Consider the following 55,758-nt stretch of genomic DNA (forward strand, 5'->3'; position numbering starts at 1 on the left):
GAACGCTTCCTGACCTTCCGCGCGCGCCGCTACCACGAGCAGCGCGATATCCCCGCCACCCGAGGCACCAGCGAGCTGTCGCCCTACCTGGCGCTGGGCATGATCTCGGCCCGCCAATGCTACGCCGCCGTACTGGCAGAGAACGGCAGCCTCGCCGATGGCGATGTCGGCCTGACCAGCTGGGTCAACGAGCTGATCTGGCGTGAGTTCTACCAGCACATCCTGGTCGGCTTCCCGCGCGTCAATCGCCACCGTCCCTTCCAGCGCCATACCGAGGCCCTGCAGTGGCGCGACGATGACGAAGGCTTCGCCGCCTGGTGCGAGGGCCGCACCGGCTACCCCATCGTCGATGCCGCCATGCGTCAGCTGGTGCAGACCGGCTGGATGCACAATCGCCTACGCATGGTGACGGCGATGTTCCTCACCAAGCATCTGCTGATCGACTGGCGGCGTGGCGAGGCCTTCTTCATGACCCATCTCGTCGATGGTGAGCTGGGCGCCAACAATGGTGGCTGGCAATGGGCGGCCTCCACCGGCACCGATGCCGCGCCCTATTTCCGCATCTTCAATCCGACCACCCAGGGCCAGCGCTTCGACAAGGACGGCGAGTTCATCGCGAGCATGGTGCCGGAGCTGGCCGAGCTGCCGGCCAAGCGGCGCCACCAGCCCAGTGCGGATGACTGTCAACGGACGGGCTACCCACGACCGATCGTCGATCACAAGGCCGCCCGCCAGCGGGCGCTGGATACCTTCAAGGCGCTGTCCAGAAGCGAATGACCCCTCAAGCGGCCTGCTGATCTTCAGCAGGCCGCTCCCCCCCCCCTATCCTTCAGGAGCGTTGCCATGCAATCGCTACCCGACGAGATAAGCCCGGCCCTGACTCGGGTATGTCGTCTTTACGAAAAGCTGGACAAAACCTCTACAGAGCTGCTCAAATCAGTCTACAGTGACGATATCGTCTTTCGCGACCCCCTGCATGAAGTCCACGGCCTGACAGCACTCAACGCCTATTTCTCAGGGTTGTACATGAATGTCGCCGCCATCGACTTCGTCTTCCATCACCCGCTGGGGCCGATACCTAAGCAAGCCGCCGGCCCTGTGGATGAAGGCAATGAACAGGGACTTGCCTGGCTCAGCTGGACGATGACCTATCGCCATCCCCGTCTGAACGGGGGCAAGGACATCAGCGTGCAGGGTGCCTCACGCCTCGAGTTCCGAGACGGGAAGGTCATTCATCACCGTGACTTCTTCGATGCCGGCGAGCTGCTCTACGAGCAGGTGCCCGTCCTGCGCAACGTGATCGGTCTGCTGAAACGTCGCATGGACTGAGCAGCATGACGACATCCATACGGACACGCCCGGCGTTCTCTGAGTCAGTGCCAGCAAGGCTCTCCCGGCCAGACACAGGCTGAAGACGCAGACAGGCACGCCACACACATACATGCCAAGGAGGGGAAATGGCCAGTCATGGTTCGAGCACCACATCGACAACCACATCGACGTCCGCAAAGGCTCGCAAACGTATCTGGCTGACCGGCGCCAGCTCCGGCATCGGCGAAGGACTGGCGCGCCGGCTGCTGGCAGATGGCCACCGGGTCGCCCTCAGCGCCCGCTCCGCCGACAAGCTGGAGGCCATCGCAGCCGATGCCGAGCAAGGCCCCGGGGAAGCGCTGGTCGTGACGCTCGACCTCACCGACCGTGAGGCCATCCGCGCGGCGGCCAGCCAGATAGAGGCCCGCTTTGGTGGACTCGACCTTGCACTGCTCAACGCTGGCACCTGCGAATATCTGGATGCACGGGAATTCGAGGCAGACCTGGTCCACCGCGTGTTCGCGACCAATTTCCAGGCCACCGTGGATGTGATCGAAAGCGCCTTGCCGCTGCTGCGCATGGCAGCGGCAGACGGCGGTGAGCGGCCGCAGCTGGCAGCGGTCTCCAGTGCTTCGGCCTATCTGCCGTTGCCTCGAGCCGAGGCGTATGGCGCCTCCAAGGCCGCAGTGAGCTACTTCCTGGAGTCGCTACGGCTGGACCTCGACAACCAGGGCATCGATGTCAGCGTGATTCACCCCGGCTTCGTCAAGACACCGCTGACCGAGCGCAATGACTTCCCGATGCCGATGCAGGTCACTGTCGATCAGGCGGTCGAGGCGATCGTGACGGGACTCGCGCGTCATCGGCTCGATATCCATTTCCCGCGACGCTTCACGCTGCTGGTCAAGTTGCTGGGCATCCTGCCCGCCCCCTTGCGACGCAGCATCGGGCTGCACATGACGCGCGGCTGATCTCGCGAACCAGAGCCCGGCTCACGAGAGTCTGGCGCACCCGGCAATACAGACAAGATTCGCCCGCACCGACGGCTCGACCACACTTCTGCTCATGACGACATGGTGCGTTCTACTTCTGGAGTGGCATGAACACAACAACGACCTACGCGACAGCGCCTCCACCCCGCCAGCGCATTGCCGTCATCGGCAGCGGCATCAGCGGCATGTCAGCGGCCTATTACCTGAGTCGCAAGCATGAAGTGCATGTCTTCGAGTCAGCCGAGCGCCTGGGCGGCCACACCGCCACCATGGATGTGCAGTGCGCCGATGGCAGCGACTGGGCCATCGACACCGGCTTCATCGTCTTCAACGACCGCACCTACCCGCATTTCCAGCGTCTGCTGGAGCGCCTCGACGTGGCTTACCAGCCCACCGAGATGAGCTTCTCGGTGCACACCACCGCCGAGGACTTCGAGTACAACGGCCATACCCTGCTGTCGCTGTTCGCCCAGAAGCGCAACCTGTTGCGCCCGCGCTTCTATCGCCTGTTGCGCGACATCCTGCGCTTCAACAAGCAGGCTGCCGCCGATCTGGACAACGGCAAGCTCGCCGAGGGCGCGACCCTGGGCAGCTACCTGGATGCCAATGGCTACTCGCAGGTCTTCCGTGAACATTACCTGCTGCCGATGGGCGCGGCGATCTGGTCCGCCAGCATCGCGGATATCGCGCAGTTCCCGCTGCTGTTCTTCGTGCGCTTCTTCCGCCATCACGGCCTGCTGTCGGTCAATGATCGTCCACAATGGTTCACGCTGGTCGGTGGCTCGCGCACCTACATCGCGCCGCTGACCGAGGGTTACGCAGAGCGCATTCGCCTCAACAGCAAGATCAGTCGTGTCCTGCGCGACGCCAACGGGGTGACACTTGAGCATGCCGATGGCCGCCGTGAACGCTTCGACCAGGTGGTGATGGCGTGTCATGCGCCACAGGCACTGGCTCTGCTCGGTGATGCCAGCGAGCAGGAACGCGAGGTATTGGGAGCCATCACGACTCAGCGCAATGAGGTGGTGATGCATACCGATACCTCGCTGCTGCCAAGGCGCAAGTCGGCCTGGGCGAGCTGGAACTACCGCCTCGATGGGCGCGACGACGCCCAGCGGGCCAGCGTCACCTACGACATGAACATCCTGCAACGCCTTGATGAGCGCGAGCACCCGCCCCGCGAGACCTTCTGCATCACGCTCAATGACAGCGACGCGATCGATCCCGCTCGGGTACTGGGCCGTTACGCCTATGACCACCCGCGCTTCACGCTGGCCGCTGAGGACGCCAAGGCGCGCTTCGCGCAGATTTCCGGCGCGCAAGCCAAGGCGGACGGCCCAGTAGGGCGCACCCATTTCTGTGGTGCCTGGTGGCGCAATGGATTCCACGAGGATGGCGTATGGAGCGCGCTGCGGGTCGCAGAGGCACTGGGTGCTCGCGAGGCAGACGATTGAAGGCGCCCGCCAGTCGCATCGGCTATGGCACGCTGCGCCACCGCCGCCTTGCGCCGCGCCAGCATGCCTTTCGCTATCGCGTCGCCATGGCATGGCTGGCACTGGATGAGTTGCCGGCACTGATGGCCGGCAAGCGTCTGGTGAGCGCCAGTCACGCCGCGCCACTGGCCTTTCGCGACAGTGACCATCTGCCGGCCGCGGTCCACGACATTGTCGATGGCCCACTCGAGGACCGGGTGCGCGCCGCCTGTCAGCGCGAGCTTGCCCGCAATGGCGATCACGCGCCATTGCCGCAGGGGCGCGTCTTTCTGCTGACCCAGCTGCGCCACTTCGGGATCGGCTTCAACCCGATTCGCCTCTATTACCTCTATCACGCCTCAGGCCAGCTGGGCGCAGTGCTCGGTGAGGTCACCAATATTCCCTGGGGAGAGCGCGTGCTGTATGCCGCCCGTACGGACCCGCAGCGTCGCATGCAGGCGGCGCAGTTCGACAAGCGCATGCATGTCTCGCCCTTCATGCCGATGGGCATGCGCTATCACTGGCGCTTCAACGACCCCAGCGCGGACGAACTGTTGCTGCACATGGAAAACCATCCCCTCACCGGGGATACGGCACGGATAGCGCAGAATTCGCTGTTCGATGCCAGCCTGAGCCTGCATCTGGAACCGGCTACCTCACGCGCCTTTCATCGCCTGCTGCTGCGCTTCCCCTGGATGACGCTCAAGACGGTCGCGGGCATTCATTTCGAGGCGCTGCGTCTGGCGCTCAAGCGCGTGCCGATCTTCGACCATCCGCGCTCGCCGTCTTCATCATGAGGAACTCATCATGAGCCAATTCGAACCCGCTCCCCCCACTCTGGCCACGACTCAGGCACCGGCGGACCGCCTGACGCGGCTGCTGCGGCCACGCCTGCTGCGCATGCTCGACAAACTTGAAGGTGGCAGCCTGACGGTGCTGGAAGGCCGAGAGCGCCACGTGCTGGGCAAGGGCGGCGCGCGCAACGTCACGCTGCGTATCCATGACTCACGCGCATGGCGGCGCATGGCGCTGGGTGGCACCGTCGCGGCGGCGGAGGCCTACATGGATGGCCAGTGGGAGACGGATGATCTGGTCGGGCTGGTGCGCCTGTTCGCCTACAACCTCGAGCAGGTCAATGACTCGGTGGACAGCGGAACGTCGCGCCTGTCCAAGTGGGCGCTGAGCGTCGCCTACGCGCTGGCGCGCAATACGCTGGCGGGGTCGAAGCGCAACATCTCGGCGCATTACGATCTCGGCAATGACCTCTTCGAACTGTTCCTCGACCGCGAGCACCGCATGTATTCCGCGGCGGTGTTCCCCTATCCCGAGGCCAGTCTGGAAGCGGCCTCTACCCACAAGCTGGAGAAGCTGTTCAACCTGCTGGAACTGGGGCCACAGCATCACCTGCTGGAGATCGGCACCGGCTGGGGCGGGCTGGCGATCCATGCCGCAAGAACACGCGGCTGCCGCGTGACCACCACGACCATCTCCGATGAGCAACACGCCTATACCAAGGCGCGTATCGCCGCGGAAGGGCTGGAGGATCGCATCACGCTGCTCAAGGAAGACTACCGGGCACTGGAAGGTCGCTTCGATCGTATCGTCTCGGTGGAGATGATCGAGGCGGTCGGCCATCAGTATCTGTCGACCTACCTGAAGACCCTCGAGCGCCTGCTCGAGCCGGAAGGCCTGATCGCGCTGCAGGCCATCACGATTCGCGATCAGCGCTTCGTGGCCGCCAGCCGCGAGATGGACTTCATCAAGCGTTACATCTTCCCCGGTGGCTTCCTGCCGTCCCATACGGCGATCCTCACCGCCATGCAGCAGGACACCCAGCTGAACCTGCTGCAGCTCGAGGATATCGGCCTGCACTACGCCGCCACGCTCAAGGCCTGGGGGCAGCGCTTCGAGGCGCGTCTCGGGGAGGTCTATGTGCAGGGCTACGACGAGCGCTTCGTGCGCATGTGGCGTTACTACCTGGCGTACTGCGAGGGGGGCTTCCGCGAGCGCACCATCGGCACCTGCCAGCTGTTGCTGGGGGGGCCGGGGGCGCGCCCGGTACAGGCGGGGCTCCAGGATTGGGACGCCTGAACATGCTGTCCGAGCGCCCTGGAGCACTGCTCAATGCCGGTCTCTTTCAGCTCGGTTGGTTCTGCTGTGTGCTGGGTGGCGCGACGGTCGCCCTGCTGGCTACGCCGCTGATACTGGCCGTGCATCTATGGCTGATCGTGCCCACGAGTGAGCGCCTGCGCGAGCTGCGCTGGCTTGCCGCCTTCGTGGCGCTGGGGATGGTAGTGGATGGCAGCCTGTCACTGGCCGGCGGATACACCATCACCTCGGACACGCCTGGCTGGGCGCACTGGCTGCCCCTGCCTGTCTGGATGTGGTGTCTGTGGCCGCTGTTCGCCTGCACGATCCATCATGCGCTGCGCTGGTTGTGGCAGCGGCCCTGGCTGGCGGCGGCTGGCGGCGCCATCAGTGCGCCGCTGTCCTATTACGGTGGGGCGCAGCTCGCCAATGTGACCCTCGCCGACTGGCTGCTACCGGCCCAGGCGCTGATCTGGGGCGGCCTGTGCCTGGGCATCGCAGGCCTTCATGGGCATGCCGAGCGTGCCTGAGGGCGTCAGGCGGCCTTGATGGCCAGATTGCCGGCCTCGTAGCCATTGAGCCGCTCGATGACCTCCCCCGCGGGCGCCGGCCGCGAGAAGTAGACCCCCTGTATCCAGCCGCAGCCATTCGATACCAGATATTCACGCTGCTCAGCGGTCTCGACGCCTTCCGCGATCATCTCCATGCCCAGGCCCTTGGCCATCGCCAGGACCGCCATGGTGATGGCGGCATCCGCTCTCTCGCCGGGCAGGCTGCGGATGAAGGCACGGTCCAGCTTGAGCTTGTCCACCGGAAAATCCTTCAGATAGGCGAGTGACGAATAGCCGGTACCGAAGTCGTCCACCGCGATCTGGTGGCCGCAGGCGCGCAGGGCGGCCAGACGCCGTGAGATGTCGCCGGCACGCTCATCCAGCAGTACCGACGTCGTCAGCTCCAGCCCGATGGAGCTGGCGGGCACGTCATACTCCAGCAACAGGCCCGCCAGCGAGGCTTCAAAGCCACCCTGGATCAGCTGCAAGGCAGAAACATTGACCCAGTTGCCCAGGCGCAGCATCAGCACATCGGCGTCAGCGCCATCCTCCGGGGCGCGGCAGCTGCCGATTGTGGCGATCACTGATCACCAGTCCATCACTGCTCAGGTGCACGGCGGCCTCCAGCAGCTGACGATGCAGCAGCTGGCGACGACGCTGGCGCACGATGTCCAGACCCGCCAGAACGGCAGGCAGCAACGCGGCAAGACGCAGCTCGAGCCCCGGCAACCAGGGCAGCGCTGTCAAGGCAACGAGCGCCCCGATGATCAGGGGCCGATTGAAGTGGGCTTGCGGCCACATAAGCAGCTCTCGGTGAAAGGGGTCATCGGGGAGGATCCTGCATTTGCAGGCAGCGGGCCATTCTCGGCACGGCTCCAGCGGATTGCGACCGATGCCGGCAAAGAGGACCCCGCGCGAATCACACACTAGCTCCTATCGACCACTTTCCCCCCAGCTGTAGGACTTATTTGCACCCGCCCTTGCTGCCCTTTAGTCTGGCCCCCACGTGCATTCAGGGGTGCCAGCCATTAGACTAGCTCCATTCAGGCGCTCAGGTGCCTCGTACGGCATTACCATCCCGCTACTCGGAATGACTCAGTGACCAAGCAACACTCCTTTACTCGCGACGAGCTGCTGGCCTGTGGCCAGGGCGAACTCTTCGGCCCGGGCAATGCGCAGCTGCCTGCTCCCAACATGCTGATGCTGGATCGCATCACTCACATCAGTGAGGAAGGCGGTAGCCACGGCAAGGGTCAGCTGATTGCTGAGCTGGATATCTCTCCGGACCTGTGGTTCTTCGACTGCCACTTCCCGGGTGATCCGGTGATGCCGGGCTGCCTGGGCCTCGATGCCATGTGGCAGCTGGTGGGCTTCCACCTCGGCTGGCTCGGCAATCCGGGCCGTGGCCGCGCGCTGGGCTGCGGCGAGGTCAAGTTCTCTGGCCAGGTGCTGCCGACCGCCAAGAAAGTGACCTACACCATCAACATCAAGCGAGTCATCACTCGCAAGCTGATCCTCGGCATCGCCGATGGTACAGTGACAGTTGACGGTCGCGACATCTATCAGGCCAACGACCTGCGCGTCGGTCTGTTCACCTCCACTGCGAACTTCTGAACGGGAGGCTCCCATGCGTAGAGTGGTAGTCACCGGGCTGGGCATTGTTTCCTGCCTGGGCAATGATCGCCAGCAGGTCCTGGAATCGCTCCGCGAAGGACGTTCTGGTATCCGCCGCAAAGAGGAATACGCCGAGCTGGGCTTCCGTAGCCACGTGGCCGGCGTTGTCGACATCAATCTCGAAGACCACATCGATCGCAAGCAACTGCGCTTCATGGGGGATGCTGCGGCCTATGCCTACATCTCCATGGCGCAGGCGATTGCCGATTCCGGTCTCACCGAAGAGCAGGTTTCCCACGAGCGTACCGGCCTGATCGCCGGTTCCGGTGGCGCTTCCTCCGCGAACCAGGTCGAGGCCGCTGACGTGATGCGCGCCAAGGGCCTGCGTCGTGTCGGTCCCTACCGCGTCACTCGTACCATGGGCTCGACCGTCTCTGCCTGCCTGGCCACGCCGTTCAAGATCAAGGGCATCAACTACTCGATCTCCTCGGCCTGTGCCACGTCTGCCCACTGCATCGGCAGCGCCGTGGAACAGATCCAGCTGAACAAGCAGGACGTCGTGTTTGCCGGTGGCGGTGAAGAAGAGCACTGGACCCTGTCCTGCCTGTTCGACGCCATGGGCGCCCTGTCCACCAGCTACAACGACACGCCGGAAACCGCGTCGCGTCCCTACGACAAGACCCGTGATGGCTTCGTCATCGCAGGTGGCGGCGGCATGCTGGTGCTCGAGGAACTGGAACACGCCAAGGCACGCGGCGCGAAGATCTACGCCGAAGTGACCGGCTATGGCGCGACCTCCGATGGCCACGACATGGTGGCACCGTCCGGCGAAGGTGCAGCACGCTGCATGCGCCAGGCAATGGCGACCGTGAAGGGCCATATCGACTACATCAACACCCACGGCACCTCGACGCCGGTTGGGGATGTGGCCGAGCTCAAGGCCATCCAGGAAGTCTTCGGCGCCGACAGCCCGGCCATGAGCTCGACCAAGTCACTGACGGGCCACTCTCTGGGCGCCACAGGCGTGCAGGAAGCCATCTACTCCATGCTGATGATGGAGAACGACTTCATTGCCGCGTCCGCCAATGTCAGCGAGCTGGATGACCGCGCCGAAGGCCTCGACATCGTCACGACCCGTCGTGATGGCGTCAAGATCGACCGTGTGCTGTCCAACAGCTTCGGCTTCGGTGGCACCAACGCCTGCCTGATTCTGGAACGTTTCCAGGACTGACTCAGCACGCGTTCAGCAGACATGCAGTCTGCCGATACGCGCTGGTGTGAGACACGAAAAGGCCGCCCTTCGGGGCGGCCTTTTTGCTGGCTTTCCGGTGCTTGCTGGCAGCACCGGATGCATCAGATGAGCGACAGGGGAAGCGTCAGACAGTCAGGCACCAACACTATCGGCCGCCGCTTCCTCTTCCAGCGGCGGACGCTGGACGCTGGAGATTTCCTGCAGCCTGGCCTCGACCCAGGCCTCGACATCGGCGATCACCGCATCCGGCTTGCGCCCTGTCGTCTCGATGGCCGGGCCATAGGCGACATGGATGGTGCCCGGGCGCTTGATCCAGCTGTCGTTGGGCCAGATCTCACCGGCATTATGCGCCACCGGCACCACCGGCACCCCGGCACGGCAGGCAATCGCGGCGCCGGACTTGTTGAACTTCTTGCGGGCCCCCGGCGCGATGCGCGTGCCTTCCGGGAAGATCAGCACGGTAAAGCCGTCCTTGAGGCGCTGGGTACCGACTGACAGCACCTGCTTGAGCGCCTTGGCCGGCTGGGTGCGATCCAGCGGAATCGGCTCCAGCAGCTTCAGCCCCCAGCCGAAGACCGGAATCTTCAGCAGCTCCTGCTTGAGCACGGTGCATAGCGGGCGCTTGGCCACCTGCAGATAGATGGTTTCCCACTCGCTCTGGTGGTTGGCCAGCAACACGCAGGCCTCCTTCGGCAAGGTGTCACGTCCGCTCACCTGCACCTTCACGCCGCAGGTCAGGCGGAACCACCACAGCACGATATGGTTGTAGATATGCAGGACACGGTAGCGCGCCTGTAGCGGAAGGCAGGCCGCCAGCGGCACCAGCACCACGGCGCTGAGCAGCAACGCCATGAAATAACCTACATAAAACAGCACGCTACGCAGCGCATTCACAGGCACAGTCTCCACAGGTCAGGTCGAGTCAGGGCGAGATGAGCCGGAGGCGCGCTGCGCGATCCAGTCATCCATCAAGCGGGATAGTTCGAGACGCCACGGTTTCTGATGCACACCGAAAGTGTCCAGCACGCGACGGCAGTTGAGCACACGCCGCAGCGGCGTACCGGCATTGAGGGTCAGCACCTTGAGCGGGCCTGCGGCCACCGTCTCGCCCAACCCCTCGAGGCGGGTGATCAGCTGGGTGCGCACGACACTGACGAAGGCGTAGGTACTGGTGGGTTCAGTGCCGGCCAGATGGTAGGCCCCCCAGGCACCCGCACCGCAGCGCTGTTGTTGGAGCATGCCGATCAACGCCATTGCCACGGCATCGACACTGGTCGGACAGAGGATGACATCCTCGGCGGCACGTACCTCTTCTCCCGCCAGCAGGCGCTCGATCAGCGTCGGCAGCCAGGCATCACGTCCTTCGGGACCGAACAGCGGGCCCAGACGTACGATCAGGTGATTGGGCAGCTCGGCACGGATGCGATCACCTGTCGCGATGACGCGCCGCAGCGCCGTATCGACCGGCGAGGGCACCTCATCCTCGTCGAGCAAGCCTTCACCGCCCTGCTCGAACATCTGATCTGCCACGCACCACACCAGTGGTGTGCCGGTCTCGATGCAGGCGGCCAGCACCTGCTCCACTGCCTCGGCATGCGCCATCACCTCGGCAGGCGCGGAATCGGCCGGACGTGCGAATGGCGGCACGATGACGACATCCGCCTGGCTGGCGCGAATGTCATCGGCACCAATACGGTCGGATTCAACGGCGTTGAGCTCAAGATCGGCGCGCGTATTGGCCGCACGGATCAGCCCCAGGCCAAGACAATGACCGGCATCAAGCAGCAAGAGTTTCACAGGCAGGCTCCAGCAGACAGGCGCATCGCCGCAAGAGGCGACGATGCAAAGACGACATTCTATCAACCTTGCAGACTGGCTGCAGGCCCGTCGTTGCTCGAAGGGGTGGGGATCAGCGGTACGCCGATCGGGTGAGGTCTGCCGATGCCGTAGCCTTGCACGAAGTCGACACCGATCTGTTCCAACGCGGGGATCAACTCGAGGCGCTCGACATATTCCGCCACCGTGATGATGCCCATCTGGGCACAGATGCTGCAGATGGCGGAGACGATGGCGGCATCAAGACTATCGCGTGTCAGGTTGCGCACGAAGGCGCCGTCGATCTTGAGTTGATTGACCGGCAGCTCCTTGAGGTAGGCAAAGGACGACATGCCACTGCCGAAATCATCCAGAGCGAAGCTGCAGCCGAGCCGACGCATGCTGTAGATGAACTCGCGCGCCTGGGCCAGATTACTGATGGCCGCCGTCTCGGTGATCTCGAAGCACAGCCGCTGGGGCATGACGGAGCTTTGCGTGACCAGCGCCGCCAGCTGATCGCGCATGCGCAGATCCCCCATGCTCTGGCCGGAGAGGTTGATCGCCAGCACGGCATCCGATTCGATGCGACCGTCATCAGACTCAAGCACCTGCAGCGCCTGGGTGACGACCCAGATATCAATCTCTGGCATCAGACCGAATCGTTCCGCCGTCGCCATGAAGTGCGCCGGGGCCAGGTGCTCGCCCGAGTCGTTGACGTAGCGCAGCAGTACCTCGTAGTAGGGCTTGCTGGTGACATCACTCAGCGAGCGGATCGGCTGGATGTAAAGCGTGAAGCGATCTTTCTCCAGCGCCTCGTGCAGTAGCGGCAGCCATTGCACCTCGCGCTGGGCGCGCTCGAATCCCGCATCTCCGTCATGGTAGGCATGCACCTGGTTGCGCCCGCTCTGCTTGGCCATGTAGCAGGCCCCATCCGCCTGACGCAGAACCTCGGAGGCCTGGACACCGCTCTCGACCGGCGCGACTCCGATACTGACGCCCAACTGGAATGGGCGCCCCTCATCGTAGTAGCGATAGGCACTGACGGCCGCGCACAGCGCTTCGGCACGCTCGATGGCCTGCTCGCGAGAACAGCGATAGAGCAGCACGGCAAACTCATCCCCCCCCAGGCGTGCCAGCACATCCGTTTCCCGCACATGCGCTCGCATCAGCGCGGAGAGCTCACGCAACACGGTGTCCCCGGCCGCGTGCCCGCAGGTGTCGTTGACCACCTTGAAGAAATCGAGATCCAGATACAGCAGCTGGTGAAAGCCGCCATCAGCCAGCGCCGCGGTGAGAGAGTCATCGAAGGCGGTGCGATTGTGCAGACCGGTCAGACTGTCGTGATGCGCCTGGAAGTTGAGGCGCCGAATCATGGCCTGGCGATAGCTGATATCGCGGAAGACCAGTACGGCACCCTCGACATCCCCGCTGCGACGGCGCACGGGCGAAGCCTTGAGCTCCACGGCACATTCACTGCCATCGCGTGCCACCAGCAGCGTCTGGCTGGACATGTGCACCACTTCGCCGCGCTGCAAGACCCCTTCCAGCTGGCTGGAAACCGACTGCAACGTACCTTCATGGCGTAGCTGCAAGATGCGCGCCCAGGGGCGCCCGCGGGCCAACGACGGGGCCCAGCCACACAGCTCAGCAGCGATGGGATTGATATGCTGGATATGCCCCTCGCGATCGAGGCTGATCACTCCCTCATCGATGGAATCCAGCATGACCGCGACCTGATCACGCTCATGACGCAGCTCTCGGGTCCGATACTCCAGCAGGCCATCCAGACGCGAGCGGTAATGGCGACTGCGACGCATGCGCTGCTCGGCACTGATGGCCAGTAGCGCCAGCCCCAGCACGGCCAGGGTCGCGACCGCGATGGCCAGGGCCAGCCACAGATTCTGCCCGGAGCTCATGCCCACACCGGCAGGTGCGATGATGGGCGTGGTCAGCGGTATCATCTCCATCGCCGCCATGCCGATGTAGTGCATGCCGGCAATGGCGAGCCCCATCGCCCCGGCAGCCAAGGCCTGATAGAGACGATTGGGGCGGCGCTGACGCAGGAAGAAGCCTCCCAGCCACAGGGCCGCCGTCGCGGCCACCACCGCTACCACGATGGACACCGCGAACAGCAGCGGGTCATAGCGGTAAGGCATGCTCATCTGCATCGCCGCCATGCCGGTGTAGTGCATCGTGGCGATGCCGCCGCCCATGATGGTCCCGCTCGTCATCAACAGCATCGGCGTCAGGCGTGGCAGCGTATTCACCCAGAGTGCCAACCCCGAGGCCAGCATCGCGATCAGCACCGACAATGCCGTCAGGCCGGGCGCATAGGTGACCGGAACCTGGCATTCATACGCCAGCATGCCGATGAAGTGCATGGCCCAGACACCCAGCCCCATCGCCACGGCTCCGCCCACCAGCCAGCCGAGGCTGGTGGCGCGCGAAGGGGTCAGCGCGACCTGACGAATCAGCTGCAGCGCTGCATGTGAAGACAGCACGGCGACCACGATTGACAGGACGACCAGTGGGTAGGAATAACTGCCATGCATGAATAACCTCGATCATCAGGGGCATACCACAGTCGGCAAGACAGGGGCGGAAGTTCGACAACGGTGTCATATCGCCAGCACTCCTCCGGGAGCACCACGACAGGATTCTCAGACCATGGAGCGCCATCCGACAACATCAGCAGCCCAAGGGGATACCAAGAGAATACGGCCATGGAGCGTTGTTTGCACAACGCTCGTTTGAATCGTATGAATGACGCACGTCGGAGAGAGGCTCAGCCACCCTTACGCGCAGCACAAGCCGCTGGATGTCGCGCTCGAAATCATTTTTCAATATCAGCGATAACTAATAAAAACAGATACTTATATAAACAGAATCAAGAAAATCTCATGGTTAATTCAAAAAAAAGCCCTCGCTGAACGAGGGCCTTTTCATCGTCATCGCTTGCGCGTTCTATCGGCGCACAGCCGAAAAACTTTACTCAAAACGGAATTTCATCATCGAAATCATCGAAGCTGCCCGCGGGCGGCGCACCGAAGTTGTTGTTCTGAGAATTGTTCTGCTGGGCGGGCTGCTGGCCACCGAAGTTGTTGCCCTGCTGAGGGGCCGGCTGCTGACCACCGAACTGACCGCCCTGCTGCTGACCACCGAACTGACCGCCCTGCTGCTGACCACCGAACTGACCGCCCTGCTGCTGACCACCGAACTGGCCACCCTGCTGGGGTGCTGCGGCCGGTTGCTGGCCGCCCTGCTGAGGCGCCTGCTGCGGACGACCACCCGCGAAGTTACCGCCGCCACCTTCGCCACGCGTATCCAGCATCTGCATGTCGTTGGCCACGATTTCGGTGCTGTAACGATCGTTGCCGTTCTGATCCTGCCACTTGCGGGTCTGCAGGCGGCCTTCGATATACAGACGTGAGCCTTTCTTGACGTATTGCTGGGCCACTTCAGCCAGCTTGTTGAACATCACCACACGGTGCCATTCGGTACGCTCCTGACGCTGACCACTCTGACGATCATTCCAGGTATCCGTCGTTGCGAGATTCAGGTTGCACACCGCACTGCCGGAGGGGGTGAAGCGAACTTCCGGGTCTTGACCGAGATTGCCGATCAGAATGACCTTGTTTACGCCACGAGCCATGAAGATTACTCCTGCAAATGGACCGGTGCGCCATGGGCACCGGAAAAGGTATCAAGTGCACCGGCAATGTATTGCCGATGTCAGGGTTCAGCTGGCAGGCACCTCCGCGCCTGCCGGAGTCTCGTCATCACGCTGGCGAGTGAAGCGGGCCAGCGCCTTGTCATCCAGTGTATCGCGTGTGACCTTGAGATAAGCGACCCGTTCCTCACGCACCACGAGCGCCTCTTCCACGCCGGGAATCGCCAGCAGGCGTGTCTGCAGCTCGACGGCTGACAATTGCGAGGCCTCGGGAGACAGGCCGATCACTTCACTGCCCAGATGTCGCGGCGGTTGCATGCCCCACACCACGGTCAGCCACAGAATGGCGACCAGCCCCATGGCGAAAAACACGCCGCTCAGACCGAAATGCCCGGTCAGCCAGCCGCCCCCGACACCGCCCACGAAGGCGCCCAGGAACTGACTGGTGGAATAGACCCCCATCGCCGTGCCCTTGGCACCGGCCGGGGCCAGCTTTGAGATCATCGACGGCAAGGTCGCCTCAAGCAGATTGAAGGCGACGAAGAACAGCCACAGCAGGCCGAGGAACATCGCCAGCCCTGCATGCTCGATGCCATCGATACCCAGCAGCAGCAAGCTTGTCGCGATGGTCGCGACGGCCCCCAGGAAGACGGGCTTCATGCGCCGATACTTCTCGGCCACGATGACCAGCGGCAGCATGGCGACAAAGGCCAGCCCCATCAATGGCAGGTAGATCCAGCCGTGATGCGCCGGGGCGATACCGAAATTGACCAGCTGCTGGGGAATGGCCACGAAGCTGGCGGTCAGGATCATGTGCAGCGCAAAGATCGAAACATCCATGCGCAACAATGCGGAATTCGCGAGGATACCCTTGAGCTGGCGCCTATCAAGCCCCACATCCTGATGTTGACGCCTAGGCGCAGCTGGCACCAGCTTCCAGAGCACGAACAGGCTCGCGACGGCCATCACGGCGGTCAACCAGAAGACCCCTGACAAGCCGAAGGCATCTGCGGCCAAGGGCCCTGCGACCATCGCCAGTGCAAAGGCGACCCCGATCGACATGCCGATGGAGGCCATCGCCATGGTGCGAACCTCCTCCCGGGTCTGATCGGCCAACAGGGCCATGATTGCCCCCGCCACGGCGCCGCTGCCCTGCAGACAGCGTCCGAGGATGATCATCTCGATGCTGTCGGCCGTCGCCGCGACCAGCGAGCCCAGAATGAACAACCCGAGCCCGAAGCCGATCACGGCCTTGCGCCCCAGTCGGTCTGACAGCCAGCCGAACGGAATCTGCAGCAATGCCTGGGTCAGCCCGTAGCCACCCAGCGCCACGCCGACCAGGGTCGGCGTCGCACCGGCGAGGTCACGGGTATAGAGCGCCAGTACCGGCAACACCATGAACAGCCCCAGCATGCGAGATGCATAGAGGCTGGCAAGGCCGACGATGGCGCGGCGTTCCGGCGCGAGCAGTCGAGAGGTTTTCATGGGCGGCGGCGGGCTCCGGAGCGTGACAGTCAAGAAGAGGGAGGCCGACCACGTGGGTCGCCGAGATGTGACGTCCAACGGTGGTCGCCCACCAATGGACTGCATATTCTAAGGCCCGCTTGGCGGCTTTGAAAGCATGCAGCCTTTGCCGGGTGTTTCACCCGCGCCTTATAATCGTTGCTTTTATCGACGCAGCCCGAGGTGGCAATGGACAGGATTCAGGTGAGGGGTGCGCGCACCCACAACCTCAAGAACATCGATGTCGAACTGCCGCGTGACAAGCTGATCGTGGTGACCGGACTTTCCGGTTCCGGCAAGTCATCACTTGCCTTTGACACTCTCTACGCCGAGGGACAGCGGCGCTACGTCGAATCACTGTCCACCTATGCTCGTCAGTTCCTGTCGATGATGGAAAAGCCGGACATCGACCATATCGAAGGTCTGTCACCGGCGATTTCCATCGAACAGAAATCGACCTCGCACAACCCGCGCTCCACCGTCGGCACCATCACCGAGATCTACGATTACCTGCGCCTGCTGTATGCTCGCGCCGGTACGCCGCGCTGCCCGGATCACGACATCGACCTGGAAGCCCAGACCATCTCGCAGATGGTCGATCAGGCGCTCGCCCTGCCGGAAGGCAGCAAGCTGATGCTGCTGGCACCGGTGGTCAGCGGCCGCAAGGGTGAGCATCTCCAGCTGTTGTCAGAACTGCGCGCCCAGGGCTTCGTGCGCGCACGTATCGATGGCGTGATCGTCGAGCTGGATGATCTCAAGCCGCTGGAGAAGAACAAGAAGCACGATATCGACGTCGTCGTCGATCGCTTCAAGGTGCGTGAAGACCTCAAGCAGCGTCTGGCCGAATCCTTCGAGACCGCGCTGAATCTGGCCGACGGCAGCGCACGCCTGCATTTCATGGACGGCGAGCAGGAAGACCTCGTCTTCTCATCACGCTTTGCCTGCCCGGTGTGCGGCTATGCGCTGGCCGAGCTGGAACCGCGCCTGTTCTCCTTCAACAATCCGGCAGGCGCCTGTCCGACCTGCGACGGCCTGGGCGTGAAGCAATACTTCGATCCTGAAAAGCTGATCAGCCACCCGGAGCTATCGCTGGCCGAAGGCGTCATCAAGGGCTGGGACCGCCGCAGCGTCTACTACTTCAGCCAGCTCCAGGCCGTGGCCGAGCATTACGGCTTCGCGCTGGAAGCGCCTTGGGAGTCGCTCAGCGATGAAGCGCGCGATGCCGTGCTCAACGGCAGCGGACGCGAGGACATCGCCTTCAGTTACGTGAACGATCGTGGCCGCAAGGTGACCCGCGAGCATCCCTTCGAGGGCGTGCTGCCCAACATGGAGCGCCGCTATCGCGAGACCGAATCCAACATGGTGCGCGAGGACCTCGCACGCTATCTGGCGGTCCAGCCATGCCCGAGCTGTGATGGCTCGCGCCTGCGCCGGGAAGCACGCCACGTCTATGTCGATGATCGCACGCTCGCCGACGTCGTACGCCAGCCGATCGGTGAGGCGTGGGAAGAGTTCGGCAAGTTGAGCCTGCCGGGACGCAAGGGCGAGATCGCCGCCAAGATCGTGCACGAGATTCAGGCGCGCCTCGAATTTCTCGTCAATGTCGGCCTCGACTACCTGACCCTGGAGCGCAGCGCCGACACCCTGTCCGGCGGTGAAGCGCAGCGCATCCGTCTGGCCAGCCAGATCGGTGCCGGCTTGGTCGGGGTGATGTACATCCTCGACGAGCCGTCCATCGGCCTGCACCAGCGCGACAATGATCGCCTGCTCAAGACGCTGATCCACCTGCGCGACCTGGGCAACACCGTGATCGTGGTCGAGCATGATGAAGATGCGATTCGTGCCGCAGACCATGTGCTGGATATCGGCCCGGGCGCCGGCGTGCATGGTGGCGAGATCGTCGCCCAAGGCACGCCTGAGCAGATCGAGGCGACGCCTGGCTCATTGACCGGACAATACCTGAGCGGCGAGCGCGAGATCGCCGTGCCGCCCTACCGCCTTCCGGCCAACCCTGAAAAGGTACTGCGTTTGACCGGCGCCACCGGCAACAACCTGCAGGATGTGACGCTGACGCTGCCGACAGGCCTGCTGACGTGCATCACCGGGGTCTCGGGCTCAGGCAAGTCGACGCTGATCAATGCCACCCTGATGCCACTGGCGGCGCGTGAGCTCAATCGCGCCACCACCCTGACGCCCGCGCCCTACGGCACCATCGAAGGGCTGAACCTGTTCGACAAGATGGTGGATATCGACCAGAGCCCCATCGGGCGTACGCCACGCTCCAATCCGGCGACCTATACCGGCATCTTCACGCCGATCCGCGAGCTGTTCTCCGGCACTCAGGAAGCGCGTGCCCGCGGCTACAAGCCGGGACGCTTCAGCTTCAACGTCAAGGGCGGTCGCTGCGAGGCCTGCCAGGGCGACGGCCTGATCAAGGTCGAGATGCACTTCCTGCCCGACATGTACGTGCCCTGCGATGTCTGCAAGGGCAAGCGCTACAACCGTGAAACGCTTGAAGTGCAGTACAAGGGCAAGAACATCCATGAAGTGCTGGAGATGACCATCGAGGAGGCCTTGGAGTTCTTCTCGCCGGTACCGGCCATCGCTCGCCGCCTGCAGACGCTGATGGATGTCGGCTTGTCCTATGTCCGTCTCGGCCAGAGCGCGACTACCTTGTCCGGCGGTGAAGCCCAGCGCGTCAAGCTGGCGCGTGAGCTGGCCAAGCGCGACACCGGCAAGACACTCTACATTCTCGATGAGCCGACCACCGGCCTTCACTTCGAGGATATCCGTCAGCTACTGGTCGTGCTGCACCGACTGCGTGATCACGGCAATACCGTGGTGGTGATCGAGCACAATCTGGACGTGATCAAGACAGCCGACTGGCTGATCGACCTCGGCCCGGAAGGCGGCTCAGGCGGCGGCCAGATCATCGCCGAGGGCACCCCGGAGCAGCTGGCCACGCAGGAGATCTCGCACACCGGGCGCTTCCTGGCCCCGCTGCTGGAACGCAAGAAGGCCAGCGACATTACGTCGACCCGCAAGAAGACAGCCGAGACCAGCAGCTGATCAGTTGGCAAGGCACCCGATGTCTCGGCCCCCCTGATTCACCTCGCCCTCAACGCATCGAAAACACTCGGAGGGCGAGGTGAACTCCCTGAGAAACTCGAAATACCAGTATCATCCAGCCGGCCGACAGGCATAAAAAAAGGCCAACCCGTGAGGGTTGGCCTTTTCTTGTGGACGAAGCAAGCCGAAGCTTACTCTTCGCCTGCTGCCTCGGAGGCAGCCGGACGATCGACCAGCTCGACGAATGCCATCGGGGCATTGTCACCGGCACGATAGCCACACTTCAGGATGCGCAGGTAACCACCCGGACGGGAGGTGTAGCGCGGGCCGAGCTCGTTGAAGAGCTTGCCGACCGCTTCCTTGGAACCGGTGCGAGAGAACGCCAGGCGGCGGTTCGCAACGGAATCCTGCTTGGCCAGGGTGATCAGCGGCTCGATATGACGACGCAGTTCCTTGGCTTTCGGCAGGGTAGTCTTGATGACCTCGTGCTCTACCAGAGAGATGCACATGTTCTTGAACATGGCTTCACGGTGAGAGCTGGTACGGTTCAGGTGACGACCACTCTTACGATGACGCATGGTTGTGATTCCTTACCAGTCTGGGGCTTGAGCCGACCGGGCTTCCTTACGCGGAAGCCTTGTCGTCCTTCAGGCTTGCGGGCGGCCAGTTTTCCAACCGCATGCCGAGGGACAGACCACGCGCGGACAGCACGTCCTTGATTTCATTCAAGGACTTCTTGCCGAGATTCGGGGTCTTCAGCAGCTCAACTTCGGTGCGCTGAATGAGATCACCGATGTAATAGATATTCTCGGCCTTGAGACAGTTCGCACTGCGAACAGTCAGCTCAAGATCGTCTACGGGACGGAGAAGGATCGGATCGATTTGATCTTCCTCTTCTTCGACTTCCTGTTCCTTGTCTGCTTCCAGATCAACGAAGGCGGCCAGCTGCTCCTGCAGGATAGTTGCGGAGCGGCGGATCGCTTCTTCCGGATCCAGTGTGCCGTCGGTTTCCAGGTCGATCACCAGCTTGTCGAGGTTGGTGCGCTGTTCGACACGCGCAGCCTCGACGGCATAGGAGACCCGACGAACCGGGGTGAAGGTCGCATCCAGCTGGAGGCGGCCAATGGCACGAGATTCGTCATCTGCGGAAGTGCGGGCATCTGCCGCTTCGTAGCCGCGGCCACGAGCGATCTTGAGCTGCATCTTCAGCTCGCCACCATCGTTGAGGTGAGCGATGACGTGATCCGGATTCACGATTTCGAGATCGTGGTCACCAGCGATGTCGCCGGCAGTCACGATACCCGGGCCCTTCTTGTTCAGCGCCAGCACAGCTTCGTCGCGACCATGCATCTTGATGGCCACGTCCTTGAGGTTCAGCAGGATTTCAATTACATCCTCCTGCACCCCTTCAATGGCGCTGTACTCGTGCAGAACGCCTTCGATCTCAGCTTCCACGACGGCACAGCCGGGCATGGAAGAAAGCAGGATGCGACGCAGAGCATTCCCCAGGGTGTGGCCGAAACCACGCTCGAAGGGTTCGAGGACGATTCGCGCGTGATGGGCGCTGACTTCCTCGACCTTGATATCGCGAGGACGGAGAAACTCTGTCACTGAGCGCTGCATAAGAACACCTTTAAGGCTGCCAAACGGATAATCTGGGTACTCCAGCCGGGCCGACGAATCGGCCCGGCGTTACATTACTTGGAGTACAGCTCGACGATCAGGTTTTCGTTGATATCGGCAGACAGGTCGCCACGCTCGGGGACAGCCTTGAAAGTGCCTTCCATCTTCTTGGAGTCGACGTCGACCCAGGAGACATCACCGCGGTTGGCAGCGAGTGCCAGAGACTGCTGGATGCGAGCCTGGTTCTTGGCCTTCTCACGAACGGTGACCACATCGCCAGCCTTCACCTTGAAGGAAGCAACGTTGACGGTACGGCCGTTCACGGCGATCGCCTTGTGGCTGACCAGCTGACGTGCCTCGGAACGCGTGGAGCCGAAGCCCATGCGGTAGACGACGTTGTCGAGACGAGTCTCGAGGAGCTGGAGCAGAACCTCACCGGTCGCACCCTTAAGGCGAGCGGCTTCTTTGTAGTAGTTGCGGAATTGCTTTTCCAGCACGCCGTACATGCGACGTACCTTCTGCTTTTCACGCAGCTGCAGGCCGTAGTCTGAAAGACGCTGACGGCGCTGGCCATGAACACCCGGGGGTTGTTCGGATTTGCACTTCTTCTCGAACGGAGTCACACCACTCTTCAGGAAGAGGTCGGTGCCTTCACGACGAGACAGTTTGCACTTCGGTCCAATATAACGAGCCATGAGTCTGTCTCCTTAAACGCGGCGTTTCTTCGGCGGACGGCACCCATTATGCGGGATGGGGGTCACGTCGGTGATGCTTTGCACGCGGAAGCCTGCGGCATTGAGAGCACGCACGGCGGACTCACGACCCGGACCCGGGCCCTTGACCAGCACGTCGACGTTCTTCACACCATATTCGGCTGCAGCGGTCGCTGCACGTTCACTTGCGACTTGCGCAGCGAACGGGGTGCTCTTGCGAGAACCACGAAAACCCGAACCACCGGCAGTTGCCCAGGAAAGAGCATTGCCCTGGCGGTCTGTGATCGTCACGATAGTGTTGTTAAAAGAGGCGTGGATATGCGCGACGGCATCCACTACCTGCTTTTTAACCTTCTTGCGCTTACTCGGGTTAGCCATTAGATGTTTCCTGTCTAAACGCCAGTTCGTTTACTTGCGAATCGGTTTACGCGGACCTTTGCGTGTACGTGCGTTGGTCTTGGTGCGCTGACCGCGCAACGGCAGACCACGACGATGGCGCAGGCCACGATAGCAACCGAGGTCCATGAGACGCTTGATGTTCAGCGTGATCTCACGACGCAGGTCGCCTTCGACGGTGTACTTGCCCACCTCGGCACGAACCAGGTCCAGTTGTTCAACAGACAGATCAGCGATCTTGACGCTCGGTTCTAGACCGAGAGCGGCGCAGATCTGCTGTGCACGCGTACGGCCAATCCCGAAGATATAAGTCAGCGAGATCGCCGCGTGCTTGTTGTCCGGGATATTGACGCCAGCAATACGGGCCATCAGTTTTCTCCGAAAGGTTAGCGGCGGATTTTACATCCACAAAGGGCGCAATAGCATACCCCTTGATCCCGTCGGGAACAAGGGGGTATGCCAGCACCCGAGCTTGTATTCAGCTAAGCGGGCCTAGGGAATTAACCCTGGCGCTGCTTGTGGCGGGGCTCAGTGCAGATGACCCGCACTGCGCCACGACGCCGAATGATCTTGCAGTTACGGCAAATTTTCTTGACGGAAGCTCGAACTTTCATCGTTCTCTCCAGTTTGCTAACAGGGGCTGCGCAATCAGCGCATCATGCCACCGCTGCCATAGCCTTTGAGGTTGGCCTTCTTCATCACCGACGCATACTGATTTGACATCAGATGCGACTGCACCTGGGCCATGAAGTCCATGACCACCACGACCACGATGAGCAGAGAGGTGCCGCCGAAATAGAACGGAACCTGCCATGCAACAACGAGGAATTGAGGCATCAGGGAGACTAGGGTGATGTAGAGGGCGCCGAACAGCGTCAGGCGAGTCATCACCTTATCGATGTAACGGGCGGTCTGTTCGCCTGGGCGAATACCCGGCAGAAACGCTCCTGACTTCTTGAGGTTGTCAGCAACATCCTTCGGATTGAAGACCAGCGCCGTGTAGAAGAAGCAGAAGAATACTACAGCGGCAGCGAAAAGCAAGATATACAGTGGCTGACCCGGCCCGAGAGCCTGAGATGCCGTCTGCAACCATTGCATGCTTTCACTCTGGCCAAACCATTGACCCATCGACGCAGGGAACAGCAGGATGCTTGACGCGAAGATCGGCGGGATGACCCCGGCCATGTTGACCTTCATCGGCAAGTAGCTGCTCTGACCTGCATACATCTTGTTGCCAACCTGACGGCGCGGATAGTTCACCGTGATGCGGCGTTGGCCGCGTTCGATGAACACCACGAAGGCAACGGTAACGACTGCGAGCAGCGTCAGCGCCAGCAGCGGAAGCACATTCCAGGCACCATCATTGCGCGCCAGTTCGAAAGACTGGCCGATGGCACTCGGCAGCCCGGCGACAATACCAGCAAAGATGATCAGCGAGATCCCGTTGCCGATACCCTTCTCGGTGATCTGCTCTCCCAGCCACATCAGGAACACTGCACCAGCCACGAACGTGCTCACGGCGGTGAAGTAGAAGCTGAAGTCAGCGGAATAGGCGACACCGTTTCCGACCAGTCCGACTGCCATGCCGATCGATTGGACCAGGGCCAGTACTACCGTGCCGTAGCGCGTGTACTGGCTGATCTTGCGACGGCCGGCCTCGCCTTCCTTTTTCAACTGCTCAAGCTGAGGCGAGACCACCGTCAGGAGCTGCATGATGATCGACGCGGATATGTAGGGCATGATGCCCAGCGCGAAGATACTCATTCGCTCCAGTGCACCACCGGAGAACATGTTGAACATGCTCAGGATGGTGCCCTGGTTTTCCCTGAACAAGGCAGCAAGCTGGTCAGGATTGATACCGGGAACGGGGATGTGTGCACCGATTCGGTACACCACGATGGCGATGAACACGAAGCGCAAACGCGCCCAGAGTTCGCTCAACCCACTTCCCTGCATCGCCGGTACGTTTCCTGACTTAGCCATTTAGTCCTCTACCTTGCCACCGGCAGCTTCGATCGCAGCACGGGCACCCTTGGTGACCTTAATGCCGCGAACCGTGACTGCCTTGTCCAGTTCGCCGGAGAGCATGACCTTCGCGAACTTCGTGGAATCACGAAGCACGTTGGCCTTCTTCAGCGTTTCGAGGTCGACGATCTCGCCGTCTACCAGTGCCAGTTCGCTCAGGCGCACTTCTTCGGAAATCAGAGACTTCGCGGAAGTGAAACCAAACTTCGGCAGGCGACGCTGCATAGGCATCTGACCGCCTTCGAAGCCCGGCTTGACGCTGCCACCGGAACGGGACTTCTGGCCCTTGTGGCCACGACCGCCGGTCTTACCAAGACCGGAGCCGATACCACGACCGACACGCTTTTCAGCGTGCTTGGAGCCCGGGGCCGGACTCAGGGTATTCAATTTCATGGATTACTCTCCCTCAACACGGACAAGGTAGTGAACCTTGTTGATCATGCCGCGTACCGCGGGGGTGTCTTCCAGCTCGACAGTGTGACCGATGCGGCGCAGGCCAAGACCTTTCATGGTGGCCTTGTGCTTTTCGAGGACGCCGATGGTGCTGCGGATCTGGGTTACCGTGATCTTAGCTGCCATGGTGCCTTACCCCGCAATCTTGTCGACAGACAGGCCACGCTTGGCGGCGATGTCTTCCGGAGATTTCATGGCAGCGAGACCGTTGATGGTCGCGCGCACCACGTTGACCGGATTGGTGGAACCGTAGCACTTGGCCAGGACGTCATGGACGCCTGCCAGTTCGAGCACGGAACGCATCGCACCGCCGGCAATGATGCCGGTACCTTCGGACGCTGGCTGCATGTAGATCTTGGATGCGCCGTGACGAGCCTTCACCGGGTACTGCAGGGTGTGGCCCTTGAGGTCAACCTTGATCATGTTGCGACGAGCCTGGTCCATTGCCTTCTGGATCGCGACCGGCACTTCACGCGCCTTGCCACGGCCGAAGCCAACACGACCATTGCCGTCACCAACGACAGTCAGAGCGGTGAAACCGAAGATACGGCCGCCCTTGACTACCTTGGCGACGCGGTTGATCTGCACGAGCTTCTCTTGCAGGTCACCGCCCTTCTGTTCGATATTCGCCATCGTAAAACCCTTTAGAATTCCAGGCCGCCTTCACGTGCGGCATCGGCCAGGGCCTTCACGCGACCGTGGTACTTGTACCCGGAGCGATCGAAAGCCACTTGCTTGATACCCGCTTCCTTCGCGCGCTCGGCAATCAGAGCACCCACCTTGGCGGCGGAGTCCGAGTTACCGGTAGAACCTTCGCGCAGGCTCTTGTCGAGCGTGGATGCGGTGGCCAGGACCTGGCCGCCATCCGGCGAGATGATCTGCGCGTAGATGTGACGCGGGGTGCGGTTCACGCACAGGCGAAACACGCCCAGCTCGCGGATTTTCGCACGAGCGCGGCGGGCACGACGGAGACGAGATTCTTTCTTCGCGTTCATAACCCTGCCTTACTTCTTCTTGGCTTCTTTACGACGGACGACTTCGTCGCTGTACCGAATACCTTTGCCCTTGTAGGGCTCCGGCGGACGGAATGCGCGAATCTCTGCGGCGACCTGACCCAAAGCCTGCTTGTCAGCAGACTTGAGGACGATCTGAGTGTTCTTCGGCGTTTCAGCCGTAACACTTGCCGGCAGTTCATAGTCGACCGGGTGTGAGAAGCCCAGTGTCAGGTTGATTGTCTGGCCTTTGGCCTGGGCACGATAACCCACACCATTGATTTCCAGAGACTTGGTGAAGCCTTCGGAAACACCAGACACCATGTTGTTGACCAGAGCACGAGTGGTACCAACCATTGCCCAGTTCTTGGCGGTCTCGGACGGAGCGAAGGTCATCTGACCTTCTTCCATAGAGATGACCACGTCCTGGTGGACGGTCAATTCCAGCTGGCCTTTGCTGCCCTTCACGGTCAGCTTGTCGCCGTCGAGCTTCGCCTCGACGCCGTTCGGCAATTTAACCGGATACTTGGCTACGCGGGACATTCCAAACTCCTAGAATACGGTGCAGAGGACTTCGCCGCCGACACCAGCTTGACGGGCCGCACGATCGGTCATCACGCCCCGGGAGGTGGAAACGATCGCAATACCCAGGCCATCTGCGACTTTCGGAAGCTCGCCCTTGCCTTTGTACTGGCGCAGGGACGGCTTGGAAATACGCTTGATGCTCTCGATAACCGACTTGCCTTCGAAGTACTTGAGGGTCAGGGTCAGTTCCGGCTTGGCGCCTTCGGCGACGGCAAACTCGGTGATATAACCCTCTTCCTTCAATACGCGGGCCACTTCAACCTTGAGCTTGGAAGACGGCATGGAAACCGTCTCCTTGGTGGCCATCTGCGCATTGCGGATACGAGTGAACATATCCGCCAGAGTGTCTTGCATGCTCATTTACGTTGCGCTCCTGAATTCTTGCAGTGGTGTTACCAGCTGGACTTGGTCAGACCAGGCACGTCACCACGCATAGCGGCTTCACGCAGCTTGTTGCGGCTCAGGCCGAACTTGTTGTAGTAGCCGTGCGGACGGCCAGTGATACGGCAGCGGTTACGCTGACGGACCGGGCTGGCATCACGCGGCAGCTGCTGCAGCTTCAGCTGTGCGTCGAAGCGCTCTTCTTCAGAAGCGTTGACGTCATTGATGATGGCCTTCAGTGCGTCGCGCTTGGCGGCGTACTTAGCGACCAGCTTGGTGCGCTTGAGCTCGCGCTCAACCATGCTTTTCTTTGCCATGATCCACCCTTATTTCTTGAACGGGAAGTTCAGCGCGCCCAGCAACGCACGACCTTCATCATCGGTGTTGGCGCTAGTGGTGATGGTGATGTCCAGGCCACGAATCCGGTCGATCTTATCATACTCGATCTCCGGGAAGATGATCTGCTCACGCACACCCATGGAGTAGTTTCCACGGCCATCGAAGGACTTCGGGTTCAGACCGCGGAAGTCACGGACGCGCGGGATAGCCACGTTCACGAGACGGTCCAGGAAGTCCCACATGCGATCACTGCGCAGGGTCACCTTGACACCGATCGGCCATCCTTCACGGACCTTGAAGCCAGCGATGGACTTGCGTGCCTTGGTGACGACGGGCTTCTGACCAGAAAGCATCTGGAGATCGGCAAACGCGTTGTCGATCAGCTTCTTGTCAGCGGTGGCTTCACCGATACCCATGTTCAGGGTCACCTTGGTGATGCGGGGAATCTGCATCACATTGGCGTAGCCGAACTGCTCTTTGAGCTGGGCGGCCACTTCGTTCTGATAACGTTCTTTCAAGTTCGCCATGTTGTACCCGACTCGCGTTAGGCGTCGATCAGCTTCTGAGTCGACTTAAAGATGCGTACCTTAGTACCGTCTTCCTGTACCTGGATTCCGACACGATCCGCCTTGCCGGTCTCCTGGTTGAAGATGGCCACGTTGGACGCGTGAATCGGAGCCTCGCGCTCGACGATACCCCCCTGGGTGCCCAGCATCGGGTTGGGCTTGGTGTGACGCTTGATCATGTTCACACCGGACACGAGCAGACGCTCACCTTTCAGCACCTTGCTGATGGTACCGCGCTTGCCCTTGTCCTTCCCGGCGATGACGATGACTTCATCGTCACGTTTGATCTTTTGCATATCCGCTTCCGCTCCTTACAGCACTTCGGGCGCCAGGGAAATGATCTTCATGAACTTCTCACTGCGAAGTTCACGGGTAACCGGGCCGAAGATACGGGTACCGATCGGCTGTTCGTTGGTGTTGTTCAACAGAACGGCCGCATTACCGTCGAAGCGGATCACGGAGCCGTCGTTACGACGGACACCGGCTTTGGTACGAACGACCACTGCCTTCATGACCTGGCCTTTCTTGACCTTGCCACGCGGGATAGCTTCTTTGACGGTGACCTTGATGATGTCTCCAACACGAGCGTAACGGCGGTGTGAACCACCCAGCACCTTGATGCATTGCACCCGGCGCGCGCCACTGTTGTCGGCGACATCCAGCATTGTCTGAGTCTGAATCATCGGTTTTCTCCAAACCTAATCTGACTGCCTGGTGGGAACTGGCCTAGGGATCAACCCTTGGCCTGTTCAACCACCTCGACCAGGGTCCAGGCTTTCTTCTTGGACAGCGGACGAGTCTCGGCGATAGAGACGGTGTCACCGATCCGAGCCTGATTCGCCTCATCATGGGCGTGCAGCTTGGTGGAGCGTCTCAGGTACTTGCCATAGATCGGGTGACGCTCACGGCGCTCGACCATGACAACGATGGATTTTTCCATCTTGTCACTCACCACCTTGCCGGTGAGTGTGCGTGCTTTAGTTTCTTCGGCCATTTTACTCACCTGACTTCTGGTTGAGCACAGTCTTAACCTGAGCAATTTGGCGACGAGTCTGCTTGAGCAGGTGAACCTGGCTCAGCTGGCCTGTTGCCTTCTGCATGCGCAGATTGAATTGCTCACGCAGCAGTTCGAACAACTGCTCCTGGAGCGCCTCGACTGACTTTTCACGGAGTTCTTGGGCTTTCATCACATCACCGTCCGCTTAACAAAGGTGGTGGAGATCGGCATCTTCATAGCGGCCAGGCTAAATGCTTCACGGGCCAACTCTTCGGATACACCTTCGATCTCGTAGAGGACCTTGCCGGGCTGAATCTGAGCGACCCAGTACTCGACAGAACCCTTACCTTTACCCATACGAACTTCCAACGGCTTGTTGGAGATCGGCTTGTCTGGGAAGACACGGATCCAGATCTTGCCGCCACGCTTGACGTGGCGAGTGATGGCACGACGGCCAGCTTCGATCTGACGAGCGGTGATACGACCACGGCCGGTGGCTTTCAGGCCAAACTCACCAAAGCTTACCTTGCTTCCGCGATGCGCCAGGCCACGGTTGCGACCTTTCTGCATCTTGCGGAATTTCATACGCTTGGGCTGTAACATCGATTACCCCCTTACTTGCCTTTCTTCTTGGGTGCGGACGCGGGCTGCTTCGCCTTGGCTCGCACCTCTTCGATGCCACCGAGGATCTCGCCTTTGAAGATCCAGACCTTGACACCAATGATGCCGTAGGTGGTGTGAGCTTCGAAGGTGGAGTAATCAATGTCAGCACGCAGGGTGTGAAGCGGAACACGGCCTTCGCGGTACCATTCGGTACGGGCGATTTCGGCACCGCCAAGACGACCAGAGAGCTGAATCTTGATGCCCTTGGCGCCCAGACGCATTGCGTTCTGCACAGCACGCTTCATCGCACGACGGAACATGACACGACGCTCGAGCTGACCTGCCACATTGGCAGCAACCAGCTTGGCATCGAGTTCCGGCTTGCGAATCTCCTCGATGTTGATGTGGACGGGAACGCCCATCATCTCGGAAACTTCACGACGAAGACGATCGACATCTTCACCTTTCTTACCGATCACGATACCCGGACGGGCGGTGTGAATGGTAATACGGGCGTTGTTTGCCGGACGCTCGATGCTGATGCGGCTCACGGAAGCGCTTTTCAGACGCTCTTCCAGGAATCCACGCACCTGCAGATCGTTGTTCAGTTTGTCGGCATAGGTAGCGCCTTCGGCGTACCAGACAGAGGTATGATCCTTGACAATACCCAGTCGGAAACCTGTCGGATTAACTTTCTGACCCATTGGTCGTCTCCTACTTCTCGGCTACCTTGACGGTGATATGACAAGTGCGCTTCAAGATACGATCCGCACGGCCCTTGGCACGTGGCTGGATGCGCTTGAGCGTCATGCCCTCGTCGACACAGATAGTCGAGACGCGAAGCTCGTCAATGTCCATGCCGTTGTTTTCTTCCGCATTCGCGATCGCGGACTGCAGAACCTTGCGAACAATCTTCGCGGCCTTCTTCGGTGAGAAAGCGAGCAGATTCAGCGCCTCGGCGACCGGCTTACCGCGCACCTGGTCAGCCACCAAACGGGCCTTCTGGGCGGATAAACGAGCGCCGCGCAGCTTAGCAGCTACTTCCATCTCTTAAATCCTCTCTGGCTTACCGTTTGGCTTTTTTATCTGCAGCGTGCCCGCGGTATGTGCGGGTGGCAGCAAACTCGCCGAGCTTGTGACCGACCATTTCCTCAGAAACGAGAACCGGGACATGCTGGCGACCGTTATGGACGGCAATGGTGAGCCCGACCATGTTCGGCAGGATCATGGAACGACGCGACCAGGTCTTGATCGGTTTGCGGTCGTTCTTTTCCACTGCTGTCTCAACCTTCTTCAGCAGATGAAGGTCAATAAAAGGACCTTTCTTCAGTGAACGTGGCACAGCCGTTACCCCTCAATATCTGTTACTTGGCCTTGCGGCGACGGACGATAAGCTTATCGGTGCGCTTGTTCTTGCGAGTCTTGTGACCCTTGGTCGGGATGCCCCACGGGCTGACCGGGTGACGGCCACCAGAGGTACGACCTTCACCACCACCATGCGGGTGATCGACCGGGTTCATCGCGACACCGCGAACAGTCGGGCGCACGCCTCTCCAACGCTTAGCACCGGCCTTGCCCAGTTGACGGAGGCTGTGCTCGGAGTTGCCCACTTCGCCGAGAGTTGCACGGCATTCGGACAGCACCTTACGCATCTCGCCAGAGCGCAGACGCAGCGTGGTGTAGTTACCGTCACGTGCCACGACCTGGGCACTGGTACCTGCACTACGAGCGATCTGGGCGCCCTTGCCCGGCTTCAGCTCTACACAGTGAACGGTGGAGCCCACCGGGACATTGCGCAGCGGCAGAGCATTGCCTTTCTTGATCGGTGCGTTAACACCAGACTCGAGACGGTCGCCAGCAGAGACGCCTTTCGGCGCAATGATGTAGCGACGTTCGCCGTCAAGGTACTTCACCAGCGCGATGTTCGCGCTGCGGTTCGGATCGTATTCCAGACGCTCGACGATGGCCGGAATGCCATCCTTGTTGCGCTTGAAATCGACCAGACGGTAATGGTGACGATGACCACCGCCGATGTGGCGAGTAGTGATGCGACCATTATTGTTACGACCACCGGACTTTGACTGCTTTTCAAGCAGCGGAGCGTACGCGCGACCTTTGAAAAGCTCGTCATTGACGACCTTTACCAGGTGGCGGCGACCGGCGGAGGTAGGTTTTGTCTTAACAATTGCCATGTTCCGTACTCCTGCCTTACTCGGCGCCAGAGAAGTCTTCGATGGTCTCGCCGGCGGCCAGCGTTACATAGGCCTTGCGATAACCAGCGCGACGACCAACACCGCGAGCGGTGCGCTTGGTCTTGCCTTTCATGTTCAGAACCTGAACACGATCGACTTTCTTACCAAACAGCGCTTCGACGGCTTTCTTGATTTCGGGCTTTGTCGCGTCGCTGGCAACCTTGAACACGTACTGGTTGTTCTCGGCAGCGACCGCGGCCTTCTCGGTCATGTGAGGACCAAGCAGGACCTTGAATACGCGTTCCTGATTCATCCCAGGTTCTCCTCGAACTTGCGCAGGGCAGCGACAGTCATCAGCACCTTGTCGTAACCGACGAGGCTGACCGGGTCAGCGCCAGCGACATTGACGACGTCAACATGCGGGATGTTGCGCGCGGCCAGGTACAGGTTGACGTCCTGCTCTTCAGTGACGATCAGCGCTTTCTCAAGGCCCAGCTCCTGGAGCTTGGCGATCAGCAGCTTGGTCTTCGGAGCTTCGACGCTGATAGCGTCGACCGCGACCAGGCGATCCTGACGGACCAGCTCGGACAGGATGGAACGCATGGCAGCGCGATACATCTTGCGGTTGACCTTGTGCGAGTGGTCCTGAGGACGCGCTGCAAAGGTCACACCGCCAGAACGCCACAGCGGGGAACGGATGGTACCGGCACGTGCACGACCAGTACCTTTCTGACGCCACGGCTTCTTGCCACCGCCGGACACGTCAGAACGGGTCTTCTGAGCCACGGTACCTTGACGTGCACCAGCCAGATAGGCGGTGACGACCTGGTGAACCAGAGCCTCGTTGAAGTCTTTGCCAAAGGTGGCATCGGAGACGTCTACTGCGCCACCTGCACCTGCAAGATTAAGATTCATCGGTTAATTCCCCTCAGCGAGCTTTCACAGCGGAACGCACGATCACTTCGCCGCCCGGAGCACCTGGAACGGCACCCTTGACCAGCAGAAGATTGCGTTCAGCGTCGACGCGGACCACTTCCAGGCTCTGGACGGTGGAACGGACGTTGCCCATCTGGCCAGCCATCTTCTTACCTTTGAAGACGCGGCCCGGGGTCTGACAGTTACCGATGGAACCCGGCGCGCGGTGCGACAGTGAGTTACCGTGGGTAGCGTCTTGGGTGCGGAAGTTCCAGCGCTTAACTGCGCCCTGGAAGCCTTTACCCTTGGAGGTGCCGGTCACGTCAATCTTTTGACCAGCTTCAAAGAGGGATACGGTGAGTTCGCCGCCCACTGCAGGAGCTTCGTCGCCTTCGTTCAGGCGGAATTCCATCAGGGTACGGCCAGCCTCAACACCCGCCTTGGCATACTGACCAGCAGTTGCCTTGGTGAGGTGCTTGGCTTTACGAGAGCCAGTTGTCACCTGAACAGCATTGTAGCCATCAGTCTCGAGAGACTTGATAGTCACGATGCGGTTCGGCTCAACTTCAATCACGGTAACCGGCACAGAAGCGCCAGCTTCGGTGAAGACACGGGTCATCCCGGCCTTCTTACCGACTAAACCGATAGACATGTTCAGTCTCCTTTAGTGTACGGGGCTGTCACCCGCTATGGCTGCCCTTTCCAGAGCATTCCACTAGCACATTGTATGACGCCATCCCGGCGTGGCGGCTGCTGCTCTATCAGTGAGAGCGCTGGGCCGCAGTGACTAGTGAGGTATCAGTCAACCTTGATCTGGACGTCCACACCGGCAGCCAGGTCAAGCTTCATCAGCGCGTCGACAGTCTTCTCTGTCGGCTCGACGATATCGAGAACGCGCTTGTGGGTACGAATCTCATACTGGTCACGCGCGTCCTTGTTGACGTGCGGAGAGACCAGGATGGTGTAACGCTCGCGACGGGTCGGCAGCGGGATCGGGCCACGAACCTGAGCACCGGTGCGCTTTGCAGTTTCAACGATCTCTGCAGAGGACTGGTCGATCAGACGGTGGTCGAATGCTTTCAACCGGATGCGAATCTTCTGGTTTTGCATTGCCCAAAACTCCAATGGATGTCGACGGCGTAGGCCGTCACCCACGCATTCAAAGGATGCGCATTATAGGCAGACTGACATCAGGTGTCAAACATGCGAGAAAAGGGGGCCCATCAGGGCCCCCTTCTGTGTCAGGTAAGGAGTACCTTACTCGACGATTTTGGCCACGACGCCAGCGCCGACGGTACGACCGCCTTCACGGATAGCGAAACGCAGACCTTCTTCCATGGCGATCGGAGCGATCAGAGACACGACCATCTGGACGTTGTCGCCCGGCATGACCATCTCGACGCCTTCCGGCAGCTCACAGGTACCAGTAATGTCAGTGGTACGGAAGTAGAACTGCGGACGATAGCCTTTGAAGAACGGAGTATGACGACCGCCTTCTTCCTTGGACAGGACGTAGACTTCGGATTCGAACTTGGTGTGCGGCTTGATGGAGCCCGGCTTGGCCAGAACCTGGCCACGCTCGACGTCATCACGCTTGGTGCCGCGCAGCAGGGCGCCGACGTTCTCACCAGCACGACCTTCGTCCAGCAGCTTGCGGAACATCTCGACACCGGTAACGGTAGTCTTGGTAGTGTCACGCACGCCGACGATCTCGACCTCTTCGCCAGTCTTGACCAGACCACGTTCGACACGGCCAGTGACGACAGTACCGCGGCCAGAGATGGAGAAGACGTCCTCGATCGGCATCAGGAACGGCTGGTCGATAGCACGCTCCGGCTCCGGGATGTACGCATCCAGGGCCTTGATCAGGTTGGCAACGGCGGTAGTACCCATGCCGTTGTCGTCCTTGCCTTCCAGAGCCATCAGGGCGGAACCGATGACGATCGGAGTATCGTCGCCCGGGAAGTCGTACTCGCTCAGGAGTTCACGAACTTCCATCTCGACCAGCTCGAGCAGTTCTTCGTCATCGACCATGTCAGCCTTGTTCAGGAAGACAACGATGAACGGAACGCCGACCTGACGGGACAGCAGGATGTGCTCGCGAGTCTGCGGCATGGGGCCGTCAGCAGCGGAACAGACCAGGATAGCGCCGTCCATCTGGGCAGCACCGGTGATCATGTTCTTGACGTAGTCGGCGTGACCCGGGCAGTCGACGTGCGCGTAGTGACGCACTTCGGACTGGTATTCCACGTGAGCAGTGGAGATGGTGATACCACGCTCACGCTCTTCCGGGGCATTGTCGATGGAGTCAAACGCACGCGCGTCACCACCGAAGACTTCTGCAGAGACGCGAGTCAGAGCCGCAGTCAGAGTGGTCTTGCCGTGATCGACGTGACCAATGGTGCCGACGTTGACGTGCGGCTTCGAACGCTCAAATTTTTCCTTAGCCACTGCTATAACCTCTTTCGTTAGCTAATCGGTTACTTCTGATTGATGACGGCTTCGACGATGCTGTTCGGTGCTTCGTCGTATTTCGCAAACTCCATGGAGTAGCTTGCGCGGCCCTGGGTCTGTGAGCGCAGGTCGGTCGCATAACCGAACATCTCACCCAGCGGCACCAGTGCATTGATGATCTTGCCAGTGGAAGAATCATCCATGCCCTGAACGAGGCCACGACGACGGTTCAGGTCGCCCATGACGTCACCCATGAAATCTTCAGGCGTGACGACTTCGACTTTCATGAGCGGCTCAAGCAGCACCGCACCCGCTTTCGGGGCACCGGCCTTGATCGCCATGGAAGAGGCGACCTTGAACGCAGTCTCGTTGGAGTCGACGTCGTGGTAGGAACCATCGAACAGCGTGACCTTGACGTCGATCATCGGATAACCGGCGATGACACCATTCTTGAGCTGCTCAGCGGCGCCCTTCTCGACGGCCGGCACGTATTCCTTCGGAACCGCACCACCGACGATCTCGGACTCGAACTTGAAGGTCATTTCTTCGTCGTCGCCCTTGTCCTCTGCAGTGAGAGGCTCAATGCGAAGCCAGACGTGACCGAACTGACCACGACCGCCGGACTGACGAACGAACTTGCCTTCCTGCTCGACCTTGGTACGGATGGTCTCACGGTAAGCCACCTGCGGCTTGCCGATGTTCGCCTCGACATTAAACTCGCGACGCATGCGGTCGACGAGGATGTCCAGGTGAAGCTCACCCATACCGGAGATGATGGTCTGACCGGACTCTTCGTCGGTCTCGACGCGGAAGGACGGATCTTCCTGGGCCAGCTTGCCCAGTGCAACACCCATCTTTTCCTGGTCGGCCTTGGACTTCGGCTCGACGGCAACGGAGATGACCGGCTCAGGGAATTCCATGCGCTCAAGCACGATCTTGTGATCCGGGTCACACAGGGTGTCACCGGTGGTCACGTCTTTCAGACCGATACATGCGGCGATATCGCCAGCATAGACTTCCTTGATCTCCTCACGAGAGTTGGAGTGCATCTGGACGATACGACCGACACGCTCCTTCTTGCTCTTGACGGAGTTGAAGACGCCATCACCCGACTTCAGCACGCCTGAGTAGACGCGAATGAAGGTCAGGGTACCAACGAACGGATCGGTCGCGATCTTGAACGCCAGCGCCGCGAACGGAGCCTTGTCGTCAGCTTCGCGGGTCTCGATGGTACCGGCCTTGTCGTCAAGCTCACCCTCGATGGCCTTGACCTCAAGCGGAGACGGCATGTATTCGATGACCGCATCCAGAACCGCCTGGACACCCTTGTTCTTGAAGGCAGAACCACAGGTCACGAGGCAGATTTCGTTGGCCAGGGTACGCTGACGCAGCGCAGCCTTGACTTCTTCCTCGGACAGCTCGCCCTCTTCAAGGTACTTGTCCATCAGTTCTTCGGACGATTCAGCAGCAGACTCGAGCATGTGTTCACGCCACTCGGCAGCTGTCTCTTGCAGCTCGGCCGGAATGTCGATCAGCTCGTAGTTCATGCCGTGATTGTCTTCGTCCCAGACAATGGCCTTCATCTTGATCAGATCGATGACGCCCTTGAACTCGTCTTCCGCACCCCAGTTGATCTGGATCGGGACGGCGTTCGCGCCCAGGCGCTTGCGCACCTGATCGACGACCATGAAGAAGTCCGCGCCAGCGCGGTCCATCTTGTTGACGAAGATCATGCGCGGAACTTCGTAACGGTTGGCCTGACGCCAGACAGTCTCTGTCTGCGGCTGGACACCGGAAGAACCACACAGCACCACGACCGCGCCATCGAGAACACGCAGTGAACGCTCGACTTCAACAGTGAAGTCAACGTGCCCCGGAGTATCGATGATGTTGATACGGTGCTCGTCGAACTGCTTGTTCATGCCCTGCCAGAAGCAGGTGGTCGCCGCAGAGGTGATCGTGATGCCACGTTCCTGTTCCTGCTCCATCCAGTCCATGGTGGCAGCACCATCGTGGACTTCGCCGACCTTGTGAGACAGGCCGGTATAGAACAGGACGCGCTCGGTAGTGGTAGTCTTACCGGCGTCGACGTGGGCACAGATACCGATGTTGCGGTAACGCTTAAGTGGAGTCTTGCGTGCCACGGTGAGTATCCCCGTTGTTTAGAAGCGGTAGTGGGAGAAGGCCTTGTTGGCTTCTGCCATGCGGTGCACGTCTTCACGCTTCTTCACAGCAGAACCCTTGCCTTCAGCGGCATCCAGGATCTCGCCAGAGAGGCGCTGCACCATGGTCTTTTCGCCACGCTTGCGCGCAGCGTCCACCAGCCAACGCATGGCCAGTGCCTGACGACGGGAAGGACGAACTTCAACCGGCACCTGGTAGGTTGCACCACCAACACGACGGGACTTCACCTCGACCATCGGCTGGATGGCTTCCAGCGCCTTGTCGAAGAGGTCCAGCGGCTCGTCATTGGAGCGTTCGGCAACACGATCGAGAGCACCGTAAACGATGCGCTCAGCTGCAGACTTCTTGCCGCTGATCATCAGGTGGTTCATGAACTTGGCCAGGCGCTCGCTTCCGAACTTCGGATCCGGCAGAATTTCGCGCTTAGCTGCTACACGTCTTCTAGGCATGATAAGCCCTCAGTAGAAGGGTCCTTCAGGTAAACCCGGGACGCCTCGCGTTGGACGCGACGCCCGACCTTACTCTTATCAGACCGATATTAAACTTTGAATTACGCCTTCGGACGCTTGGCGCCGTACTTGGAACGGCCCTGCTTACGGTTCTGCACGCCAGAGGTATCCAGTGCACCACGAACGGTGTGGTAACGGACACCCGGCAAATCCTTCACACGACCGCCACGGATCAGAACAACAGAGTGCTCCTGAAGGTTGTGACCTTCACCGCCGATGTATGAAGTGACTTCGAAGCCGTTGGTCAGGCGAACACGGCAAACCTTACGGAGTGCGGAGTTCGGCTTCTTCGGGGTAGTAGTGTATACACGGGTACACACGCCACGCTTCTGCGGGCATGCCTGCAGCGCAGGGACGTCGCTCTTGGACGCCTGACGCTTGCGCGGCTTGCGCACGAGCTGGTTAACGGTTGCCATTTGCTTGCTCCAATGGGTTGTACTGCCTTCCAACAACAGGGCAGGATGCACCTGCCCTACTGTTAAAGGCTGCATATTCTAGGGCTTGAGCCACAAGGGCGTCAACCCCGCCGTCAGAGACGGCGGGGCGCAAGACCTCAGAGGTCGTCGTCGTCCGCGTCGAGGGCAGTGAGCTGTGCGCCCAATTCCTGCTCGACGTCCTGTGCCGACGGGGCCGGTGCGAGCGGCAGGCCATCGCGACGGCGGCGACGCTCGTCATGATAGGCCAGGCCAGTGCCCGCCGGAATCAGGCGTCCGACAACGACATTCTCCTTCAGACCACGGAGATAATCGCGCTTGCCGGTGACAGATGCCTCGGTCAGAACTCGCGTGGTTTCCTGGAAGGACGCCGCGGAGATGAACGATTCAGTTGCCAGGCTCGCCTTGGTGATACCGAGCAGGATGCGATCGAACTTGGCCGGGAACTTGCCGTCGGCCTCGAGACGCATGTTTTCTTCGACGACGCGGGCGTATTCCACCTGGTCGCCTGTGATGAAGGTGGAATCGCCGGAATCGGTGATTTCGACCTTGCGCAGCATCTGACGCACGATGACTTCGATGTGCTTGTCGTTGATGCCGACACCCTGGAGGCGATAGACCTCCTGGACTTCGGTGGTGATGTACTTGGCCATTTCCGCAACACCGAGCAGACGCAGGATATCGTGCGGGTTGCTCGGGCCATCGGAGATGACTTCACCCTTCTCGACCGTTTCACCTTCGAAGACGCTGATCTGGCGCCACTTCGGGATCAACAGCTCGAACGGATCACCTTCCACCGGTGTGATGGTCAGACGACGCTTGCCTTTGGTTTCCTTGCCGAAGGTCACGGTACCGGAGATCTCGGCCAGAATGGCCGGCTCTTTCGGGCGACGCGCCTCGAACAGGTCAGCAACACGCGGCAGACCACCGGTGATGTCCTTGTTACCGGACGCCTCCATCGGGATACGAGCGATGACGTCACCCACGCCGACGGCCGCACCATTCTCGGCGGATACCACGGCATTGCCCGGCAGCAGGTACTGGACCGGCGTGTTGGAGCCCGGCAGTGTCACGTGCTTGCCACTGGAATCCACCAGCATGATCATCGGACGCTTGTCACGTGCCGCGGACGGACGCGAGGCGCTCTCGATGACTTCGATGGAGGACAGGCCTGTCATCTCGTCGGTGGTACGGTTGATGGTCTGACCATCTTCCATATCCGTGAACTGCACCTGACCCGCCACTTCGGCGACGATCGGGTGAGTGTGCGGATCCCACTTGGCGACGGCCTGACCGGACTCAACCTTGTCACCATCGCGCACGGATAGCTCAGCACCGTACGGCAGCTTGTAGAACTCGCGCTCACGGCCGTGGTCATCCGCCACTGCCAGTGCGCTGGAACGCGAGACGACGATCAGCTTGCCATCGGCACGCTCGACCGACTTGATGTTGTGCAGACGTACGCTGCCACCATGCTTGACCTGAACGCTATCCACGGCGGAGGCACGCGAAGCGGCACCACCGATGTGGAAGGTACGCATGGTCAGCTGGGTACCCGGCTCACCGATGGACTGTGCCGCGATGACACCGATGGCTTCACCGACGTTGACCTGATGGCCACGCGCCAGGTCACGGCCGTAACAGGCCGAACAGACACCGTGCACGGTCTCACACGCGATGGTGGTACGCACGACAATCTCATCGACGCCCATGGTATCGAGCTGTGCACACCAGGCTTCGTCGAGCAGCGTGCCACGCGGGATCAGGACCTCATCAGAGACCGGATCCACCACGTCCTGCGCCACGACACGACCCAGCACACGCTGGGACAGCGGGACGATGATGTCGCCGCCTTCGATGACCGGGTGCAGAATCAGACCTTCCTGAGTGCCGCAATCCGCTTCGGTGATGACCAGATCCTGGGCGACATCGACCAGACGACGGGTCAGGTAACCGGAGTTGGCGGTCTTCAGTGCCGTATCCGCCAGACCCTTACGAGCACCGTGAGTGGAGATGAAGTACTGGAGTACGTTCAGACCTTCACGGAAGTTGGCGGTGATCGGCGTCTCGATGATCGAGCCATCCGGCTTGGCCATCAGGCCACGCATGCCGGCCAGCTGGCGAATCTGCGCAGCAGAACCACGCGCACCGGAGTCGGCCATGATGAAGACGCTGTTGAAGGAGTCCTGCTCCATCGGCTTACCGTCTTCGTCATTGACCACTTCGCCTTTCCAGTTGACGACGGTCTCTTTCGAGATACCTGACATCATCTCCTTGGCGACACGGTCGTTGGCACGCGCCCAGATATCGATGACCTTGTTGTACTTCTCGCCTGCGGTCACGAGACCGGAGGAGAACTGGTCTTCGATCTCTTTCACTTCGTCTTCGGCCGCGTCGATGATGACCTTCTTCGCGTCCGGAATGACGAAGTCGTTGACACCGATGGAGGCGCCGGACCAGGTCGCGAGACGGAAGCCGGTGTACATCAGCTGGTCAGCGAAGATGACGGTGTCCTTCAGACCGACGCGACGGTACGCCTCGTTGATCAGACCGGAGATGGCTTTCTTCTTCATCACCTGGTTGATCAGCTCGAACGGCATGCCCTTCGGCAGAATGCGGAACAGCAATGCGCGACCGATGGTGGTGTCGTGCAGGGACGTCTTCTCGTACAGCTCGCCGGACTCTTCGTCCTTGAGTGTCTCGGTCAGACGGACCTTGACCATCGCGTGCAGGTGAGCGCTGTGAGTGCCGAAGGCACGCTCGACTTCACCCAGGTTCGCGAAGGCCATGCCCTCACCCTTGGCACCGATCTTCTCGCGGGTCATGTAGTACAGACCCAGCACGACGTCCTGGGACGGTACGATGATCGGCTCGCCGTTGGCCGGCGACAGCACGTTGTTGGTCGACATCATCAACGCACGCGCTTCCAGCTGGGCTTCCAGCGTCAGCGGTACGTGAACGGCCATCTGATCACCATCGAAGTCGGCGTTGTACGCCGCGCAGACCAGCGGGTGCAGCTGGATGGCCTTGCCTTCGATCAGCAACGGCTCGAACGCCTGGATACCCAGACGGTGCAGCGTCGGGGCACGGTTCAGCAGCACCGGGTGCTCGCGAATGACGTCGGCGAGGAAATCCCAGACTTCCGGGGCTTCGCGCTCGACCATCTTCTTGGCGGCCTTGATGGTGCTGGCGTGACCGGAGGCCTGCAGCTTGGCGTAGATGAACGGCTTGAACAGCTCAAGCGCCATCTTCTTCGGCAGACCACACTGGTGCAGACGCAGGGTCGGGCCGACGGTGATGACAGAACGACCTGAGTAGTCGACACGCTTGCCCAGCAGGTTCTGACGGAAACGACCCTGCTTGCCCTTGATCATGTCGGCCAGCGACTTCAGCGGACGCTTGTTGGAACCGGTGATGGCGCGACCGCGACGACCGTTATCGAGCAGTGCATCCACGGATTCCTGCAGCATGCGCTTCTCGTTGCGCACGATGATGTCCGGCGCATTGAGGTCGAGCAGACGCTTGAGGCGATTGTTGCGGTTGATCACACGACGATACAGATCGTTCAGATCCGAGGTCGCGAAGCGGCCGCCGTCCAGCGGTACCAGCGGACGGAGGTCCGGCGGCAGCACTGGCAGCACTTCCATGATCATCCAGCCCGGCTCGTTGCCGGAATAGTAGAAGGCTTCCAGCAGCTTGAGGCGCTTGGACAGCTTCTTGATCTTGGTCTCAGAGTTGGTCTGCGGAATCTCTTCGCGCAGGCGCTCGACCTCTTCTTCCAGCTCGATGTCCTCGAGCAGCGCCTTGATGGCCTCGGCACCCATGCGGGCGTCGAAATCATCACCGAATTCTTCCAGCGCTTCGAAGTACTGCTCATCGTTGAGCAGATGCCCCTTCTCGAGGGTCGTCATGCCCGGGTCGATGACCACGAAGCTTTCGAAGTAGAGCACGCGCTCGATATCACGCAGAGTCATGTCGAGCAGCATGCCGATACGGGACGGCAGAGACTTCAGGAACCAGATATGCGCGACCGGGCTCGCCAGTTCGATGTGAGCCATACGCTCACGACGCACTGCCGCCTTGGTCACTTCAACGCCACACTTCTCACAGATGATGCCGCGATGCTTCATCCGCTTGTACTTGCCACACAGGCACTCGTAGTCCTTCACCGGGCCAAAGATCTTGGCACAGAAAAGACCATCACGTTCCGGCTTGAATGTCCGGTAGTTGATGGTTTCAGGCTTCTTCACTTCACCAAAAGACCACGAGCGAATCATGTCCGGAGACGCCAGGGTAATCTTGATGGCGTCGAATTCTTCGGACTGCGCCTGCGATTTGAGAACTTTCACCAAATCTTTCATGGGTCGCTCCGTTGCGGAGTTGTCATGGGCAAAGCCTGGCTGCTGACACCAGGCTTTGCGGACCGTCAATACTTGTGGCTTTTCGGCGTCAGCCTTCCAGCTCCATGTCGATACCCAGCGAGCGGATTTCCTTCACCAGCACGTTGAAGGATTCGGGCATGCCCGCCTGCATGGTGTGATCGCCATCTACGATGCTCTTGTACATCTTGGTACGGCCTTCCACGTCATCGGACTTGACCGTGAGCATCTCCTGGAGGGTGTAGGCAGCGCCGTACGCCTCGAGGGCCCAGACCTCCATCTCACCGAAGCGCTGACCACCGAACTGCGCCTTACCACCCAGCGGCTGCTGCGTGACGAGGGAGTAGGAGCCGGTCGAACGCGCATGCATCTTGTCATCCACCAGGTGGTTGAGCTTGAGCATGTACATGTAACCGACGGTCACCTTGCGATCGAACTTCTCGCCGGTGCGGCCATCGTAGAGGTCCATCTGGCCGGAATCAGGGATATCGGCCAGCGTGAGCAACTGCTTGATCTCATGCTCCTTGGCACCATCGAAGACCGGCGTTGCCATCGGCACGCCCTTCTTCAGGTTGTGCGCCAGGGTGATGACCTCGTCATCACTGAGCACGGAGAGGTCTTCCTGGCGGCCACCGACGGTGTTGTACACCTTGTCGAGGAACTCGCGGATCTGCTTGACCTGCTCGGCGCGCTCTTCGCGCAGCATGTGCTCGATCTTCACGCCCAGACCCCGCGCGGCCATGCCGAGGTGGGTCTCGAGGATCTGACCGACGTTCATGCGCGACGGGACACCCAGCGGGTTCAGCACGACGTCAACCGACTCGCCATTGCCATCGAACGGCATGTCTTCGACCGGCATGATCGCGGAGATGACACCCTTGTTACCGTGACGACCGGCCATCTTGTCACCCGGCTGGATACGACGCTTCACGGCGACGTAGACCTTGACGATCTTGAGCACGCCCGGTGCCAGATCATCACCCTGGGTGAGCTTGCGCTTCTTGTCTTCGAAGCGCTCGTCCATCTCGCGACGACGGATCTCGAGCTGCTCATCGGCCTGAGCCAGCAGTTCGTTGAGAGACTCGTCCTGCAGACGCAGCTTGAACCACTCCTGGCGCGGCAGTGCTTCCAGGTAGTCATCGGTCAGCACGTCACCCTTCTTGAGCTTCGGACCACCGTTGACGGCCTGACCGACCAGGTTGCGCTGCATACGCTCGAAGGTCGCCTCTTCCGCGATGCGGTAGGTTTCCTGCAGGTCCTTGCGGACCTCGGCCAGCTGCATCTGCTCGATGGAGAGCGCGCGCTGATCCTTCTCGACGCCGTCACGGGTGAAAACCTGAACGTCGATGACGGTAGCCTTCATGCCGGTCGGGGCACGCAGAGAGGTATCCTTAACGTCGGACGCCTTCTCGCCGAAGATGGCACGCAACAGCTTCTCTTCCGGCGTCAGCTGGGTCTCGCCCTTCGGCGTGACCTTGCCGACCAGGATGTCGCCCGGGTTCAGCTCGGCACCGATGTAGACGACACCGGACTCATCCAGCTTGGAGAGTGCGGATTCGCCGACATTCGGGATATCGGAAGTGATTTCTTCCGGCCCGAGTTTGGTGTCACGCGCGACACAGGTCAGTTCCTGGATGTGGATGGTGGTGAAGCGATCTTCCTGCACCACACGCTCCGAGAACAGGATGGAATCCTCGAAGTTGAAGCCATTCCAGGGCATGAACGCCAGACGCATGTTCTGACCCAGGGCCAGATCCCCCATGTCGACGGACGGGCCGTCGGCCAGGATGTCGCCGATGGCGACTTCATCGCCAGGACGCACGATCGGGCGCTGGTTCTGACAGGTATTCTGGTTCGAGCGCACGTACTTGGTCAGGTTGTAGATATCAACGCCGGCTTCACCGCCGATGATCTCTTCTTCCCGCACACGTACGACGATGCGCTTGGCATCGACGGAATCGATGACGCCGCCACGACGTGCCACGGCACAGACGCCGGAGTCACGCGCCACGAAGCGCTCCATACCGGTACCGACCAGCGGCTTGTCAGCCTTCAGGGTCGGAACGGCCTGACGCTGCATGTTCGCACCCATCAAGGCGCGGTTGGCATCATCGTGCTCAAGGAACGGGATCAGTGCGGCAGCGACGGAGACGACCTGACGCGGAGACACGTCCATCATGGTGACCTTTTCCGGCGCCATGAAGGTGGTCTCGCCACGGTGACGAACCTGGACCAGGTCGTCGACCAGGCGGCCGTTCTCGTCGACGGTCGCGGAGGCCTGGGCGATGATGAAATCGCCTTCCTCGATCGCGGACAGATCGACGACATCGTCGGTGACCTGACAATCCACGACCTTGCGGTACGGCGTCTCGAGGAAGCCATAGCTGTTGGTCTTGGAGTAGGTCGCCAGCGAGTTGATCAGACCGATGTTCGGGCCTTCCGGCGTCTCGATCGGGCACAGACGGCCGTAGTGCGTGGCGTGAACGTCACGAACTTCGAAGCCGGCGCGCTCACGAGTCAGACCACCCGGACCAAGCGCGGAGACACGGCGCTTGTGCGTCACTTCGGACAGCGGATTGTTCTGGTCCATGAACTGGGAAAGCTGGCTGGAACCGAAGAATTCCTTCACCGCCGCCGCAACCGGCTTGGCATTGATGAGATCCTGCGGCATCAGGCCTTCGCTCTCGGCCATGGACAGACGCTCCTTGACCGCACGCTCGACACGGACAAGACCGACACGGAACTGGTTTTCCGCCATTTCGCCCACAGAGCGAATGCGACGGTTGCCCAGGTGGTCGATGTCATCGACATCGCCATTGCCGTTACGGATGCCGATCAGCTCCTTCATGACGGTCAGGATATCGTCCTGATCGAGCACGCCGCTACCGGTATCGCTTTCGCGACGCAGGCGACGGTTGAACTTCATGCGACCCACGCCCGACAGGTCGTAGCGGTCTTCGCTGAAGAACAGGTTCTGGAACAGAGACTCTGCTGCATCCTTGGTGGGCGGCTCGCCCGGACGCATCATGCGGTAGATCTCGACCAATGCCTCGAGCTGGTTACGCGTGGTATCCAGCTTCAGGGTATCGGACATGAACGGGCCGCAATCCAGGTCGTTGGTGTAGATGACCTCGAACTGGGTGATCTTGGCCTGCGCCATCTTCTCCAGCAGCTCAGGAGTGATCTCGCTGTTGCTCTCGCAGACCAGCTCACCAGTGGCCGGATCGATCTGATCCTTGGCCAGCACCTTGCCGTACAGGTACTCCATCGGCACTTCGAGACGCTCGAGGCCGGAGGCTTCCATCTGACGGACGTGCTTCTGTGTAATGCGACGACCTTCCTCCACGATCACGCTACCGTCGGCATCCTTGATGTCGAATGCGGCGGTCTCGCCACGCAGACGTGCCGGCACCAGCTCAACGGAGAAGCCGCTGCGCTCGATGTGGTACATCGTGGTGTCGAAGAAAGTGCCGAGAATCTCTTCGCTGGTCATGCCCATGGCACGCAGCAGAACGGAAGCCGGCAGCTTGCGACGACGGTCGATACGGACGTAGACGTTATCCTTCGGATCAAACTCGAAGTCCAGCCAGGAACCGCGGTAAGGAATCACACGTGCGGAGTACAGCAGCTTGCCGGACGAGTGGCTCTTTCCCTTGTCGTGGTCGAAGAACACACCCGGCGAGCGATGCAGCTGTGACACGATGACACGCTCGGTACCATTGATGACGAAGGTACCGTTCTCTGTCATCAGGGGGATTTCCCCCATGTAGACTTCCTGCTCCTTGATGTCCTTGATCGCCTTGTTTGACGATTCCTTGTCATAGATCATCAGGCGCACTTTCACGCGCAGCGGGGCAGAGTAAGTGACTCCGCGCAGCTGACATTCCTTGACGTCGAACGCCGGCGTACCGAAGCGGTAGCTGACATACTCGAGCGCTGCGTTGCCAGAGAAACTGGCAATCGGGAACACGGACTTGAAGGCAGCATGAAGGCCGACTTCCAGGCGCTGTTCTGGCGCCCTGTCCTGCTGGAGAAAGTCGTGGTAGGAATCAAGCTGGATGGCCAGCAGGTAAGGCACATCCATCACTTGGGGCAGTTTGCCAAAATCCTTGCGGATGCGTTTTTTCTCAGTGTATGAGTAAGCCATCTGTATTCCCCAGCTTGTTCACCTTGGGTGACCGATGCGTGGTCGGCTCATCCCTGATGGCGCGGCGATGTCCATCAGGCGCGGACGGCAAGCCTCCCTTGCGGGCTGGCTCGCCGTCATAATTCGTCTTGCAACAGAAAAAGGCTGGTGGCGGAGTCCGCCACCAGCCAGGAAGCTTACGCAGCGTGCGTAGCCTGGAACACGAGTTACTTGAGTTCCACGGACGCGCCAGCTTCTTCCAGCTTCTTCTTCGCTTCTTCAGCGTCTTCCTTGCTCACACCTTCCTTCAGGGTGGCCGGAGCGCCGTCGACAGCTGCCTTGGCTTCTTTCAGGCCCAGGCCAGTCAGTTCACGAACAGCCTTGATGACGTTGACTTTCTTGTCACCGGCGGCAGTCAGAACGATGTCGAACTCAGTCTGTTCTTCAGCGGCTTCACCAGCAGCGGCCGGGCCAGCGACGACGGCGGCAGCGGCGGAAACGCCGAACTTCTCTTCCATTGCTTCGATCAGCTCAGCCACTTCCATGACGGTCATGTCAGCGACGGCGTTGATGATGTCTTCTTTGGTCAGTGCCATTTTAGCAATCCTAAACTTTGCGGAGCAAAGATGCTCGGTCAAACGGAAATCGATTCAGGCTGCACGAGACAGCCAGGAGGTCAAAGCGCTGCTTACGCGGCGGCTTCGGCTTCCTTCTGATCGCGCAGTGCTGCGATAGTACGGACCAGCTTGCCTGCAGAAGCTTCCTTCATGACAGACAGCAGCTTGGACAGTGCTTCATCGCGGGTCGGCAGAGATGCCAGACGGTCGATATTCGCCGCCGGGATGAACTCGCCTTCGTAGGCCAATGCCTTGACTTCGAACGCCTCGACCTTCTTGGCAAATTCCTTGAACAGACGAGCGCCAGCGCCCGGGTGTTCCATGGAGAATGCAAGCAGAGTCGGGCCGACGAAGGACTCGCTCAGTACCTCATAAGAGGTACCGGACAGCGCGCGACGAGCCAGAGTGTTGCGAACAACACGCAGCTGGACGCCCGCTTCGCGGCACTGTTTGCGCAATTCGGTCATTGCACCAACAGTCACACCACGAGAGTCGGCAGCGACTACGGAGAGAGCACCCTTGGCGGTTTCGCTGACCTCAGCAACAATTGCCTTCTTGTCTTCGAGACCTAAAGCCACGGTGTTGACTCCATTTCGTGCCGGGGAACGAATTCCCCAGTGGTTTACCATCTCTCTCACCAGAACTGCGCGGGAGAGTCTTGGAGGATGGCTGCCACCAGCAAGGCTGGGACACCATCTGCGCAGGCTACGCGCAATGCAAGCATCGCGGCGCGATTAAGCCGGCCCCGCCACCGAGATGACAAGGCCAGCGCCTGCGGTCTTTGACGGCGCCCCGCGGCTGAGCACGGGGACCGCAAAGTGAAACATTCTGAGACTGCCTTACGCGTACTTGGCGTGATCGACAGTCAGACCCGGACCCATGGTGCTGGACAGGGTGATCTTCTTCAGGTAGACACCCTTGGAAGTGCTCGGCTTCAGCTTCTTGACTTCGGCCACCAGGGCGTCAATGTTACCCTGAATGGAGTCTGCACTGAAGTCGATCTTGCCGATACCGGCGTGAATGATGCCGTTCTTGTCAGTACGGAAACGCACCTGACCAGCCTTGGCATTCTTCACGGCAGTCGCGACGTCAGGCGTCACGGTGCCAACCTTCGGGTTCGGCATCAGGCCGCGCGGACCGAGGATCTGGCCCAACTGACCGACAACGCGCATGGCATCCGGAGAAGCGATGACGACGTCGAAGTCCATCACGCCCTTCTTGACCTGTTCTGCCAGCTCGTCCATGCCGACCACGTCTGCACCGGCTTCCTTCGCTGCTTCAGCGTTGGCGCCCTGGGTGAAGACAGCGACGCGCACTTCATTACCGGTGCCATTCGGCATTACGGTAGCGCCGCGAACGACCTGATCGGATTTACGCGGATCAACACCCAGGTTCAGAGAGACTTCGATGGTCTCCTTGAACTTGACGGTGGACAGCTCGGACAGCAGTGCGACAGCTTCTTCGACGCTATAGACCTTGCCGGATTCAACTTTCGCGTTGATCGCCTGGGCGCGCTTTGAAATCTTGGCCATGATCAAAGACCCTCCACGTTCAGGCCCATGCTACGGGCAGTACCGGCGATGGTGCGAACAGCAGCGTCCAGGTTGGAAGCTGTCAGATCCGGTTCCTTGGTGGTCGCGATCTCTTCCAGTTGAGCGCGAGTCACGGTGCCGACTTTCTTCTTGTTCGGCTCACCAGAACCGGACTTCAGACCGGCAGCTTTCAGCAGCAGGACGGCCGCAGGCGGCGTCTTGGTGACGAAAGTGAAGCTACGGTCGGAGTAGACAGTGATGACCACGGGAGTCGGGAGACCCGGCTCGACGTTCTGGGTAGCGGCGTTGAACGCTTTACAGAACTCCATGATGTTGACACCGTGCTGACCGAGGGCAGGACCCACGGGCGGGCTCGGGTTAGCTTTACCGGCTGCGACCTGCAGCTTGATGTAAGCCTGTACTTTCTTGGCCATGATAGGACTCCAGTATGGGTGGTAGCGCCTTGCGGCTCCCCGTAAAACCGGGCCGCCTCAGGCGACCCGTCGTGTTGCCGTGATGCTCGTATTCAAACAGGCAGAAGAGTGACCCGAGGATCAGTCCTTCTCGACCTGGGAGAACTCGAGCTCTACCGGCGTGGCACGCCCGAAGATCAGCACGCTGACCTGCAGACGGCTCTTTTCGTAATTCACTTCTTCAACGACACCATTGAAGTCGGCGAACGGGCCATCAGTGACACGCACCGTCTCACCCGGCTCGAAGAGAGTCTTCGGTCGCGGCTTGTCGGTACCGTCCTGAACGCGACGCAGCATGGCGTCGGCTTCCTTCTGGGTAATCGCCGCCGGCTTCTCCGGGGTTCCGCCAATGAAACCCATGACGCGCGGGGTTTCATTCACCAGGTGCCAGGACTCATCATTCATGTCCATCTCGACCAGCACGTAGCCCGGGTAGAACTTGCGCTCGCTCTTGCGGCGCTTGCCGTCACGCATTTCGACGATTTCTTCGACCGGCACGAGAATCTCACCGAAATGATCTTCCATGGCGTAAAGCTTCACACGCTCGTTGAGCGAACGCATGACCTGCTTTTCGAAACCGGAATAGGCGTGTATGACATACCAACGCTTGGACATGGAAACTCCGTTAACTGACGATGCCGGACATCAGCCAGCCGAGGGTGGTATCGATGAGCCATAGCAACAGGCCCACGATAAGCACGGCACCCAGCACGATGGCAGTTGTCTGGACAGTTTCCTGTCGGGTCGGCCAAACGACGCGCTGGATCTCGCGGCGCGCACTACTTGCCAGCTCGACAACATCACGGCCTTTGTTGGTCGTGATCGCCAGAGCAGCCGCGGCAACACCAAGCACGACGACGCCAAGCACGCGATAAAGCAGCGCTTGGTCAGCAAAATAGGCGTTGCCAGCAACAGCCAGCACAAGAAGAATGACAACGACCGACCACTTGAACCCGTCGTGGCGCGCTTCCTGCACCTCGGCGTTCTGTTTCATCAAAGAGACTCCTCAAGGGTGCAGCGATCGCTAGAATCGAGAATCGGTAAGAAGTCGAATACCATCCTGGGGAAGGATGGCAGGCCAGGAGGGAATCGAACCCCCAACCTGCGGTTTTGGAGACCGCTGCTCTGCCAATTGAGCTACTGGCCTGTAACACTTGCGTGTTCCAGAGACTAAAAACAAGGCTGAATGAACAGCGGGCGCCATCATAGCCGAGACAACCCAAACTGACAAGCCTTATCTTTGACCGCGACCTGGGAGGTCGTCGGAAACGAAAAAGACGAGCCAAACCACGACTCGCCTTTCCGTTGTATGGAGCTCGTGGGCGGATTTGAACCGCCGACCTCACCCTTACCAAGGGTGTGCTCTACCCCTGAGCTACACGAGCAAAACCTTTGCGCAATCTCGACTGGCGAGATGAACTGGAGCGGGCAGCGGGAATCGAACCCGCGTCATCAGCTTGGAAGGCTGAGGTTCTACCATTAAACTATGCCCGCTTTCCAACTCTTGCTGCCCTGATGCACGCAGCATCATAAGCGAATCTGGTGGTGGGGGAAGGATTCGAACCTTCGAAGCTTTCGCGGCAGATTTACAGTCTGCTCCCTTTGGCCACTCGGGAACCCCACCATCTGTGACGACGAATCTTACGTCGCTTGGGATACGCTGTCAAGTGCTTGATTTCATTCTACTTCAAGCGCTTGAGGGAATGTATCGCCTCAGAACGGGACGTAGTATGTCAAAGCATCTGGGTGAGCGCAAGCCCTGAGCGAAGTTTTTCTAGATCAGGCACTCGCGGCTGGTCGGGCGCTCCTGACAGGCGCCCTGCCCGTTCGGCAGCGGTCAATGGATGCAGCGCCTCCAGTCCTGCGTACACCATATCCGGCCACAGCGCATGCGGCACCCGCAGACCGCGCGCCACTACCCGCGCGTCACCGCCGGTCAGCAGCAGCGGCAAGGCTACCCCTTCACGATCGCAGACCTCGGCATAGAGGCGATTGACCGCGCTGACAGCCGCCATGTAGATGCCATGATTCACGGCTTCCACGGTATTGCGCCCCGGCGCCAGCAGCGTATCCACTTCGGTATCCGGGTCGATGGCCACATTGCGTGTGCCCAGCTTGAGGCTTTCCTTCATCAAGCGCAGACCCGGGAGAATATAGCCCCCAAGATGCTTGCCTCCCGGCAGCACGAAATCCACCGTGATCGCACTACCGCAATCGACACTGCAACACCCCCCGGTAAGATGATGGCCGGCGAGCGCGCCCAACCAGCGATCGACGCCCAGGCGTTGCGGTTCTTCATAGCCGCAGGTGACGCCCAGCGCCTCCCGCGTCGAGTGCGCGACATGCACGACGCCGACCTGCTTGCGCAGCAATTCCACCGTCTCATCCAGCACCTGCTTGCGCGCCACGCTGGAGATACGCACGGCCGTGACGACATCCAGGTCAGGAATGTCCTCGCCCGGCCGCCATTCCTCTCGCGTCCAGACGGCGCCGCGTGAGCGGATCTCGCTGGAAACGGTGTCCTTGAGACGCCACTTCGACAAGGTATTACCGATATCAAGATCCAGAATCATGAGACGGCGCGCAGACTGATCTCGCCACCGGCGAGAGTGATGGTTTCGCCATTCATGCGCACCTCGAGATTTCCATTGATATCGACACCTTCTGCCACGGCTTCTTCTCGTCTGTCTCCGCGCAGAACCACCACATTACGCCCCTTGAAGGCATTACGCTCATTCCAGCGCGCCTGCCATCCGGCAAAGCCCTGCGACTCGAACTCAGGCAACAGCGCCAGCAACGACTCCATCAGACGCGCGGCATAGCGATTGCGCGAAGCACCGGGAATGATGTCACGTACCGCAGCCACCGGTTGAGTGATCGCCTCGCGTCGGGACGCCGGCAACTCGATATTCATGCCGATACCGATGACGACATCACAGGGGCCGGACACATCACCTGTGACCTCGACCAGAATGCCGGCGATCTTGGGTTGATCCTTCTGTATCTGCAGCAGGACATCGTTGGGCCACTTGAGGCGCGCGGGCAGGCCATCGGCCTCCAGCACCTCCGCCACCGCCACGCCGATCGCCAGACTCAAACCCTCAAGCGATGCGGCGCCTGATTCGAAACGCCAGCCAAGCGAGAAGACCAGGCTGCGCCCCCAGGGAGTCTCCCACTCACGCCCACGACGGCCACGCCCGGCCGATTGCACCTCAGCCAGACAGACCTCGGCATGGCCGGCTCCCTGTCGAAAGCGCTCGCGGATGAAGGTATTGGTCGAGTCCACCGACTCCTCGACGAACAGGCGCGTCAGATGCTTGCGAGTCTCGCGCGGCAGCGCCTCGATGATCTGTTGACCATCGAGCAACTCGATGGGGTTGGCCAGTCGATAGCCAAGCCCCTTGATGGCTTCCAGCGGAATGTCGAGCGCCTCAAGTTTCTTGAGCTGCTTCCAGACCGCCGTACGCGACACCCCGAGCTCTTCGCCCAGGGCCTCTCCGGAGTGGTAGCCACCATCTCCAAGTAGACGAATGAGATCACGGATGGTCATGCGGAGGCCTGCCCCTGTGCAAAAGCGCACATTCTATCGGATTCATGGGCTTGCGAGCCAAGAACAACGACCAAAGATAGCGCTCTTTTCGTCAATCCCGCTCCCCGGCGCGCTTTCCCGCCCCCGCCAGGCGGTTGAACAAGGCGGAAAGCAGCATCAGGACACTGCCCAGCCCCAACCATGAACCTACTCGCCACAGCCCCTCAAGGGTGGCGGTATCCCAGACTCCCACCTTGAGAACTGTCACCACCAGCAACCCCTGCCCCACTCGCTGCCAATGCGTCTGCACCATTCTCGCGCCACTGATCACGAGACCGGCGGAAACGATCAACAGTGCAATGCTGTAGGCATAGAGCTCAGCCTGTTCGACCCCGTGCCAGAACTCCAGCGCATGTCCATGCCAGACATGGCGCAGACTGAGTCCGACCCACAACCCAAGCGCCAGCAGCCCCGCCACCTCGCAAAGGTGACGCAGTCGCGTGCCGGCCCCCGCAAGGTGCCAGACCAGAGCCGCCCCCAATGCTGGTATACCATAGGCAGGCAGCAGCCAATTCACCAGCGGCCAGCGGCCCACATCAGCCCCCTGCCAAAGCGGGTTGTACGCCAATACGACACCCGCAACCCAGATGACTGCTGCCAGCCCTCCAACGCCATAGGCCAATGTGCGATACAAGGCGACATTCTGGACCAAGCCGCTGGCACGCCAGGCATAGCCCGCCGCCACACCACCAAGTGCCAGCACCTGCACGGACAGCTCCGGGAATGAAAGGTGCCCCGTGAAAGGCTGACCATCCGTCAGCAGGTAGCGAACCTCCAGCACGGTCGTGGCAAGCGCCAGCTGTATCACGACCCCTTCCAACCAGCGCTGGACATGCATGCGATGGCGCATGCCATAACTGTTGAGAGCGACACATGCCAGCACCGGCAGGAATATCTGCAGTGGCCAGTGCGCGATATCGGCATAGCTGTCATTCGCTACGCCACACATCAAGCGAACCACGACGCCCCACGCCAGCAAGCGTGACAGTTCAGCAAACACGGAGCGCCCCGCGATATGGCCCTCGCGATACCAGCGCCATTCACAAACGGTCAAACCCAATAGTTGCAGAGCCAGCGCCAGGGTCAGCGATGGCCCCTCCAGCACTGCCACCAGGGCAAGGAATATCCCGGCCTGCGCGGGCAGCCACAGCCCAGCGGCAAGCTGAACACCTTCACGGGCCTGAAAACGCATGGCACCTGCCCAGCACACCAGCCCCCAGATCAATGGCGGCAACCCTGTGTTGATCAGCCTCTCTGCATCGCTCGCCTCGGTCGACCATGGCATGACGCCCTGCCAGAGGGCCAGAGCCCACGCCAGCAGCGGCACCATGGTCGCCAATGCCCACCAACAGGCTTCAAGCGGCCTCTCTGCTCCCTCACCCGCATCATGATGCGGCCGCCAACGCGCCAGCGACAACAGACCGACACTCAATATCAACGGACTGAACATCACGCTGCTCGAATGCGATGCCGTCAAAGCAAGCCCCCACACCAGCAGCCAGAGCCCGTTGCCGGCAACGACCATCGACCACAGCACTGCATGGCGCCGACTAGACCAGGCAATCACCAGCATCGGCAAAAGACTTGCCAGCCAACCCCGCTGCCACAAGGACACACCGGAGCCGGCCACATCGGAAGGCGCCACCAATGAGTCAAAGGAGACGCCATGCACGAGACTGCCCAGCCAGGGCAGCCAGAGCCCCAGCACGACGCTCACTGAGACAAGCCCCCCGGCTAGCCAGTGCCGACGCAGCTCAATAGATGCACGCCAAGGTAACCAGACCGCAAGTGAGGCCTTCGCTTGTCGCCCATTCTTTTCTGTGGCGCCAGTGAATGGATCCCGCTCCCACAGATAACCCAGCGCCAGCACTGCCAGCCAGGCACCACTCCCCCAAGACAACAGCCCCACCAGCAATGTCGTGCCAGAGGAGAGGCCGAAGGGCATCAACAGCAACCACCAGGTGAGTGCCCCCACCAGACCGCCCCAATACAACCAGCTCACCGCAACCTGCCGATACAGCACCCGACACGCCGCCGCGATCACACCCACATGCCCCAGCAACAGCAAGGTTGAGGCCTCCTGCCATTGCTGGTGAATGGGCAGTGCCAAGGGCAGGGCGTATCCACCCAACATGCCCAATGCTGCCAGCCACGGCCCGTGGTGCCGCGCACGCTCCAGCATCCATAGGCTCAAGGCTGCCAACAGTGCGAAGGTAACCGGCATGGACATCAGTGAAAGCAGAAAGTGACCAGCCAACAGACTCGCCGCGAGCACCAGACTACCGGCACCACTGACGGCGCCTGTCAAACTCGATGATTGGGATGTACGCAACCTCATCCACTCAGCCAATACCGTCATGCTCAGGCCGAACCCGAGTCCCAACGCCATCCGTACCCCCGGCCCCAGCAAGCCCTGCTCAAGGGAGTACCCAACGAGCAGGATGCCTGCCATCACCAGAGACAAGGCACCCACAAGAATCATCCAGTGTTCCTGGAGCAGCGTCAGCAGACGTGACATCCCCCCCGGCAGCACTTCTGATGTCTTGCTTGCGGGGTCTGCGCCCTGCCCCACCTCGCCTGAACGACTGGAGGCAGCGCCATGCAACAAACGCTGAAGCAGCCGGTAGGACAGAGAGCGGCCCCCACTGGATGATCCAGCGGCTCGCGAGTCGCTGATCGGTGGTGTTGCACCGAATGCTGCCAGCCCCTCCTGGGGTGGCACTTCGCCAGACGATTTGTCCACACCCCCTTCTCGCAAGGGGGTGTGCATAACCGGAGCGCCATGAGCAGGAAGCTCGCGAGCAAGCCTGACCTCCATGTCGCGTAGTCGCTGCTCCAGCGCCTTGATGCGCAGCATGCTGAGCCACCCCATCAAGGAACCACCCAGTACCAGCAACGCCATCATGACGCCCACCAACATCAGCTCATCCATTGCCCAGTCCGTCACCGAAGAGTCGTGCTCAGAGACTACGGCATTTTGCCTGGCACCTCATGCTGTCTATCTCTCAGTGCCGTATTTGCACATTGAACGCAAAAAGCCCGACTCCTGAGAGGGCCGGGCTTTCTCAATTGATCCTGGGCGCTCTTAGAGCACTGCTCTCAGCGCAAGCTCACTCTACTCAGCATTCTTTGCTCAGCGCAGCTTCTGTCTCGCACACGACTCTTCCTGCGCAACACTTTCCTGAACACAAAGAGAACCGCCCCTGCAGCAAGGCTGCAGGGGCGGTTCGGGATAAGTGCCTGACGATGACCTACTCTCACATGGAGAAACTCCACACTACCATCGGCGCTAAGCGGTTTCACTTCCGAGTTCGGCATGGGATCGGGTGGTTCACGCTCGCTAT

General features: G+C 60.6%; 60 protein-coding genes, 4 tRNA genes and 1 rRNA gene (1 of these 65 cut by a window edge). 10 read left to right on the forward strand and 55 right to left on the reverse strand.

Annotated features, from left to right (window positions below; genetic code table 11):
* The 7 genes from phrB to NH396_RS15265 form a co-directional block, all read left to right on the forward strand.
* Positions 1-777, forward strand: partial view of a deoxyribodipyrimidine photo-lyase gene (gene phrB, locus NH396_RS15235; RefSeq protein WP_176678160.1) — the 3' portion only. 720 nt of this gene lie to the left of the window's left edge; only the last 777 of its 1,497 coding nucleotides appear in the window; its start codon lies off the left edge, out of view; the stop codon is at positions 775-777.
* Between the two features lie 66 nt (positions 778-843).
* Entirely contained in the window at positions 844-1,329 is a 486-nt protein-coding gene (locus NH396_RS15240; RefSeq protein WP_176678161.1) for a nuclear transport factor 2 family protein, read from the forward strand.
* A 128-nt stretch (positions 1,330-1,457) separates the two neighbouring features.
* A complete protein-coding gene (locus NH396_RS15245; RefSeq protein ID WP_176678162.1) occupies positions 1,458-2,282 on the forward strand; it encodes an SDR family NAD(P)-dependent oxidoreductase in 825 nt (274 codons plus the stop codon).
* Between the two features lie 128 nt (positions 2,283-2,410).
* Positions 2,411-3,757, forward strand: a complete 1,347-nt coding sequence (locus tag NH396_RS15250; RefSeq protein WP_176678163.1) for an FAD-dependent oxidoreductase — start codon at positions 2,411-2,413, stop codon at positions 3,755-3,757.
* Positions 3,754-4,572, forward strand: coding sequence for a DUF1365 domain-containing protein (locus NH396_RS15255; protein WP_253064741.1), 819 nt, complete (start codon positions 3,754-3,756; stop codon positions 4,570-4,572). Before NH396_RS15250 ends, NH396_RS15255 begins: the two co-directional genes overlap by 4 nt.
* Positions 4,573-4,582: 10 nt before the next feature.
* Entirely contained in the window at positions 4,583-5,866 is a 1,284-nt protein-coding gene (locus NH396_RS15260) for a cyclopropane-fatty-acyl-phospholipid synthase family protein (RefSeq protein WP_176678165.1), read from the forward strand.
* A gap of 2 nt (positions 5,867-5,868) precedes the next feature.
* The gene (locus NH396_RS15265) at positions 5,869-6,393 is read left to right on the forward strand and encodes a DUF2878 domain-containing protein (protein WP_176678166.1); all 525 of its coding nucleotides are present in this window, start codon (positions 5,869-5,871) and stop codon (positions 6,391-6,393) included.
* A 5-nt stretch (positions 6,394-6,398) separates the two neighbouring features.
* Here the strand turns inward: NH396_RS15265 and NH396_RS15270 are convergent, their stop codons facing one another.
* Together NH396_RS15270 and NH396_RS15275 are read right to left on the reverse strand one after the other, a co-directional pair.
* The gene (locus tag NH396_RS15270) at positions 6,399-6,998 is read right to left on the reverse strand and encodes an EAL domain-containing protein (protein ID WP_366071742.1); all 600 of its coding nucleotides are present in this window, start codon (positions 6,996-6,998) and stop codon (positions 6,399-6,401) included.
* On the reverse strand, positions 6,952-7,215 hold the full coding sequence (locus NH396_RS15275; protein WP_176678167.1) for a hypothetical protein: 264 nt from the start codon (positions 7,213-7,215) through the stop codon (positions 6,952-6,954). The genes NH396_RS15270 and NH396_RS15275 overlap by 47 nt, the downstream gene beginning before the upstream one ends.
* Before the next feature lie 297 nt (positions 7,216-7,512).
* On the opposite strand from NH396_RS15275, the gene fabA reads away from it, so the two are divergent.
* Together fabA and fabB are read left to right on the forward strand one after the other, a co-directional pair.
* Positions 7,513-8,028, forward strand: coding sequence for a 3-hydroxyacyl-[acyl-carrier-protein] dehydratase FabA (gene fabA, locus NH396_RS15280; RefSeq protein ID WP_043334808.1), 516 nt, complete (start codon positions 7,513-7,515; stop codon positions 8,026-8,028).
* 13 nt (positions 8,029-8,041) lie between these two features.
* A complete protein-coding gene (fabB, locus tag NH396_RS15285) occupies positions 8,042-9,259 on the forward strand; it encodes a beta-ketoacyl-ACP synthase I (RefSeq protein WP_176678168.1) in 1,218 nt (405 codons plus the stop codon).
* 153 nt (positions 9,260-9,412) lie between these two features.
* Here the strand turns inward: fabB and NH396_RS15290 are convergent, their stop codons facing one another.
* The 5 genes from NH396_RS15290 to NH396_RS15310 all read right to left on the reverse strand — a co-directional run bounded on the left by NH396_RS15290 (position 9,413) and on the right by NH396_RS15310 (position 16,250).
* On the reverse strand, positions 9,413-10,132 hold the full coding sequence (locus tag NH396_RS15290; protein ID WP_176678169.1) for a lysophospholipid acyltransferase family protein: 720 nt from the start codon (positions 10,130-10,132) through the stop codon (positions 9,413-9,415).
* Between the two features lie 60 nt (positions 10,133-10,192).
* Positions 10,193-11,077, reverse strand: coding sequence for a sugar nucleotide-binding protein (locus NH396_RS15295; protein ID WP_176678170.1), 885 nt, complete (start codon positions 11,075-11,077; stop codon positions 10,193-10,195).
* A gap of 62 nt (positions 11,078-11,139) precedes the next feature.
* A complete protein-coding gene (locus NH396_RS15300; protein ID WP_253064743.1) occupies positions 11,140-13,647 on the reverse strand; it encodes a bifunctional diguanylate cyclase/phosphodiesterase in 2,508 nt (835 codons plus the stop codon).
* 440 nt (positions 13,648-14,087) lie between these two features.
* Positions 14,088-14,747, reverse strand: coding sequence for a single-stranded DNA-binding protein (gene ssb / locus NH396_RS15305; protein WP_176678172.1), 660 nt, complete (start codon positions 14,745-14,747; stop codon positions 14,088-14,090).
* Between the two features lie 87 nt (positions 14,748-14,834).
* Positions 14,835-16,250, reverse strand: a complete 1,416-nt coding sequence (locus NH396_RS15310; protein ID WP_176678173.1) for an MFS transporter — start codon at positions 16,248-16,250, stop codon at positions 14,835-14,837.
* 207 nt (positions 16,251-16,457) lie between these two features.
* Here NH396_RS15310 and uvrA point away from each other — a divergent pair, with 207 nt between their 5' ends.
* Complete coding sequence (gene uvrA / locus NH396_RS15315) at positions 16,458-19,337, forward strand: excinuclease ABC subunit UvrA (protein ID WP_176678174.1); 2,880 nt, start codon at positions 16,458-16,460, stop codon at positions 19,335-19,337.
* Positions 19,338-19,528: 191 nt separating this feature from the next.
* Here the strand turns inward: uvrA and rplQ are convergent, their stop codons facing one another.
* The 48 genes from rplQ to rrf all read right to left on the reverse strand — a co-directional run.
* Positions 19,529-19,915, reverse strand: a complete 387-nt coding sequence (gene rplQ, locus NH396_RS15320; RefSeq protein ID WP_176678175.1) for a 50S ribosomal protein L17 — start codon at positions 19,913-19,915, stop codon at positions 19,529-19,531.
* A gap of 46 nt (positions 19,916-19,961) precedes the next feature.
* Positions 19,962-20,960 carry a DNA-directed RNA polymerase subunit alpha gene (gene rpoA, locus NH396_RS15325; protein WP_176678176.1) on the reverse strand — a complete coding sequence of 333 codons (999 nt, stop codon included), beginning with the start codon at positions 20,958-20,960 and terminating at the stop codon, positions 19,962-19,964.
* A gap of 74 nt (positions 20,961-21,034) precedes the next feature.
* On the reverse strand, positions 21,035-21,655 hold the full coding sequence (gene rpsD / locus NH396_RS15330; RefSeq protein WP_043334824.1) for a 30S ribosomal protein S4: 621 nt from the start codon (positions 21,653-21,655) through the stop codon (positions 21,035-21,037).
* A gap of 12 nt (positions 21,656-21,667) precedes the next feature.
* Positions 21,668-22,051, reverse strand: a complete 384-nt coding sequence (gene rpsK / locus NH396_RS15335) for a 30S ribosomal protein S11 (RefSeq protein ID WP_176678177.1) — start codon at positions 22,049-22,051, stop codon at positions 21,668-21,670.
* A gap of 30 nt (positions 22,052-22,081) precedes the next feature.
* Positions 22,082-22,438: a 30S ribosomal protein S13 gene (gene rpsM / locus NH396_RS15340; RefSeq protein WP_024950672.1), complete on the reverse strand. Its 357-nt coding sequence runs from the start codon at positions 22,436-22,438 to the stop codon at positions 22,082-22,084.
* A gap of 131 nt (positions 22,439-22,569) precedes the next feature.
* Entirely contained in the window at positions 22,570-22,683 is a 114-nt protein-coding gene (gene rpmJ, locus NH396_RS15345; protein WP_077373351.1) for a 50S ribosomal protein L36, read from the reverse strand.
* A gap of 34 nt (positions 22,684-22,717) precedes the next feature.
* The gene (gene secY / locus NH396_RS15350; protein ID WP_065392562.1) at positions 22,718-24,052 is read right to left on the reverse strand and encodes a preprotein translocase subunit SecY; all 1,335 of its coding nucleotides are present in this window, start codon (positions 24,050-24,052) and stop codon (positions 22,718-22,720) included.
* Entirely contained in the window at positions 24,053-24,487 is a 435-nt protein-coding gene (gene rplO, locus NH396_RS15355; RefSeq protein WP_176678178.1) for a 50S ribosomal protein L15, read from the reverse strand.
* 3 nt (positions 24,488-24,490) lie between these two features.
* Positions 24,491-24,673, reverse strand: coding sequence for a 50S ribosomal protein L30 (gene rpmD / locus NH396_RS15360; RefSeq protein ID WP_024950669.1), 183 nt, complete (start codon positions 24,671-24,673; stop codon positions 24,491-24,493).
* Between the two features lie 6 nt (positions 24,674-24,679).
* Positions 24,680-25,180, reverse strand: a complete 501-nt coding sequence (gene rpsE, locus NH396_RS15365; RefSeq protein ID WP_054556902.1) for a 30S ribosomal protein S5 — start codon at positions 25,178-25,180, stop codon at positions 24,680-24,682.
* Positions 25,181-25,191: 11 nt separating this feature from the next.
* On the reverse strand, positions 25,192-25,542 hold the full coding sequence (gene rplR, locus NH396_RS15370; protein ID WP_024950667.1) for a 50S ribosomal protein L18: 351 nt from the start codon (positions 25,540-25,542) through the stop codon (positions 25,192-25,194).
* 9 nt (positions 25,543-25,551) lie between these two features.
* The gene (rplF, locus tag NH396_RS15375; RefSeq protein WP_176678179.1) at positions 25,552-26,082 is read right to left on the reverse strand and encodes a 50S ribosomal protein L6; all 531 of its coding nucleotides are present in this window, start codon (positions 26,080-26,082) and stop codon (positions 25,552-25,554) included.
* Between the two features lie 9 nt (positions 26,083-26,091).
* Complete coding sequence (rpsH, locus tag NH396_RS15380; protein WP_176678180.1) at positions 26,092-26,484, reverse strand: 30S ribosomal protein S8; 393 nt, start codon at positions 26,482-26,484, stop codon at positions 26,092-26,094.
* Positions 26,485-26,516: 32 nt separating this feature from the next.
* Positions 26,517-26,822, reverse strand: coding sequence for a 30S ribosomal protein S14 (gene rpsN, locus NH396_RS15385; protein WP_176678181.1), 306 nt, complete (start codon positions 26,820-26,822; stop codon positions 26,517-26,519).
* Positions 26,823-26,831: 9 nt separating this feature from the next.
* A complete protein-coding gene (gene rplE, locus NH396_RS15390) occupies positions 26,832-27,371 on the reverse strand; it encodes a 50S ribosomal protein L5 (protein ID WP_176678182.1) in 540 nt (179 codons plus the stop codon).
* Positions 27,372-27,388: 17 nt separating this feature from the next.
* Positions 27,389-27,706: a 50S ribosomal protein L24 gene (rplX, locus tag NH396_RS15395; RefSeq protein ID WP_043334846.1), complete on the reverse strand. Its 318-nt coding sequence runs from the start codon at positions 27,704-27,706 to the stop codon at positions 27,389-27,391.
* A 15-nt stretch (positions 27,707-27,721) separates the two neighbouring features.
* Positions 27,722-28,093: a 50S ribosomal protein L14 gene (rplN, locus tag NH396_RS15400; RefSeq protein WP_043334850.1), complete on the reverse strand. Its 372-nt coding sequence runs from the start codon at positions 28,091-28,093 to the stop codon at positions 27,722-27,724.
* Between the two features lie 50 nt (positions 28,094-28,143).
* Positions 28,144-28,404, reverse strand: a complete 261-nt coding sequence (rpsQ, locus tag NH396_RS15405; RefSeq protein ID WP_043334852.1) for a 30S ribosomal protein S17 — start codon at positions 28,402-28,404, stop codon at positions 28,144-28,146.
* A gap of 1 nt (position 28,405) precedes the next feature.
* On the reverse strand, positions 28,406-28,597 hold the full coding sequence (gene rpmC / locus NH396_RS15410; RefSeq protein WP_024950659.1) for a 50S ribosomal protein L29: 192 nt from the start codon (positions 28,595-28,597) through the stop codon (positions 28,406-28,408).
* The gene (gene rplP, locus NH396_RS15415; RefSeq protein ID WP_043334854.1) at positions 28,597-29,010 is read right to left on the reverse strand and encodes a 50S ribosomal protein L16; all 414 of its coding nucleotides are present in this window, start codon (positions 29,008-29,010) and stop codon (positions 28,597-28,599) included. Before rplP ends, rpmC begins: the two co-directional genes overlap by 1 nt.
* Before the next feature lie 11 nt (positions 29,011-29,021).
* Positions 29,022-29,714, reverse strand: coding sequence for a 30S ribosomal protein S3 (gene rpsC, locus NH396_RS15420; protein ID WP_043334856.1), 693 nt, complete (start codon positions 29,712-29,714; stop codon positions 29,022-29,024).
* Positions 29,715-29,724: 10 nt separating this feature from the next.
* Positions 29,725-30,057: a 50S ribosomal protein L22 gene (gene rplV / locus NH396_RS15425; protein ID WP_043334859.1), complete on the reverse strand. Its 333-nt coding sequence runs from the start codon at positions 30,055-30,057 to the stop codon at positions 29,725-29,727.
* Positions 30,058-30,076: 19 nt separating this feature from the next.
* Positions 30,077-30,352 carry a 30S ribosomal protein S19 gene (gene rpsS, locus NH396_RS15430; RefSeq protein WP_024950655.1) on the reverse strand — a complete coding sequence of 92 codons (276 nt, stop codon included), beginning with the start codon at positions 30,350-30,352 and terminating at the stop codon, positions 30,077-30,079.
* A 22-nt stretch (positions 30,353-30,374) separates the two neighbouring features.
* Positions 30,375-31,202 carry a 50S ribosomal protein L2 gene (rplB, locus tag NH396_RS15435; RefSeq protein WP_176678183.1) on the reverse strand — a complete coding sequence of 276 codons (828 nt, stop codon included), beginning with the start codon at positions 31,200-31,202 and terminating at the stop codon, positions 30,375-30,377.
* A gap of 16 nt (positions 31,203-31,218) precedes the next feature.
* Positions 31,219-31,515 (reverse strand): 50S ribosomal protein L23, encoded by a 297-nt coding sequence (gene rplW / locus NH396_RS15440; protein ID WP_043334865.1) that lies wholly within the window; start codon positions 31,513-31,515, stop codon positions 31,219-31,221.
* A complete protein-coding gene (rplD, locus tag NH396_RS15445; protein WP_176678184.1) occupies positions 31,512-32,117 on the reverse strand; it encodes a 50S ribosomal protein L4 in 606 nt (201 codons plus the stop codon). Before rplD ends, rplW begins: the two co-directional genes overlap by 4 nt.
* A gap of 13 nt (positions 32,118-32,130) precedes the next feature.
* Positions 32,131-32,769 (reverse strand): 50S ribosomal protein L3, encoded by a 639-nt coding sequence (gene rplC, locus NH396_RS15450; RefSeq protein ID WP_176678185.1) that lies wholly within the window; start codon positions 32,767-32,769, stop codon positions 32,131-32,133.
* 146 nt (positions 32,770-32,915) lie between these two features.
* Positions 32,916-33,227, reverse strand: coding sequence for a 30S ribosomal protein S10 (gene rpsJ / locus NH396_RS15455; protein WP_024950650.1), 312 nt, complete (start codon positions 33,225-33,227; stop codon positions 32,916-32,918).
* A 147-nt stretch (positions 33,228-33,374) separates the two neighbouring features.
* Positions 33,375-34,568 carry an elongation factor Tu gene (tuf, locus tag NH396_RS15460; protein WP_176678186.1) on the reverse strand — a complete coding sequence of 398 codons (1,194 nt, stop codon included), beginning with the start codon at positions 34,566-34,568 and terminating at the stop codon, positions 33,375-33,377.
* A gap of 29 nt (positions 34,569-34,597) precedes the next feature.
* Complete coding sequence (fusA, locus tag NH396_RS15465; RefSeq protein WP_176678187.1) at positions 34,598-36,715, reverse strand: elongation factor G; 2,118 nt, start codon at positions 36,713-36,715, stop codon at positions 34,598-34,600.
* 18 nt (positions 36,716-36,733) lie between these two features.
* Positions 36,734-37,204 (reverse strand): 30S ribosomal protein S7, encoded by a 471-nt coding sequence (gene rpsG / locus NH396_RS15470; protein ID WP_043334878.1) that lies wholly within the window; start codon positions 37,202-37,204, stop codon positions 36,734-36,736.
* A gap of 101 nt (positions 37,205-37,305) precedes the next feature.
* Complete coding sequence (gene rpsL, locus NH396_RS15475) at positions 37,306-37,680, reverse strand: 30S ribosomal protein S12 (protein ID WP_043334880.1); 375 nt, start codon at positions 37,678-37,680, stop codon at positions 37,306-37,308.
* A 137-nt stretch (positions 37,681-37,817) separates the two neighbouring features.
* Positions 37,818-42,059: a DNA-directed RNA polymerase subunit beta' gene (gene rpoC / locus NH396_RS15480; RefSeq protein WP_176678188.1), complete on the reverse strand. Its 4,242-nt coding sequence runs from the start codon at positions 42,057-42,059 to the stop codon at positions 37,818-37,820.
* Between the two features lie 88 nt (positions 42,060-42,147).
* A complete protein-coding gene (gene rpoB, locus NH396_RS15485) occupies positions 42,148-46,224 on the reverse strand; it encodes a DNA-directed RNA polymerase subunit beta (RefSeq protein ID WP_176678189.1) in 4,077 nt (1,358 codons plus the stop codon).
* 206 nt (positions 46,225-46,430) lie between these two features.
* Positions 46,431-46,799: a 50S ribosomal protein L7/L12 gene (gene rplL / locus NH396_RS15490; protein ID WP_043334886.1), complete on the reverse strand. Its 369-nt coding sequence runs from the start codon at positions 46,797-46,799 to the stop codon at positions 46,431-46,433.
* 92 nt (positions 46,800-46,891) lie between these two features.
* Positions 46,892-47,398, reverse strand: coding sequence for a 50S ribosomal protein L10 (gene rplJ, locus NH396_RS15495; RefSeq protein ID WP_176678502.1), 507 nt, complete (start codon positions 47,396-47,398; stop codon positions 46,892-46,894).
* 261 nt (positions 47,399-47,659) lie between these two features.
* Positions 47,660-48,352, reverse strand: a complete 693-nt coding sequence (gene rplA, locus NH396_RS15500) for a 50S ribosomal protein L1 (protein WP_176678190.1) — start codon at positions 48,350-48,352, stop codon at positions 47,660-47,662.
* A 2-nt stretch (positions 48,353-48,354) separates the two neighbouring features.
* Entirely contained in the window at positions 48,355-48,786 is a 432-nt protein-coding gene (rplK, locus tag NH396_RS15505; RefSeq protein ID WP_043334893.1) for a 50S ribosomal protein L11, read from the reverse strand.
* A gap of 120 nt (positions 48,787-48,906) precedes the next feature.
* Positions 48,907-49,440 (reverse strand): transcription termination/antitermination protein NusG, encoded by a 534-nt coding sequence (gene nusG, locus NH396_RS15510; RefSeq protein ID WP_176678191.1) that lies wholly within the window; start codon positions 49,438-49,440, stop codon positions 48,907-48,909.
* 10 nt (positions 49,441-49,450) lie between these two features.
* Positions 49,451-49,819, reverse strand: coding sequence for a preprotein translocase subunit SecE (gene secE, locus NH396_RS15515; RefSeq protein WP_043334897.1), 369 nt, complete (start codon positions 49,817-49,819; stop codon positions 49,451-49,453).
* A gap of 77 nt (positions 49,820-49,896) precedes the next feature.
* Positions 49,897-49,972 (reverse strand) — tRNA-Trp (locus NH396_RS15520).
* Between the two features lie 163 nt (positions 49,973-50,135).
* Positions 50,136-50,210: transfer RNA gene (locus NH396_RS15525), tRNA-Thr, on the reverse strand.
* 35 nt (positions 50,211-50,245) lie between these two features.
* Positions 50,246-50,319: transfer RNA gene (locus NH396_RS15530), tRNA-Gly, on the reverse strand.
* Between the two features lie 46 nt (positions 50,320-50,365).
* Positions 50,366-50,449: transfer RNA gene (locus NH396_RS15535), tRNA-Tyr, on the reverse strand.
* A gap of 109 nt (positions 50,450-50,558) precedes the next feature.
* The gene (locus NH396_RS15540) at positions 50,559-51,398 is read right to left on the reverse strand and encodes a type III pantothenate kinase (RefSeq protein WP_176678192.1); all 840 of its coding nucleotides are present in this window, start codon (positions 51,396-51,398) and stop codon (positions 50,559-50,561) included.
* Positions 51,395-52,375, reverse strand: coding sequence for a biotin--[acetyl-CoA-carboxylase] ligase (locus NH396_RS15545; protein ID WP_176678193.1), 981 nt, complete (start codon positions 52,373-52,375; stop codon positions 51,395-51,397). Before NH396_RS15545 ends, NH396_RS15540 begins: the two co-directional genes overlap by 4 nt.
* Before the next feature lie 91 nt (positions 52,376-52,466).
* Complete coding sequence (locus tag NH396_RS15550; RefSeq protein WP_253064745.1) at positions 52,467-55,361, reverse strand: DUF2339 domain-containing protein; 2,895 nt, start codon at positions 55,359-55,361, stop codon at positions 52,467-52,469.
* A 291-nt stretch (positions 55,362-55,652) separates the two neighbouring features.
* Positions 55,653-55,758: ribosomal RNA gene (gene rrf, locus NH396_RS15555) — 5S ribosomal RNA — on the reverse strand; the annotation flags it as partial.

Origin of the sequence: Cobetia sp. Dlab-2-AX, from assembly GCF_024124625.1 — a bacterium.
Taxonomy (GTDB): domain Bacteria; phylum Pseudomonadota; class Gammaproteobacteria; order Pseudomonadales; family Halomonadaceae; genus Cobetia.

Excerpts from the sequence above, each read along its gene's own strand:
- rplW (WP_043334865.1), bottom strand. The coding sequence starts at position 31,515 with ATGAATCAGGAACGCGTATTCAAGGTCCTGCTTGGTCCTCACATGACC.
- rpmD (WP_024950669.1), bottom strand. The coding sequence starts at position 24,673 with ATGGCAGCTAAGATCACGGTAACCCAGATCCGCAGCACCATCGGCGTC.
- rpsD (WP_043334824.1), bottom strand. The coding sequence starts at position 21,655 with ATGGCTCGTTATATTGGACCGAAGTGCAAACTGTCTCGTCGTGAAGGC.
- NH396_RS15300 (WP_253064743.1), bottom strand. The coding sequence starts at position 13,647 with ATGCATGGCAGTTATTCCTACCCACTGGTCGTCCTGTCAATCGTGGTC.
- NH396_RS15240 (WP_176678161.1), top strand. The coding sequence starts at position 844 with ATGCAATCGCTACCCGACGAGATAAGCCCGGCCCTGACTCGGGTATGT.
- rpsH (WP_176678180.1), bottom strand. The coding sequence starts at position 26,484 with ATGAGCATGCAAGACACTCTGGCGGATATGTTCACTCGTATCCGCAAT.
- rplR (WP_024950667.1), bottom strand. The coding sequence starts at position 25,542 with ATGAACGCGAAGAAAGAATCTCGTCTCCGTCGTGCCCGCCGCGCTCGT.
- rplD (WP_176678184.1), bottom strand. The coding sequence starts at position 32,117 with ATGAATCTTAATCTTGCAGGTGCAGGTGGCGCAGTAGACGTCTCCGAT.
- rpsC (WP_043334856.1), bottom strand. The coding sequence starts at position 29,714 with ATGGGTCAGAAAGTTAATCCGACAGGTTTCCGACTGGGTATTGTCAAG.
- NH396_RS15245 (WP_176678162.1), top strand. The coding sequence starts at position 1,458 with ATGGCCAGTCATGGTTCGAGCACCACATCGACAACCACATCGACGTCC.
- NH396_RS15290 (WP_176678169.1), bottom strand. The coding sequence starts at position 10,132 with ATGGCGTTGCTGCTCAGCGCCGTGGTGCTGGTGCCGCTGGCGGCCTGC.
- NH396_RS15310 (WP_176678173.1), bottom strand. The coding sequence starts at position 16,250 with ATGAAAACCTCTCGACTGCTCGCGCCGGAACGCCGCGCCATCGTCGGC.
- secY (WP_065392562.1), bottom strand. The coding sequence starts at position 24,052 with ATGGCTAAGTCAGGAAACGTACCGGCGATGCAGGGAAGTGGGTTGAGC.
- rpsK (WP_176678177.1), bottom strand. The coding sequence starts at position 22,051 with ATGGCTAACCCGAGTAAGCGCAAGAAGGTTAAAAAGCAGGTAGTGGAT.
- rplF (WP_176678179.1), bottom strand. The coding sequence starts at position 26,082 with ATGTCCCGCGTAGCCAAGTATCCGGTTAAATTGCCGAACGGCGTCGAG.
- rplL (WP_043334886.1), bottom strand. The coding sequence starts at position 46,799 with ATGGCACTGACCAAAGAAGACATCATCAACGCCGTCGCTGACATGACC.
- rpsN (WP_176678181.1), bottom strand. The coding sequence starts at position 26,822 with ATGGCAAAGAAAAGCATGGTTGAGCGCGAGCTCAAGCGCACCAAGCTG.
- rplX (WP_043334846.1), bottom strand. The coding sequence starts at position 27,706 with ATGCAAAAGATCAAACGTGACGATGAAGTCATCGTCATCGCCGGGAAG.
- rpsE (WP_054556902.1), bottom strand. The coding sequence starts at position 25,180 with ATGGCGAATATCGAACAGAAGGGCGGTGACCTGCAAGAGAAGCTCGTG.
- rplE (WP_176678182.1), bottom strand. The coding sequence starts at position 27,371 with ATGGCGAACTTGAAAGAACGTTATCAGAACGAAGTGGCCGCCCAGCTC.
- rpsJ (WP_024950650.1), bottom strand. The coding sequence starts at position 33,227 with ATGCAAAACCAGAAGATTCGCATCCGGTTGAAAGCATTCGACCACCGT.
- rplB (WP_176678183.1), bottom strand. The coding sequence starts at position 31,202 with ATGGCAATTGTTAAGACAAAACCTACCTCCGCCGGTCGCCGCCACCTG.
- secE (WP_043334897.1), bottom strand. The coding sequence starts at position 49,819 with ATGAAACAGAACGCCGAGGTGCAGGAAGCGCGCCACGACGGGTTCAAG.
- NH396_RS15250 (WP_176678163.1), top strand. The coding sequence starts at position 2,411 with ATGAACACAACAACGACCTACGCGACAGCGCCTCCACCCCGCCAGCGC.
- rplV (WP_043334859.1), bottom strand. The coding sequence starts at position 30,057 with ATGGAAGTAGCTGCTAAGCTGCGCGGCGCTCGTTTATCCGCCCAGAAG.
- NH396_RS15265 (WP_176678166.1), top strand. The coding sequence starts at position 5,869 with ATGCTGTCCGAGCGCCCTGGAGCACTGCTCAATGCCGGTCTCTTTCAG.
- rpoC (WP_176678188.1), bottom strand. The coding sequence starts at position 42,059 with ATGAAAGATTTGGTGAAAGTTCTCAAATCGCAGGCGCAGTCCGAAGAA.
- ssb (WP_176678172.1), bottom strand. The coding sequence starts at position 14,747 with ATGGCTCGTGGCGTAAACAAGGTCATTCTGATCGGCAATCTCGGTCAA.
- rpsM (WP_024950672.1), bottom strand. The coding sequence starts at position 22,438 with ATGGCCCGTATTGCTGGCGTCAATATCCCGGACAACAAGCACGCGGCG.
- NH396_RS15275 (WP_176678167.1), bottom strand. The coding sequence starts at position 7,215 with ATGTGGCCGCAAGCCCACTTCAATCGGCCCCTGATCATCGGGGCGCTC.
- NH396_RS15545 (WP_176678193.1), bottom strand. The coding sequence starts at position 52,375 with ATGACCATCCGTGATCTCATTCGTCTACTTGGAGATGGTGGCTACCAC.
- rpoA (WP_176678176.1), bottom strand. The coding sequence starts at position 20,960 with ATGCAGCGCTCAGTGACAGAGTTTCTCCGTCCTCGCGATATCAAGGTC.
- rpmC (WP_024950659.1), bottom strand. The coding sequence starts at position 28,597 with ATGAAAGCCCAAGAACTCCGTGAAAAGTCAGTCGAGGCGCTCCAGGAG.
- rpsL (WP_043334880.1), bottom strand. The coding sequence starts at position 37,680 with ATGGCAACCGTTAACCAGCTCGTGCGCAAGCCGCGCAAGCGTCAGGCG.
- rplP (WP_043334854.1), bottom strand. The coding sequence starts at position 29,010 with ATGTTACAGCCCAAGCGTATGAAATTCCGCAAGATGCAGAAAGGTCGC.
- rplA (WP_176678190.1), bottom strand. The coding sequence starts at position 48,352 with ATGGCCAAGATTTCAAAGCGCGCCCAGGCGATCAACGCGAAAGTTGAA.
- nusG (WP_176678191.1), bottom strand. The coding sequence starts at position 49,440 with ATGTCCAAGCGTTGGTATGTCATACACGCCTATTCCGGTTTCGAAAAG.
- NH396_RS15540 (WP_176678192.1), bottom strand. The coding sequence starts at position 51,398 with ATGATTCTGGATCTTGATATCGGTAATACCTTGTCGAAGTGGCGTCTC.
- rpoB (WP_176678189.1), bottom strand. The coding sequence starts at position 46,224 with ATGGCTTACTCATACACTGAGAAAAAACGCATCCGCAAGGATTTTGGC.
- rplN (WP_043334850.1), bottom strand. The coding sequence starts at position 28,093 with ATGATTCAGACTCAGACAATGCTGGATGTCGCCGACAACAGTGGCGCG.
- rplQ (WP_176678175.1), bottom strand. The coding sequence starts at position 19,915 with ATGCGTCATCGTAAGAGTGGTCGTCACCTGAACCGTACCAGCTCTCAC.
- rpsQ (WP_043334852.1), bottom strand. The coding sequence starts at position 28,404 with ATGGCCGAAGAAACTAAAGCACGCACACTCACCGGCAAGGTGGTGAGT.
- rpmJ (WP_077373351.1), bottom strand. The coding sequence starts at position 22,683 with ATGAAAGTTCGAGCTTCCGTCAAGAAAATTTGCCGTAACTGCAAGATC.
- NH396_RS15260 (WP_176678165.1), top strand. The coding sequence starts at position 4,583 with ATGAGCCAATTCGAACCCGCTCCCCCCACTCTGGCCACGACTCAGGCA.
- rplK (WP_043334893.1), bottom strand. The coding sequence starts at position 48,786 with ATGGCCAAGAAAGTACAGGCTTACATCAAGCTGCAGGTCGCAGCCGGT.
- rpsG (WP_043334878.1), bottom strand. The coding sequence starts at position 37,204 with ATGCCTAGAAGACGTGTAGCAGCTAAGCGCGAAATTCTGCCGGATCCG.
- rplO (WP_176678178.1), bottom strand. The coding sequence starts at position 24,487 with ATGAAATTGAATACCCTGAGTCCGGCCCCGGGCTCCAAGCACGCTGAA.
- rplC (WP_176678185.1), bottom strand. The coding sequence starts at position 32,769 with ATGTCTATCGGTTTAGTCGGTAAGAAGGCCGGGATGACCCGTGTCTTC.
- uvrA (WP_176678174.1), top strand. The coding sequence starts at position 16,458 with ATGGACAGGATTCAGGTGAGGGGTGCGCGCACCCACAACCTCAAGAAC.
- fabB (WP_176678168.1), top strand. The coding sequence starts at position 8,042 with ATGCGTAGAGTGGTAGTCACCGGGCTGGGCATTGTTTCCTGCCTGGGC.